Annotated in this window: 45 protein-coding genes and 1 tRNA gene (1 of these 46 running past the window's edge); 33 read left to right on the top strand and 13 right to left on the bottom strand. The window is 67.1% G+C overall.

Annotation, left to right across the window (positions count from 1 at the left end; all coding sequences use genetic code 11):
• Positions 1 to 659: the 5' portion of a hypothetical protein gene (locus tag ACIA8C_RS32550; RefSeq protein ID WP_397141360.1), read on the bottom strand. The gene continues 322 nt to the left of window position 1, outside the view; the window shows 659 of its 981 coding nt (coding positions 1-659); the start codon lies at positions 657 to 659; its stop codon lies off the left edge, out of view.
• 347 nt (positions 660 to 1006) lie between these two features.
• Here ACIA8C_RS32550 and ACIA8C_RS32545 point away from each other — a divergent pair, with 347 nt between their 5' ends.
• From ACIA8C_RS32545 to ACIA8C_RS32535, 3 genes are all read left to right on the top strand, one after another.
• Positions 1007 to 1459 carry a hypothetical protein gene (locus ACIA8C_RS32545; RefSeq protein ID WP_397141358.1) on the top strand — a complete coding sequence of 151 codons (453 nt, stop codon included), beginning with the start codon at positions 1007 to 1009 and terminating at the stop codon, positions 1457 to 1459.
• Between the two features lie 427 nt (positions 1460 to 1886).
• On the top strand, positions 1887 to 2084 hold the full coding sequence (locus ACIA8C_RS32540) for a hypothetical protein (RefSeq protein WP_397141356.1): 198 nt from the start codon (positions 1887 to 1889) through the stop codon (positions 2082 to 2084).
• A gap of 24 nt (positions 2085 to 2108) precedes the next feature.
• Positions 2109 to 2675, top strand: coding sequence for a tetratricopeptide repeat protein (locus ACIA8C_RS32535; protein WP_397141354.1), 567 nt, complete (start codon positions 2109 to 2111; stop codon positions 2673 to 2675).
• An 11-nt stretch (positions 2676 to 2686) separates the two neighbouring features.
• On the opposite strand, the gene ACIA8C_RS32530 is transcribed toward ACIA8C_RS32535, so the two are convergent.
• The gene (locus ACIA8C_RS32530; RefSeq protein ID WP_397141352.1) at positions 2687 to 3208 is read right to left on the bottom strand and encodes a MarR family winged helix-turn-helix transcriptional regulator; all 522 of its coding nucleotides are present in this window, start codon (positions 3206 to 3208) and stop codon (positions 2687 to 2689) included.
• 211 nt (positions 3209 to 3419) lie between these two features.
• Between ACIA8C_RS32530 and ACIA8C_RS32525 the strand changes: the two genes are divergently transcribed.
• The 7 genes from ACIA8C_RS32525 (at position 3420) to ACIA8C_RS32495 (ending at position 17262) form a co-directional block, all read left to right on the top strand.
• On the top strand, positions 3420 to 4634 hold the full coding sequence (locus ACIA8C_RS32525; protein WP_397141350.1) for an MFS transporter: 1215 nt from the start codon (positions 3420 to 3422) through the stop codon (positions 4632 to 4634).
• 145 nt (positions 4635 to 4779) lie between these two features.
• Entirely contained in the window at positions 4780 to 5802 is a 1023-nt protein-coding gene (locus tag ACIA8C_RS32520) for an HD domain-containing protein (protein WP_397141348.1), read from the top strand.
• Positions 5803 to 5858: 56 nt separating this feature from the next.
• The gene (locus ACIA8C_RS32515) at positions 5859 to 6368 is read left to right on the top strand and encodes a GntR family transcriptional regulator (RefSeq protein WP_397141346.1); all 510 of its coding nucleotides are present in this window, start codon (positions 5859 to 5861) and stop codon (positions 6366 to 6368) included.
• Between the two features lie 768 nt (positions 6369 to 7136).
• Positions 7137 to 12362 (top strand): hypothetical protein, encoded by a 5226-nt coding sequence (locus tag ACIA8C_RS32510; RefSeq protein ID WP_397141344.1) that lies wholly within the window; start codon positions 7137 to 7139, stop codon positions 12360 to 12362.
• Positions 12363 to 12414: 52 nt separating this feature from the next.
• Positions 12415 to 12948, top strand: a complete 534-nt coding sequence (locus ACIA8C_RS32505; RefSeq protein WP_397141342.1) for a hypothetical protein — start codon at positions 12415 to 12417, stop codon at positions 12946 to 12948.
• Positions 12949 to 12976: 28 nt separating this feature from the next.
• Entirely contained in the window at positions 12977 to 13243 is a 267-nt protein-coding gene (locus tag ACIA8C_RS32500; protein ID WP_397141340.1) for a hypothetical protein, read from the top strand.
• A 245-nt stretch (positions 13244 to 13488) separates the two neighbouring features.
• Entirely contained in the window at positions 13489 to 17262 is a 3774-nt protein-coding gene (locus ACIA8C_RS32495; protein WP_397141338.1) for an NACHT and WD repeat domain-containing protein, read from the top strand.
• Between the two features lie 133 nt (positions 17263 to 17395).
• Here the strand turns inward: ACIA8C_RS32495 and ACIA8C_RS32490 are convergent, their stop codons facing one another.
• Positions 17396 to 18574 carry an MFS transporter gene (locus ACIA8C_RS32490; RefSeq protein WP_397141336.1) on the bottom strand — a complete coding sequence of 393 codons (1179 nt, stop codon included), beginning with the start codon at positions 18572 to 18574 and terminating at the stop codon, positions 17396 to 17398.
• A gap of 76 nt (positions 18575 to 18650) precedes the next feature.
• Between ACIA8C_RS32490 and ACIA8C_RS32485 the strand changes: the two genes are divergently transcribed.
• The 9 genes from ACIA8C_RS32485 (at position 18651) to fabD (ending at position 36053) form a co-directional block, all read left to right on the top strand.
• The gene (locus ACIA8C_RS32485; RefSeq protein ID WP_397141334.1) at positions 18651 to 19394 is read left to right on the top strand and encodes an AraC family transcriptional regulator; all 744 of its coding nucleotides are present in this window, start codon (positions 18651 to 18653) and stop codon (positions 19392 to 19394) included.
• Between the two features lie 214 nt (positions 19395 to 19608).
• Positions 19609 to 20859, top strand: a complete 1251-nt coding sequence (locus ACIA8C_RS32480; RefSeq protein WP_397141332.1) for a multidrug effflux MFS transporter — start codon at positions 19609 to 19611, stop codon at positions 20857 to 20859.
• Positions 20860 to 20879: 20 nt separating this feature from the next.
• Positions 20880 to 25478, top strand: a complete 4599-nt coding sequence (locus ACIA8C_RS32475; RefSeq protein ID WP_397141330.1) for a beta-ketoacyl synthase N-terminal-like domain-containing protein — start codon at positions 20880 to 20882, stop codon at positions 25476 to 25478.
• Positions 25475 to 26545 carry a phosphopantetheine-binding protein gene (locus ACIA8C_RS32470; protein WP_397141328.1) on the top strand — a complete coding sequence of 357 codons (1071 nt, stop codon included), beginning with the start codon at positions 25475 to 25477 and terminating at the stop codon, positions 26543 to 26545. The genes ACIA8C_RS32475 and ACIA8C_RS32470 overlap by 4 nt, the downstream gene beginning before the upstream one ends.
• A gap of 27 nt (positions 26546 to 26572) precedes the next feature.
• Positions 26573 to 31063 carry a beta-ketoacyl synthase N-terminal-like domain-containing protein gene (locus tag ACIA8C_RS32465; RefSeq protein ID WP_397141326.1) on the top strand — a complete coding sequence of 1497 codons (4491 nt, stop codon included), beginning with the start codon at positions 26573 to 26575 and terminating at the stop codon, positions 31061 to 31063.
• Positions 31060 to 32598, top strand: coding sequence for an FAD-dependent monooxygenase (locus ACIA8C_RS32460; RefSeq protein WP_397141324.1), 1539 nt, complete (start codon positions 31060 to 31062; stop codon positions 32596 to 32598). The genes ACIA8C_RS32465 and ACIA8C_RS32460 overlap by 4 nt, the downstream gene beginning before the upstream one ends.
• Positions 32595 to 34241: an FAD-dependent monooxygenase gene (locus ACIA8C_RS32455; protein ID WP_397141322.1), complete on the top strand. Its 1647-nt coding sequence runs from the start codon at positions 32595 to 32597 to the stop codon at positions 34239 to 34241. Before ACIA8C_RS32460 ends, ACIA8C_RS32455 begins: the two co-directional genes overlap by 4 nt.
• Positions 34238 to 35203, top strand: coding sequence for a zinc-binding alcohol dehydrogenase family protein (locus tag ACIA8C_RS32450; protein ID WP_397141320.1), 966 nt, complete (start codon positions 34238 to 34240; stop codon positions 35201 to 35203). The genes ACIA8C_RS32455 and ACIA8C_RS32450 overlap by 4 nt, the downstream gene beginning before the upstream one ends.
• Before the next feature lie 10 nt (positions 35204 to 35213).
• Complete coding sequence (gene fabD / locus ACIA8C_RS32445) at positions 35214 to 36053, top strand: ACP S-malonyltransferase (protein WP_397141318.1); 840 nt, start codon at positions 35214 to 35216, stop codon at positions 36051 to 36053.
• A gap of 6 nt (positions 36054 to 36059) precedes the next feature.
• Here the strand turns inward: fabD and ACIA8C_RS32440 are convergent, their stop codons facing one another.
• On the bottom strand, positions 36060 to 37079 hold the full coding sequence (locus ACIA8C_RS32440; RefSeq protein WP_397141316.1) for a crotonase/enoyl-CoA hydratase family protein: 1020 nt from the start codon (positions 37077 to 37079) through the stop codon (positions 36060 to 36062).
• Between the two features lie 85 nt (positions 37080 to 37164).
• Between ACIA8C_RS32440 and ACIA8C_RS32435 the strand changes: the two genes are divergently transcribed.
• Positions 37165 to 38799, top strand: a complete 1635-nt coding sequence (locus tag ACIA8C_RS32435) for an acyl-CoA dehydrogenase family protein (protein ID WP_397141314.1) — start codon at positions 37165 to 37167, stop codon at positions 38797 to 38799.
• A gap of 29 nt (positions 38800 to 38828) precedes the next feature.
• On the opposite strand, the gene ACIA8C_RS32430 is transcribed toward ACIA8C_RS32435, so the two are convergent.
• The 3 genes from ACIA8C_RS32430 to ACIA8C_RS32420 form a co-directional block, all read right to left on the bottom strand.
• Positions 38829 to 39560 (bottom strand): PaaX family transcriptional regulator C-terminal domain-containing protein, encoded by a 732-nt coding sequence (locus ACIA8C_RS32430; RefSeq protein WP_397141312.1) that lies wholly within the window; start codon positions 39558 to 39560, stop codon positions 38829 to 38831.
• Positions 39561 to 39731: 171 nt separating this feature from the next.
• On the bottom strand, positions 39732 to 40064 hold the full coding sequence (locus tag ACIA8C_RS32425; protein WP_396989400.1) for an Lsr2 family protein: 333 nt from the start codon (positions 40062 to 40064) through the stop codon (positions 39732 to 39734).
• A gap of 133 nt (positions 40065 to 40197) precedes the next feature.
• Positions 40198 to 41070: a LysR family transcriptional regulator ArgP gene (locus ACIA8C_RS32420; protein ID WP_397141310.1), complete on the bottom strand. Its 873-nt coding sequence runs from the start codon at positions 41068 to 41070 to the stop codon at positions 40198 to 40200.
• Positions 41071 to 41143: 73 nt separating this feature from the next.
• Between ACIA8C_RS32420 and ACIA8C_RS32415 the strand changes: the two genes are divergently transcribed.
• Positions 41144 to 41776 (top strand): LysE/ArgO family amino acid transporter, encoded by a 633-nt coding sequence (locus ACIA8C_RS32415; protein WP_397141308.1) that lies wholly within the window; start codon positions 41144 to 41146, stop codon positions 41774 to 41776.
• Between the two features lie 249 nt (positions 41777 to 42025).
• Positions 42026 to 42277, top strand: a complete 252-nt coding sequence (locus tag ACIA8C_RS32410) for a CsbD family protein (protein ID WP_397141306.1) — start codon at positions 42026 to 42028, stop codon at positions 42275 to 42277.
• Between the two features lie 206 nt (positions 42278 to 42483).
• Here ACIA8C_RS32410 and ACIA8C_RS32405 read toward each other — a convergent pair whose 3' ends face one another.
• The gene (locus ACIA8C_RS32405) at positions 42484 to 43512 is read right to left on the bottom strand and encodes an FAD-dependent oxidoreductase (protein WP_397141304.1); all 1029 of its coding nucleotides are present in this window, start codon (positions 43510 to 43512) and stop codon (positions 42484 to 42486) included.
• A 74-nt stretch (positions 43513 to 43586) separates the two neighbouring features.
• Complete coding sequence (locus tag ACIA8C_RS32400) at positions 43587 to 44801, bottom strand: lipase family protein (protein ID WP_397141302.1); 1215 nt, start codon at positions 44799 to 44801, stop codon at positions 43587 to 43589.
• A gap of 235 nt (positions 44802 to 45036) precedes the next feature.
• On the opposite strand from ACIA8C_RS32400, the gene ACIA8C_RS32395 reads away from it, so the two are divergent.
• A complete protein-coding gene (locus tag ACIA8C_RS32395; RefSeq protein ID WP_397141699.1) occupies positions 45037 to 46050 on the top strand; it encodes a YdcF family protein in 1014 nt (337 codons plus the stop codon).
• A gap of 27 nt (positions 46051 to 46077) precedes the next feature.
• Here ACIA8C_RS32395 and ACIA8C_RS32390 read toward each other — a convergent pair whose 3' ends face one another.
• Positions 46078 to 46824 carry a glucose 1-dehydrogenase gene (locus ACIA8C_RS32390; protein WP_397141300.1) on the bottom strand — a complete coding sequence of 249 codons (747 nt, stop codon included), beginning with the start codon at positions 46822 to 46824 and terminating at the stop codon, positions 46078 to 46080.
• 205 nt (positions 46825 to 47029) lie between these two features.
• Here ACIA8C_RS32390 and ACIA8C_RS32385 point away from each other — a divergent pair, with 205 nt between their 5' ends.
• A complete protein-coding gene (locus ACIA8C_RS32385) occupies positions 47030 to 47488 on the top strand; it encodes a MaoC family dehydratase (RefSeq protein ID WP_397141298.1) in 459 nt (152 codons plus the stop codon).
• Positions 47489 to 47584: 96 nt separating this feature from the next.
• Positions 47585 to 48478, top strand: coding sequence for an alpha/beta fold hydrolase (locus tag ACIA8C_RS32380; RefSeq protein WP_397141296.1), 894 nt, complete (start codon positions 47585 to 47587; stop codon positions 48476 to 48478).
• 54 nt (positions 48479 to 48532) lie between these two features.
• On the opposite strand, the gene ACIA8C_RS32375 is transcribed toward ACIA8C_RS32380, so the two are convergent.
• Complete coding sequence (locus tag ACIA8C_RS32375) at positions 48533 to 49924, bottom strand: wax ester/triacylglycerol synthase family O-acyltransferase (RefSeq protein ID WP_397141294.1); 1392 nt, start codon at positions 49922 to 49924, stop codon at positions 48533 to 48535.
• Positions 49925 to 50170: 246 nt separating this feature from the next.
• On the opposite strand from ACIA8C_RS32375, the gene ACIA8C_RS32370 reads away from it, so the two are divergent.
• From ACIA8C_RS32370 to ACIA8C_RS32360, 3 genes are read left to right on the top strand one after another with little or no spacing between them, the layout of a single operon-like run.
• A complete protein-coding gene (locus ACIA8C_RS32370; RefSeq protein WP_397141292.1) occupies positions 50171 to 51073 on the top strand; it encodes a metal-dependent hydrolase in 903 nt (300 codons plus the stop codon).
• Positions 51070 to 52176, top strand: coding sequence for a PDR/VanB family oxidoreductase (locus ACIA8C_RS32365; protein ID WP_397141290.1), 1107 nt, complete (start codon positions 51070 to 51072; stop codon positions 52174 to 52176). Before ACIA8C_RS32370 ends, ACIA8C_RS32365 begins: the two co-directional genes overlap by 4 nt.
• A gap of 31 nt (positions 52177 to 52207) precedes the next feature.
• Positions 52208 to 53986, top strand: coding sequence for an SDR family oxidoreductase (locus ACIA8C_RS32360; RefSeq protein ID WP_397141288.1), 1779 nt, complete (start codon positions 52208 to 52210; stop codon positions 53984 to 53986).
• Here the strand turns inward: ACIA8C_RS32360 and ACIA8C_RS32355 are convergent.
• On the bottom strand, positions 53983 to 54495 hold the full coding sequence (locus ACIA8C_RS32355; RefSeq protein ID WP_397141286.1) for a hypothetical protein: 513 nt from the start codon (positions 54493 to 54495) through the stop codon (positions 53983 to 53985). The two genes, ACIA8C_RS32360 and ACIA8C_RS32355, sit on opposite strands and share 4 nt — an antisense overlap.
• Before the next feature lie 528 nt (positions 54496 to 55023).
• Here ACIA8C_RS32355 and ACIA8C_RS32350 point away from each other — a divergent pair.
• Together ACIA8C_RS32350 and ACIA8C_RS32345 are read left to right on the top strand one after the other, a co-directional pair.
• The gene (locus ACIA8C_RS32350; RefSeq protein ID WP_397141284.1) at positions 55024 to 56031 is read left to right on the top strand and encodes a zinc-binding dehydrogenase; all 1008 of its coding nucleotides are present in this window, start codon (positions 55024 to 55026) and stop codon (positions 56029 to 56031) included.
• Positions 56032 to 56086: 55 nt separating this feature from the next.
• Positions 56087 to 56260, top strand: a complete 174-nt coding sequence (locus ACIA8C_RS32345) for a hypothetical protein (RefSeq protein WP_397141282.1) — start codon at positions 56087 to 56089, stop codon at positions 56258 to 56260.
• Between the two features lie 6 nt (positions 56261 to 56266).
• Here the strand turns inward: ACIA8C_RS32345 and ACIA8C_RS32340 are convergent, their stop codons facing one another.
• Entirely contained in the window at positions 56267 to 56698 is a 432-nt protein-coding gene (locus ACIA8C_RS32340; protein ID WP_397141280.1) for a nitroreductase family deazaflavin-dependent oxidoreductase, read from the bottom strand.
• Positions 56699 to 56952: 254 nt separating this feature from the next.
• On the opposite strand from ACIA8C_RS32340, the gene ACIA8C_RS32335 reads away from it, so the two are divergent.
• From ACIA8C_RS32335 to ACIA8C_RS32325, 3 genes are all read left to right on the top strand, one after another.
• Positions 56953 to 57026: transfer RNA gene (locus tag ACIA8C_RS32335), tRNA-Ile, on the top strand.
• Between the two features lie 47 nt (positions 57027 to 57073).
• Positions 57074 to 57295 carry a transposase gene (locus ACIA8C_RS32330; RefSeq protein ID WP_397141697.1) on the top strand — a complete coding sequence of 74 codons (222 nt, stop codon included), beginning with the start codon at positions 57074 to 57076 and terminating at the stop codon, positions 57293 to 57295.
• A gap of 94 nt (positions 57296 to 57389) precedes the next feature.
• Positions 57390 to 57671: transposase family protein (locus ACIA8C_RS32325; protein WP_397141278.1), on the top strand; the 282-nt coding region annotated here is incomplete at its 3' end.

The following is a 57671-nucleotide window of genomic DNA, read 5'->3' as shown; positions in this document are numbered from 1 at the left end:
GTGTCCATCTCGCGATGACGCAGTTGTGCGGTGAGCCCGTACACGGTGCGGTTGCTGTCGTCGGGTGCGCCCAAAGCCGTTGTGGTCGACCAGAAATGCACCCACTGGGTGGGGTCGTCTGGGCGACGTACGGACCAGGTGGCCTCGGTGAGCCTGCCCTCTTTGCCGTCCTGGGCGCCGTAGTACAACGCCAAGAACTCGCCGGCGTCATCGGGGATCATATTCCGCAGCAGGTGCCGGATCGCACGTTCCTCCCCGGCCTGGCGGCCGTCGCCGATAATGCTGAGGTTGTCGCCACCACTGCGGGTGGCCACCTTCTGCAAATCGAGAATCCACGAGTTGTAGTCAGGACGAGTAGTCGTGGGTGGTGCCGCTATCCAGACGACCAGCCCGACCGCTTGGCCGTCGGGAGCCTCGATCCAGTGCGTATGGCACTCGATACCTCCGTCCGCTCGCACGTGGTCCACCTGCGGCCCGGCCAGAATGTCCGTGACGACGCCGGTGAACAGTGCTTCACCCTGGCGGTCGAATCCCAGTTGCGATGCGACCCGGCGTAAAGGGCGCGCTACTCGATGTCCGTCCGACGAATGGATGACGATCTGCTCGTGCAGGAGTGTGGCGATCACATCGACGCCGAACCAACGTCTGGGCAGCTGCATACCGACGCAGCGTAGTCATTTCGAGCCGAACTAAGAATAGGTTCTGGTCAGCGGCCGTCAGCTTTGGACTGTCGCAGTCGGTGGCCGGTGCTGCTAAAGTATTGGTCGCACCGGCTGGTGAGCGACTCCCACGCCCGGAAGCAGAGATCCCCGCAGATTGGGGATAGCTTTCGGTTGCGTCTGACGGGGAGGGCTCATAGCAATGGGAGTGCCACATCGACTACAAAACGCCGCACTGTCCGGGGAGACATTAGTGCGTTGCGACCTGTCAGAGAGCCACCGAACGCCTGCTCAGAGTGTAGTTCTCCGGGCCGGGGGTCACCCTTTCAGGAGTATGGAGTGACTCCATGACCACCGCATCGCTGAACGATTCCGGCGGCACCCGCGTCCTGACCGAGCGGACTAGCCGTGGCGATCGCACGCCGAACCAGCAGCCGCCGCTGGGACGCTGCCCGTACTGGTGCGAGCGCCCGGACGGTCATGACTGGGAGGACGACGCCGCCCTCGGCGACCTGATGCGGGTCCACCGGCACACCTTCCCCATTCCTGGCACCGATCATGGCAGCTTCATGGTGCTCGCCACCGAGTGCGTCAGTCGCGCTGGTATCGAGCACAACCCGATGAGTTACGTCGTCGATACCGGAATCGGCAGCGATGGCGAACTCGACGCCGCCGGTGCACAAGGCCTCGCCCAAGTACTTGCCACGGCGCTCTCGCTCACCGTGGGGCAGCAGCGAACCCAACTATCACCTACCGCTGGGACGGAATCGAATACCAAACCGCGTACTTACCTACGCTAGAAATCGGAGCCCGCATGTCACCTGAACAGCCCCACCGCGATCTGTGCGTGGCGCGTGTCAGGGCTGCGTCCATCAGCGGGGCCGGGGGACTCGAGGTTTGGCTGACCGGTGGGACATTGCGGGACGTACGGGATCGGGCTCGGCGGAGGGGATCGAGCCACGGATCGCGGCGGTCTGGTCGACTACCAGCCGATGTCCGGCGCCGGACACGAGAACGATTCGGCTCGCAGCGATCGCCACCGCAAGACCGTGGCTATCGCACACGGCAACGCGGGCATGTCCCGGGCGCCGATCTCAATGATAGAGGAGTGAGATCGGCGAATACCCGGACGCTGTTTCCGAAGTGCGCAAAGGCAATTCGACAATGTTCGCACGAGGTCTTCGGGGAGCCTCGCGCATCAGCTGTCATTTCCGTTTGGGGGAAAGTATGAATATCAGTGCATTTCCGACAACTATGAACTCGAGACTAGGCAACCGGATCAGTCTGCTCGACATCATTGCCGCCTATGGCCCCGAGGCCGTGACGGCGCGCATCGCGGCGCTCCGTGCCAATGGCTGCCGTTCCGCGGCGCGGGCAATGGAGCGCGAACTGAACACGATCAACGTTGCACAACAGAAGCCCTGATACGGACCTGCGGAGACCACGACGATGACCGATCTCGGAATCCTGCTCGCATTGCGTCGTGAGACACCTGAGGCCGAATACTGGCATCGTCAGGCCGCCGCCGAGCACCCACGCGCCATGTGCACCCTCGGCATCCTGCACGCCGAGCGCGGTGAGATGCCGGAGGCGGAAAACTGGTTCCGTCGCGCCGCGAACGCCGACGACCCGTGGGCGATGAATATCCTCGGCCTCTTTCTCGCCGAACGTGGTGCGAAGCGCAGTGCCGAATATTGGTTCCGGCAAGCCGGCGCCGCGGGCTGCCCACACGCGATGATGAACCTGGACATCATGCGCGCCGGACGGTTACCGAATGACGACGCCGAATTCTGGTACCGCCAAATGGCGTACGCAGGCCACCTCGACGCAATGACGAACTTGGCCGTCATACACGCCGAACGCGGCGAGATGGACGACGCCGAATGCTGGTTCCGCTGGGCCGCCTGCGGAAACCACCCCCGCGCGATGAACGGCCTTCGTGCGTTGCTCGCCGAACGCGGCACCGCCGACGAGACCGATTACTGGCACCGACGAACCGAAGATTGTCACCAGTAGCAGCAACGGGCTCAGCCTCCGTGCGGCGGCAACGTCTGAGTTAGCTTGCGCAGCAGGCGGGTTAGGGCCTGCTGTTCGTCGGTGGTGAGGCCGGCGAGTAGCCGTGCTTCGTTGACCAGGTGCTGTTCGACTGCTTTGTCGATGACGTCGCGGCCTCGGTCGGTCAGCTGGATCAGGCGGCCGCGGGCGTCGTCCGCGGCCGCACGCCGGTTGACCAGTCCGGTGTGTTCCAGGCGGTCGACGCGCTTGGTGACCGCACCAGAGGTCACCATCGTCGAGTCCCGCAGTTCGCCGGCGGTCAGCTCGAATGGGGGGCCGGAGCGGCGCAGCGTGGCGAGTACGTCGAATTCGCCTCGTCCTAGATCGTAGTCGCCGAACACTCGGTTGAGCTGCTCGTCGAATGCCCAGTGCAAGCGGGTGATTCGGCCGATCACCTGCATGGGTCCCGGGTCGAGGTCGGGGCGCTCGGTGCGCCACTGACCGACGATCTGATCGACGTCGTCGGGTTCGCGTGCGGTGCGATCTACGGCCATGCCTTGACTATACCTTCCGTGGAAAGTAATCTATCTTCCATGGAAACTAAGCTTTGATGTGACCTCCTGCCGAGGAGGTCGGGAGAGTCCCCTATTCGGTGACGGCTGAATTGTTTCCGTCTGGCCGGTCACCGCTCCAGCATTGAGGCTCGGTGCGACGATCGGTCGGCCTCGAGAGCTTCGCGCTACCTGAACAATCAGAAAGAAGCAGTTGGCTACACAAGATGAACATCCGTATTCGGCCCTGCGATCATGGCTTGGCGTTTCCGCAATTACTGCCAGTCTATTCGTCTTCGTCACGACTGAACTGATGCCCGTCGGCCTGCTTACTCCGGTAAGTACCAGCCTCGGCATATCGGTGGGCGTCGCCGGACTGATGGTTACGTTGTACGGCATCTCAGCGGGCCTCGGCGTGCCATTTATCGTGGCCTGGGCCAGGCGCGTCAACCGACGCATGCTGCTGTCCTCGCTACTCGCGATATTGGCGCTCGGCAACCTGATCACCGCGATTTCGCCGAATTATCCGCTGGTCCTGACGGCGCGGCTGGTCATGGGATTCGCCAATGGCGTGTTCTGGGCCATCGGCGTCGGCATGGCAATGCGTCTTGTTCCGGAACGGCACGCGAGCAGGGCAGCCGCGATCGCGTTGTCCGGTATCTCGATCGCCACGGTGGTCGGCATGCCGCTGGGCACATTCCTGGAAAGTCTCACCAGCTGGCGAACCACGTTCCTCATCTGGAGCGGCCTCAGCGCGCTGGTCTTCCTCGCGGTCGCGGCGATCGTTCCGTCGCTACCATCGGACAATGCGGTCTCGGTCAGGGAAGTATTCGGGCTGCCATTCAAGAATGTGCAGCTGCGTGTGGTGATGTTTACCGTCATATTGTATGTGCTCGGTCATTTCGGGGCATACACCTTCATTCGCCCCTTCCTGGAAGGTAATTCAGCTGTCACGCCTGCGTATATCACCGGATTGTTGATAGTTTATGGCGCAGGCGGTGCGGCCGGGAACTTCATCGCCGGATATACCGTGACCAAGAATCTCAGGGCCAGCTTCATCGTCGCCTGCGCGGGACTCGTGGCATCGCTGCTGTTGCTGCTCACCATCGGTCATGGGCTGGTCGGACTGATCATCTCGTTGGCTCTCTGGGGAGTGTCCTTCGGCGCCATGAACCTGTGCCAGATCAACATGACGCTCGCTGCCGCGCCGGACACTTTTGAGGCCGCCATGTCACTGAATACGTTGGGCTACAACACATCCATTGCGCTCGGCGCACTCTTCGGTGGACTGTTCGCGGATCATTTGGGGGTCCGAAGTGTCTTCTGGTACGGGGTGGCACTGACCGCGGCTTCGCTACTCCTCACGCTCAGCACTCGCCGAAAGACCTCCCGCCCTGCGCCGGATGAGGCGTTGGTCGCCACTGGGTAAGCCGGGCCGATCTTGCTGGCGGCCCTCGACGGTTCCGTCGGGGGCCGCACTCGGATCGCGAGGCGCGACGCCCTATCGCGTCCGATGTGGTGTCTGGCAGAGTGTCGAACGGTGCCTGTGTTCGCGGACCCCGGGGGTTAGAGACTTGCGTAGCAACGGAATCGGCTTGAACGGCCACACCCGCTCGGTGTCCGGAATTCTCGGGCGCGACGGCTGGTATCGAGATCCGATGTGGGCGGTGGGTTTTCGGCTTACGCCGGTGGAACGACAGTTGTTGCGCACCTGGGAGCTGCGGCGGCTGCAGTTCATCACCCACGCCGGTGCGGCCGCCGTGACGACCCATCAGACCTACAGCCGACTCGAGCACAGTCTCGGGTTGCTCAGTCTGGTGGCGCATTTCGCGCCGGACGACGAGGTTGCCCGGGTCGCGGCGCTGCTGCACGACATCGGGCATCTGCCGTTCAGTCACACTTTCGAAGGCGTGGCCGGGCTGCGGCATCACGAGCTGGGTCGGCAACGTGTCCGGAGCTTGGCACCGCTGCTGGCTGAACACGGCATAGCGGTGGATGCCGTGCTGCGGATGGAAGAGCCGAACACCGTGTCGGTCCTGCGGGGCCTGCCGGGCGGGCTCAAACTCGATCACCTCGAGTCGTTCGTCCGCAGTGGTCGCGCGCACGCTCGATTGTCCGAACCGCCACCGGACACCTTGGCGAAGCTGCGACTTGTCGATGGGGCGGTGCATACCGATCGGGCTACCGCCGACTATCTGGCGGAATTGGCGCTCGGTGAAGCGTTGTATCTGTGCAGCTGGGAGAACGCGCTAGCGAACGGCGCGCTGCGCGGGCTGGTCGGTGTCCTGCTCGACCACGCCCCCGAACGAGCGGCCGATATCGCGTCGATGACCGATGACGAATTGTGGGCAGCGCTGCTCGCTGATCCGCGAACGACCGAACCGACCCGCCGCCTTCGGCGCGACCCATTGAGCTGGCAGCTGCGCGCCGATGGTCACCCGGACGCGTCGCTCGGCTGGAGCTACCAACTCGACCGTCTCTACCTGGATACCGCCTGTGTTGAGGGAGACCCGGTCGGGTTCCGGGCGGAGCAGCTGACGGAACTTCCTCAGCTGCCGTGGCGCTGTGTGGTCATCCCGCCGGGCGGACAAGCGTAGCTGCGCAGACCTTTAAGAATCGTTGAAACGCAACAGCTCCCATCGTCGACCCCGACGTGATCGCATTCGCCGCCGTACGCTCGAACGCAGTTACCGAAGAGGAAGGGATCGACGCGATGGCCGACGCGGCTTACCTCACCATCGCGGACGACTATGCACGGCGGATTCGCAACGGGACCCTTCCCGGCGATGCTCAGCTACCCAGCCACGCTGAGCTGGCCGAGCGGCACGGCGTATCGCGTTCGGTGATCCGGCAGGCAATCCAAGTGCTGTGCAACCAGGGACTCGTGCGGACCGTTCCGCGGCGCGGTTCTTTTGTCGTCGCGCAAACGCCGGTAAGTCAGCCAGACCCCATCCAGCTGGATGACGATGTCGACGAAATTCGCTCGGTGGCGCATCCGATCCGCCGTGCGCAACTCGCCGCCAATCTCATCACCCACTACCAACTCCGCATCGCCGAACTCTCCGGTATCCGCCAGACCGCGATCGAGGACGCTCACGACCACGGCATGAGCATCGCTGACATCGGCGAACGGCTCGGGTTGAGCAACGGCCGCATCGGCTAGCCGCCGCGAGCGAGCGGTCGAACTGGTCGCCCCGGCTGCGGACCGAGTTGTCCGATATGTCTACGCCCTGCTTCATGAGTCTTGGCTGTCCGGGGGCGGTTCACTCTAAGCCGCGTAGTGGTCGCTTGGTCTGGATCGAGGGCCGGAGGCAACGGTTCAAATCTAGTTAGCTGCGAAGTAGCTACATTGCATTTTGGCGGTAGTGAACTGCGCCACTGAAACTAGATGTCAAGAGTTTTTCACGTCAGCATCCCGTAAGGATAATCCGCGGAGGATTAGTAGTCGCAGGCCTTCCACCTGCGAGGATGTGCCGATCACTGAACTTTTTTGTTGACGCGCCCATGCCGTGTCCCAAACCTGAATGCATGAACAGAACCACCAACTGCACAGCATTAGCTGTCGTCTATGTATCGACCCTCGTGTGTTCGGGGTTCGTCGCAGGCTCGGCCTCGGCAGACCCACCTCCCGCCGGCTGCACCTCCGACTACGCGGTGCCGAATCAGCTCACGATCACGTGTGAGCCCGGGGCCGGCGTGGGGCAGCACGCGTACATCCGCTGCCGCGATATCGGCGGCGTAATGCACACCCGGATCGGGACCACCGTAGGAGCCAACGGTGGATGGTCCCGAGCCGTCTGCGCGACCGGCGAAAGCGGGCCGGTCTGACCTCGAATCGTCGTCGTTCGGAGAGCTCTGTGCGAGCTCAGCATGCCCAGTCGAATCCGGCTGTGTATTCGCTGCATCACCTGTTCGATCGAAAGGTTCTCCCATGTCTGCAGTCAACGAACGTTCTCGTACAACCAAGAGCGCCGCGCGGCATCGCAAGGTAGCCAAACGTAATCGCCGAGGCCTCTACGCGGCGGCCGCGTTCGCATCGCTGGCCACCGCCATGGTGTCGACCGGCGAGGCGTCGGCCGAAGCGCCCGCGTTTCCCTCGATTCCAGGTGAACTCATCCCCGGCTTGAACTCGACCGCGCCCGGCCTCGGCGACGCGGTCAACGGTGCCGTCACGGAATTCGGCGGATCGGTGCCGGACATCGGCGCGGCGGTTCCCGAACTCGGCGAGATCGCGACGAACCTCGGACCGGCCGGACAGAACGCCGTCGATCAGGCCCTGGGCGCACTGGACACGGTGACCGCAGGCACCCCTGCCGAAGGCGCGGGCCAGTTGATCCGCGGCTTCACCACGCCGCCGGCCGCCCCGGCCGAGCAGTCCCGGCCCGCGGACACGCCCCTCGCCGCAACGCCGCCCGGCACCATCGCCGCCTCGGGTCCGATCGGCTTCGTGCCGTCCTCGGTCACCGAGATGGCCGCCGTCGCGCAGCAGGTCATCAGCACCGGCGTCGATCTGGAGCAACTGGCCGGTTGGGCCGACAAGACCTTCCCGAGCGGTCCGTTGCGTCAGCCCGTCGAGGATCTGCTCTCGTTCGTCAATCAAGCGATCGAGCAGGCAGGCGCCCGCCGCGACCCGATCGCCGCGCCCATCGAGGACCTGATCAGTCAGGCGCGCACTCTCTTCGACTTCCCCAAGGACGGCGCCGACCCCATCCAGGCGCTACGTGATCTGGTGACGCCGATGCTCGGCCAGACCGTAGGTGACGGAGATCCGTTGCAGGGCTTGGCCGAAGGCATCCGGCAGCTCATCGCGGATCCCGGCGCTTCGCTGCACGCGGCGCTGGCGCCGGTGCTGACCGAAATCCGTAGCCTGCTGAACAACGACGGGTTGTTCAGCACCCGGCATGCGGCCCTGCCGCTGCTGGCGCTCCCTGTCATCGCCGCCGTGGTAATCGCGGGCATCGTCGGTGTCGTGGCGATCGGCGTCGTTGCCCTGCTGGCCGCGCCCATCATCATCGCGGCCCTGGTGGTCGGTGCCATCGTGCTGGCCGCGATCGCCGTGCCCGCACTCATTGTCATCGGCATCGTGCTCGCCGTTGTCGCGCTGCCGGTCTTGGTGGTGCTCGGCGGCATCGCGCTCGCCGCGATCGCGTTGCCCGCGCTTGCGGTAATCGGCCTGGTCGGATTGGGCCTCGCCGGAACGGTGACCCTGGCCGCGTTGGCGCTCGCCGGTGTCGCGACGGTCGCGGTGCTCTCCTTCGCCGCGCTGGTTGTCGTGCTGCTGCTCGGCTGGACCGGATTGCCCGCCTTGATCGCGCTTGCCGCGATCGGCTTGGTCGGCGTGATCACGCTCGGCGCGTTGGTCTTTGCCGCGGTCACCGCGTTGACGGTATTCGCCGTCGTGGAGACGGTCGCGCTGGCCGCGCTCGCCGTAGCCGCGCTGATCGTGATCGCCGCGGTGACCTTCGCGGCGCTGGCCGCACTCTTCGCGCTGGGGTTGCCGACGGTAATCGCCCTCGCCGCCATCGCATTCGGTGTCGCGGCAGTTGTCGGCGTGCTTGCTCTTGCCGCGGCGATCGTCTTCCTGGTACTCGGCTGGACGGGATTGCCCGCCCTGATCGTCATCGGCATCATCGCCGCGGTTGCCGCGATCGTGGTCGCCGCGGGTGTGGTGGCTTCGATAGTGGTGATCGCCGCGTTCGCGACCGCCCTACTGGCCACGCTCGCCACCCTCGCCGTCGGTGGCGTGGTCACCCTCGCGGCACTGGCCTTCGCGGCGCTCGTCGTGATCGCGGTGTTCGGCGCCCCCGCGCTGCTCGCGTTCGGTGCCTTCGCCGCAGTGGTCACCGTGGCAGCGGTAGCAGGTCTGATCGCCCTCGCGGTTCTCGCGGCGCCGTTTGTGCTCGGTGCGTTGGCGATCGCGGCAGTGGTCGGGCTTGCAGTGTTGGCTGCCATTGCCGCGCCGTTCGTACTTGGTGCGCTCGCAATTGCGGCGGTGGTTGCGCTGGCCGTGCTCGCACTGCCGGTGCTGGCTCTAGTCGCCGCTGGCGTCGTGGGAGCGCTGGTGTTGGCCGCGATTGCCGCGCCGTTTGTGCTTGGTGCGCTCGCGATTGGGGCAGTGGTGCTTGCTGCGATTGCTGCGCCGTTCGTGCTCGGTGCACTTGCGGTTGCGGCGGTGATCGGGCTCGCGGTGTTGGCTGCGATTGCCGCGCCGTTTGTGCTCGGTGCGCTGGCCGTTGCGGCAGTGGTTGCGCTCGCCGTGCTCGCACTGCCCGTGTTGGCGCTGGTTATCGCCGGTGTCGTGGGTGCGGCAGTGCTGGCTGCGATTGCCGCCCCGTTTGTGCTCGGTGCCCTGGCGATTGCGGCCATTGTCGCATTCGCTGTGCTAGCGGTGCCTGCGCTGATTGTGTTGGGCGCGTTGGCACTTGGTGCTGTGATCGGGACCGGTGCGCTGCTCGCGACGGGTGCGGCCATTCTGACCGCGTTGGTCATCGGCGCGGCTGTGCTGGCGATCGCGGCGGCACCCATCCTGCTCGGCCTCGGTGCCGCCGCACTTGCGGTGCTCGCCGTGACCGCGGCGGTCGTGCTCGGTGCGCTCGGGTTGGGGCTGGCCGGGACGGTGACCCTTGGTGCGCTCGCGTTGGCCGGCGTGGTGACCACGCTAGTGCTCGCGTTTGCCGCGGTGGCGGTGGTCGTGCTGCTCGGCTGGACCGGCATACCGGCGCTCATCGCACTCGCCGCGATCGGCGTCGTCGGCGCGATCGTGCTCGGTGCGCTCGCCCTCGCCGCGGTCATCGCGCTGACGGTGTTCGGCGTCGCGAGTGCGATCGGACTGGCCGCACTGGCACTGGCGGCCGTGGTTACGGTCGTCGCGGCGACCCTCGCGGGCCTGGCCACGCTCGGCGCGCTCGCGTTGGGAACTGTTGTCGCCCTTGGCGTGCTGGCCGTCGCCGCGGTGGCGGTGGTGCTGCTCGCGGGCTGGACCGGATTGCCCGCGCTCCTCGCGCTAGGCGCGATCGCGGTCGTTGCGGTGCTCGTGGTGGCCGCTGCGCTGACCGCTGCTGCCGTGGTGGTCGCCGGACTCACGGTCGGCACCCTGACCGTGCTGGCCGGGCTCGCCTTCGCCGCCTTGGTGGTCACCGCGGTGCTCGGCGCGCCTGTACTTGCCGCGCTGGCCGGCCTGGCTGTCGCGGTGGCAATCGCCGCTGCGGCGGTCGCTCTCCTTGCGGCACCGTTCATCCTCGGCGCGCTGGTACTCGCCGCACCATTCGTCCTGGGTGCGCTCGCTATCGCGGCGCTGGCGCTGCCAGTTCTCGCGGTGCTCGGTGCGTTGGCACTCGGTGCACTGGCTCTGGCTGCCGCGCCGATCGTGCTCGGTGCGCTCTTGATTGCCGGAGTTGTGGCGCTGGCCGTACTCGCGGCACCGTTCGTGCTCGGTGCGCTGGCACTGGCTGTGCTCGCCGCACCGTTCGTCCTCGGAGCAATAGCGCTGGCACTGCCCGCGCTGATCGCGTTGGGCGCGTTGGCTCTTGGGGCGGTCGCGACGGTTGGTGCGTTGCTTGCGGCGGGTGCCATCGCCTTGACGGTGCTGGCTTTGGTTGCCGCACCGGTGGTACTGGCGGTCCTCGCGGTGGGTGCCGTGCTTGTGATCGGTGCGCTGCTCGCGGTGGGCGCGGTTGCGTTGGCAGCATTGGCGATTCCGGCGCTGATCGTGCTTGCCGCAGTCGCATTGCCCGCGCTGCTCGTGTTCGGTGCACTCGCGCTGGGTGCGGTCGCAACGGTTGGCGCGCTGCTGGCCGCGGGTGCTGTCGCCCTCACGGTGTTGGGTATCGCGGCACCGATTGTGTTGACCGCCTTGGCGATCGGCGCGGTCGCTCTGCTTGCCGCCCTGGGGTTGCCGGTCGCGGTGGTGCTCGGTGCGCTGGTTCTGGGTGCGGTTGTCGCCGCGGCCGTGCTCGGACTGCCTGCGCTCGCCGCGTTCGGTGCGCTGGCCCTCGGCGCGCTGGTGACACTGGGTCTGCCAGTGGCGATTGCGTTGGGTGCCTTGGCCTTCGGCGCGATAGCGGTGGCGACCGCGTTGGCCTTGCCGGGGCTCCTCGTGTTGGGCGCGTTCGCGCTTGCCGCGGCCGCCGCGGTTGGCCTGCCGGTGGCGATTGCGTTGGGCGCCTTGGCTTTCGGTGCAATTGCGGTGGTGACCGCGCTGGCCTTGCCTGGCCTGCTCGCCTTCGGTGCGTTCGCGCTGGCCATGGCGCTGCCCGCGCTGCTCGTGTTCGGTGCGCTCGGGCTGGCCGCGATTGCCACGGTCGCAACCCTGGTGGGGGCGCTGGCGCTTGGTGCGGTGATCACGACGGCGGTGCTGTTGACCGTCGGTGCGGTCACGCTGGCGACGCTTGCCATCGCGCCGCTGGTTGTTGGCGCCATCGCCGTAGGCGCGGTTGTCGCGTTGCTCGGCGCGGGGGTGGCGGCCGGACTGGTCGCCCTGGCACTGGCGGCGTTGCCGCTGCTGGCGCTGGCCGCTGCCGTCGCGGTGGCGGCGTCGGTGGCGGTGGCTGCCGCGGTGGTCACCGCGGTGATCGGGTTGCCGCTCATCGCCTTCGGGGTGCCTGCGGCATTGGCCGCGCTGCTGACCGTGGCGCTGCTCGCGTCGCTGCTTGCGGTGGCGGTGCCGGTCGGTGTGGCCGGTGCTCTCGGCGCGGCCGCACTTGCCGGACTCGGGTTGGCTGCCGGTGGGGCGGCGCTTGTCGGTGCTCCGCTGCTGCTCGCCGCGGCGGCGACGCTGCTGCTGGCCGGCCTGCTGCCGGTAGTGGTCGTGCTGCCGCTGCTGCTCCTCGCGGTCATCGTCGTGGTGCCGCTGGTCTGCCTGTCCAGCCCGGACATCAAGTCCTACCTCGTTTCCGCGATTCGAGCGTGGCGTGACCAGAACACCCCGCGCGGCAACTCCAACAGCGGGATGACGCCCACCGGAACCCAGTTCCTGGACGACATCCAGGACACCGCGAGCCTCGAAGATCTCATCGCGTCGCTGCAGAAGGCGCTCGCCCCCGCGCCAGCGTCCGCCGTGGCCGCCCCGCGCGCCGAGCTCCCGTTCGTCGGGAACGACGCGGCGGATGGGCACATCACCAACACAGACGACCGGCGACTGGTCGCACTGTCCCTCTGAGAAGTCCAGAAATCACTATCCCGCAACGCAATACAAAACATAGGAGTCCGTCATGAAGTCTGAACCGACCAACGTCGACACCGAATTCAACCCCGACGACCCGACCCTGCACCTGGAGTATCTGTACGGCCCGCAGTGGCGCGACGTCGCCAAGATCATCGAGCGCGCCGCGCAACTCACCTCCGACGAGCGCGAGCAGCTCAACGCCGCGGCAGGCAACGGACTGCAGGAGGGCTTGTCCGGGCTGTCCGGTGGCGCGGGCCTGGCCGGTCTGTTCGCCGGTCTCGGCGGCGCCTCGGGCGACTCGCAACCGGCCCAGATCGCCGCCGAGACGGCCAAGGAGTTCGGTCGCGCCCGCCATATTCAGATCGCGGGAACCATTGCCGGACAGGCGGTGTCGCCGACAGCCGGACCCGGCGCCGAAGATCTGAGCGGGCTACTGAAGTCGCTCACCTCGATCGGCGCGCTGGTCACGGTCAATCGGGCGGTCACGGCCGCGGCCCTCGGCGACCTTGTCGGCCGGGGCAAGTTCACCAGGGCGGTCTACGACGCGCTGATGCGGCCCTGGTCCGAAACCATCCGCTGATCCAGCGCAGCCACCAGGAGGTTCGATCATGTTCGACACCAGGTTCTCCGGTAGCACCGCCGATCCGCTCGGCGGACTGCTCGACATCACCTCGGCACCGGTCGGCTTCGGCTATTACGAACAGAACGCCAGCGACGCCGAAACCATCGCCCGATGCCACGACCAGACCCGGGTCGGCCCGGTCGGCTGGTGGAACCGGCATCGCCGGCTCGGCGTTGGCGTCGGCATGGCGCTGGTGACCTCGTTGGGGTTCCTGCCCGCGGTGCAGAACGCCATCCTGATGGGGCTGACGTAGGTCGCACAGCGCTACGTGACGCGCACCGTGCCCGCCACGGTGCGCGTCACGCCGCTGTGGCAATCGCGTCGCAAACCGGAGTCGATGACGTTGACTGATACGTTCGGGCTATCGCGCACACATGAAGCATCGTCAGCTCGGCATGGCAATGTCCAGGACACCCGACACCTCGGAGAACATGCGATTGTCCCCTTCGCTGGTCTATGCGGCAGCCGCGGCGACCTCCCCGCGGCGGTAAACCGCTGATGGACGAAGGTCGTCGCCACTTCGCCGCCCGGTTCGGCGAACTGTTCGCCGCCGCCGGAACGCCGCCGGCGAAATCGGTGGTCCGCGCCGCCAACGCCCGCATCCCAGACGGCGCGGGCAAGGTCACCCCGCAACGGATCAGCGACTGGCGGCGCGGCAACCGAACGCCTGCCACCTTTATCGCGGTGCGGCCGGTGCTTGAAGTCCTGATCGCCGAGGCCCGCCGCCGCGCCGCCGACAACCCGCGGCTCGACCCTTCGCTGCTCGATCTGGTGCGCTGGCACGAGGATTGGAAGGCGGCCAAGGTCGAGCCACCGAGCATTGACATCGGGCGCGAGCCCTACCGCGGCCTGTGGGAGTACCGAGTCGAGGACCGGGATTTGTTCTTCGGCCGCGATGACGCGAAACGGCAACTGCTCGAATTGATTTCGAACGTCGAAACAAGCCAGGCGCCGGCCATGGCGGTGCTGCTCGGCCCGGCGGGCGTCGGCAAATCCTCCTTGCTCGCCGCCGGTCTGCAGGCCGCGCCGGGCGCGCGGACGCCGATCGCCATGACCCCCGGTGACGACCCGATGGTCGCGCTGGAAACCGCCCTCGACGCGCGGCCGTCCGGGCACTGCCTGCTGCTGGTGGATCGCGGTGAGGAACTGTTCACGCGGTGCGCGAACGAGGCACTGCGGCAACAGTTCCTGACCGTGCTCGCCTCGCTCGCCGCCACCGACGCCGACCCACCCACCACCGTCGTCGTCGCGTTCGACACCGCGCACCTTTCGGAGCTGCTGCGCTACCCGCTGTTGACGATGGTGCTGCGCGAGCACGCGATGTTGCTCGATCCCATGACGCCGCAGGAACTTCGGGAGGCGATCGTCCGACCGGCCGCCGCCACCGGCCTGCGGATCGAGGACAGCCTGGTCGATACGCTGCTGCGAGATCTGAACTCGATGGACGCGCACAGCTCGGTTCGGCTCCCGCTGCTGTCCTTCGCGCTCGCCGCGACCTGGGCGAACCGGCGGGGCCGGACGCTGAGCCTGGAGGCCTACCGCGAAGTGGGCGGGCTGGCCAGGGCCTGCGCGGTCGGCGCCGAAGCGTTCTGGTCCCGGCTCACCGACCGGCAACGCGACGCCGCACGCCATGTGCTGGTGGCGCTGACGATCATCGGGCCGACCACGATCGTGCGCAATCGGATGCCGGTCGAGCAGTTGATCGAGGAGTCGACGGATCCGGATGCCACCCGGGCCACCATCGCCCGGCTGATCCGAGCGCGAATAGTGGTGCAGCGCGGCGCCGAACTCGAATTGGTGCACGATCTGCTGTTGGCAGGCTGGCCGCGGATGGCCGGATGGTTGGCCGAGGAGAAGGAATTCGCGCCCGCCCGCCAGCGCATCGAGGCGGACGCCAGGGAATGGGCGCGCCAGGACCGGCCGATGTCGCTGCTCTACTCGCGCACCCGGCTCGAGGACGCGGCGGCGTGGCTGCGCCGCGCGGACTCGCCGAATCTGCTGACCCGCGAGTTCGTCGCCGCCTCGTTGGCTCGGCAGCGCGCCAACACGGTGCGCAGGCGGGTGCTCTGGTCCGTTGTCGCGGTGCTTGCCGCGCTGGCGCTTGTCTTGTCGGGAGTGGTTGTCGTGCAACGTGTCTCCGTTGCACAGGAACACCGGGGGGTGGTGCTCGGCCAACTCGTCGAGCAGTCGCAGCGGGTACAGAGCGTCGACCCGGCGCTGTCCGCGCAGCTCGCGCTCGCGGCGTATCGGTTGAGCCCGGACGACCCGATGGCGCGAGCCCGGCTGCTCGCGACCCAGGTGCTGCCGCTGGACATCGCCTCGGCGGCGGCGCATCACGGACTGGTCCGCGACCTCGCGCTGAGCCCGGACCGGAAGGTACTGGCGAGCGCGGGCAGCGACGGTTTCATCCGGTTGTGGGACGTCTCGGATCCCCGGGCGATCACCGCAGCCGGGCCGGAACTCGGTGGTCATCGTGGCAATGTCGAAGCTGTCGCGTTCAGCCCGGATGGCAACGTCCTCGCCAGCGCGGGCGACGACGGCACCGTGCGGCTCTGGGATGTCCGCGATCCGCACCAGGCTCGCGGGCGCGGTGAGTTCGCCACTGGCACGGCCGCCACCGCCATCGCCTACCTGCCCGATGGCCGCACCGTGGTCGCAGGCGGCGCCGACGGAACGCTCAGCTTCCTCGATATCGAAGTGCCGCAAGCCATTCAGCGCCGTGGGACGCCGATCGCCGCGCAGGCCGGCGCGGTCGAGGTGCTGACGATGGCGCCGGACCGGCCGGTGCTTGCCAGCGCGGGCGGCGACCGCAGCGTGCGATTGTGGGCCGTGGCAGACGCCGACCACCCGACCGCGCTTGGGGCGCCGGTCGACAGCGAAAGCGCGGTACAGGCCGTCGCGCTCGGTCCGGATGGCCGACTCGGGGCGGGCACCGCGGATGGCGTTGTGCAGGTGTGGAATATCGATGAGCAGGGCCGTGCACAGCTCGTCGGCAGGCAGCAGTCGCGACCGGTGCCGATCACCGATCTGCAGTTCTGGCTGGATGGGAAGATGCTCTCCGTCGCGGATGCCGGCGGCACCATGCGCGCACTCAATACCACCCGCCGCGACCGAGTTTCGCCGATCGGCCGGGAGATACACGGCAGCAGTGGTTCGGCCCAGTCCTTCGTGATCGTCTCCGACACCCAGGCGGTGACCGCGGGCTCGGACGGACGGATCAGGACCTGGAGCCATGCGGGGGTGAACGTGCCCATCGTGTTCGCCGGTTCGCTCAGCTCGGTCGGCTTCGATCGGGCGGGCAAGCTGCTGGCCAGCGGGCTTCGCGACGGCCAGGTCAACGTCTGGGATATCAGCAAGCCGTTCTACAGCCGTTCTGTGGGTGAGGTGACGGCGGGCCCGCCCGACCCGCACGGTACGCAGGTCGCATTGCGGCCGGACGGCGCACTGCTGGCGACGGGCGGTGGCGGTGAGGTGCGATTGTGGAATCTCGCCGATCCCACCCGACCGGAACCGATCGGCACGCTACCCGGCACCGGGCTTGGTGGGCCCATCGCCTTCGACCCGAGCGGGAAGCGGCTGCTCACCGGCGTCGACCGCCGGTCACTGCGGCTGTGGGATGTCTCCGATCCGGCCGCCGCGCGCCCGCTCGGTGAATTGCCGACCGGACACGACCGCGTGCTCGAACGCGCGGTGTTCGCACCCGACCGGGCGCTCGTCGCGGCCGCCGACGACGGATCGCGAATCCACCTGTGGGACATAGCCGATCCGGGCAAGCCGGTCGAGACCGCACTCGACGCGGGCGGAGCAAACGTGCGCAGCCTCGTCTTCGGCCCGGGCGGCGGCACCCTTTTCGGCGCGGACGACAACGGCATGATTCGCTCCTGGGACGTCACCGACCTGGACCGGGTCCATGACCTCGGCTCGGTACGCGCGCACACCGCGGCCATCCAGACCCTGGCGATCGATCGATCCGGCCACCGCCTGGCCTCCGGCGGCGACGACCAGACCGCCCGGCTGTGGGATATCGCCGACCCGTCCGACATCAAACCGCTCGGTGACCCGATCGCCGCGGCAATCGGCTGGATGTGGTTCCTGCAGTTCGACCCGAGCGACGAGTCGCGCCTGCTCGGCGTCGGCGACGAGTTGTCGGCACTCTGGTACACCGACCCGGACGCCGTCGCGGAAAAACTGTGCGCCTCCGCCGCCGCACAGATCGATGAGCGGACGTGGCGAGAGCTACTGCCGTCCGTGCACTACATCGCCACCTGCTGAGTCCTTCGACTGATTCGTCTGTGGCCGTGACGAATAGGCTGCTGGACGAGGCCCGCGCCACCGCCGCCCGGCTCGCTCGCAGGTCGCCGCTGGCGGTCGCGGTCGAAGGCAGCGTGGTCGACTTCTGAAGGTCTCAGCCGCGGTTGGCGGGGTGGGGGAGGATCATCGCGAGGCCGACCGCGACGACGGGGACGAAGCACAGCGTGGTCAGGACAGCTTGTGGCCCTTGATGATCGGCGATCGTGCCGAGCACGGGCACGAACAACCCACCCGCGCTCACCGCCAGACCGAGGGTGACTCCCGCTGCGGTGCCAGGGCGATTGGGCAGATAGTCCTGACCCAGCTTGACCAGCACCGCGAACGGGATGTTCACGGTCACGCCGGTGAGCACGGCCACCGCGAGGCCGAGCTGTGGATCCGGCACGATGCGCAGCGTCACCAACGCGGGAATCGCTGCGACACTGCCGATTTGGACGGTGCGCAGCATCCCGATGCGGTCCGCGATCCGGCCGCCGAGCAGCGTGCCCGCTACGCCACCGGCCATGAAGGCGGTCAACGCGGCCCCGCCGAGCGAGCGTGCGCCGCCGAGCGAGTTGATCCAATACAGCGCGATGAAGGTGCTCAGACCGAACGAGATGATCGCGCGCACTACGGCAATGGCGGTGAGCACCAGGAACGGAACCCATCGGTCATGGCCGACGGTCGACCGCGCGGCAAGTGCGCCGGTGCTGTGCCGCAGCTGGTAACGCCACAGCACGAAGCCCATCAGCACCGCCGGCGGGATGAAGAAGGCGGTGGCGCTGACGCCGTAGGAAACCAGCGCGGGCGTGGCGAGCGCGGGGGCGAGGAAGAAGCCGACGCTGCCGCCCGCCGCGAAGAGGCTCATCGCCGACGCGCTGTTCCCGGCGTCCCGGCGCGCGTCCCGTCCTGCCGACGGGTGAAACGCGGCGACGCCGATCCCGGACAGCAGCAACAACATCCACACCATGGGATACGTCGGCGCCAGTCCGGCCAGTCCGGCACCGAGCCCCGCGACCGCCACCCCGGCGGGCGCGAGCCACAGCAGCCGCCACCGATCGGCGAGCAGGCCGAGCACCGGCTGGGGGAGCGAACTCCCCAACGCCGCGGCCAGGGCCAGACCCGAGGCCGCGACATAGCTGTAGTGCCGCTCCAGCACGAAAAACGGAATGCTCGCGGGCACCAAGCCCTGATAGAAATCATCGACCGCATGCGCAATCACCCAGTACCGCATACGTTTCCACGCCGAAGTGGTCGCCACCGACGTCGCGTCTCGCACACCCGTGCTCACCATCACAGACCTCCTCCTGGACCCATTCAGCAGCCTATGGACGGTATGAGGGAGCGGGCTTCCGATAAACTGCCTGATCATGTCGATATTCAGCCAGGATTCGACGGTGGTGAAGACGCTCGCCGGGGGCGCGCGCATCCACCGGCATCGACATGTCGACCACCAAATCGTCTACCCGAGTTCCGGGGTGGCCGAGGTCAGGACCGACGCCGGGAGCTGGATCGCCCCAGCAGACCGCGCGATCTGGATCCCCGCCGGGAGCTGGCACGAACATCACTTCTACGGTCCGACCCGGTTCCACACGGTGGGTTTCCCGCCCGAGCTGGCGCCGGACTGGATCACGCCGTCGGTGCTCGCCGCGCTGCCGCTGGTCCGTGAGCTCATCATCACCTGCTCGACGTCGCCGGAGCTGCCCGATGCCGAGCTGGTGCTGCTGCGTCAGGTGCTGCTCGATCAGTTGCGCCGCAGCCCCGAGCAGCCGCTCCGGTTGCCCGCCGCCCGTGACGAACGGCTTCGAAAGGCTTGCGCGCTGGTCGAATCCGACCTGACCGAGGTATGGACGCTGGCCGGGCTCGGCCGCCGAGTCGGTGCCAGTGAACGAACGCTGACCCGCCTGTTCCGCACCGAACTCGGCATGACCTACCCGCAATGGCGGACCCAGCTGCGCCTGCACAACGCCATGCGCCTACTCGCCGATCAAGTGCCGGTCACTGTCGTCGCGCACCGCTGCGGCTGGTCCTCGGCGAGCGCGTTCATCGAGGTCTACCACCGCGCGCTCGGACACACCCCCGGTGCGTTCCGCGCGAACCGTGACCTGAAATAGCGGTCGTTGATTTGTCGGCAATGACCTATTCGGGCGAATTGCAAAGAATGTAGGCCTATTTCCCCTCGTGACGCCCGTCATATAGCCCGGTCGCCTTGTCCACGGACAGTTCACCGAGAGTTAAAGCCGGTCTCAGTAAACTTTTCGACCAAGGGGTTACAGGGGAATTCATACGTTGGTTCGAGCCTCGCTGGAGGGCCGGTGGAGGTTCGTCGTGGATGTCGCTGTGGGTGACATGGGCACCGGCACTCTCGAACAGGGTGCCGGCAACGGGATGCGTGATGTTCGGCTGATTGCCGTGCTCGGCGCGCTGTCCGCGTTCGGTCCGGTCACCACCGACCTCTACCTGCCGAGCCTCCCGCAAACCGCCGCCGCGTTGCACACGACCCAGTCGGGGGTGCAGTCCTCGCTCACCGCGTGCCTCATCGGGCTCGCGTTCGGTCAGTTGCTCGTCGGCCCGATCAGCGACGCGCGCGGACGGCGCGGGCCGTTGATGGCGGGCATGGCGTTGTTCTGCGCCACCTCGCTGCTGTGTGCGCTCGCGCCGAATGTGCTGGTATTCGACCTGTTTCGGTTGCTGCAGGGGCTCGCGGGGGCTGCGGGCATCGTCATCTCGTTCGCCGTTGTCCGTGACGTGTACCACGGTGCGGCGGCCGGAAAAGCCTTCTCGATCCTGCTCGCCGTCAACGGCGTCGCGCCCATCATCGCGCCCGTCGTCGGCGGTCAGCTGTTGCGTGTCATGGACTGGCGTGGCGTGTTTCTGGTGCTCGCCGGATTGGGTGTGGTGTTTCTGGCGCTGGCGTATCGCTGGGTGCCCGAAACCTTGTCGGTTGCCAACCGGCGCGGCGGCGGGCTCGTGATGATGGGGCACGATATGCGCCAGGTAGTGCGGGATCGGTCCTTTGTCGGTTATGCACTCGTCATCGGATTGGCGTTCGGCGCGATGGTCGCCTACATCTCCGCATCGTCGTTCGTATTCCAGGAGGTGTACCGGGCGTCGCCGCAGTTGTTCAGCGTCTTTTTCGCGATCAATGGAGCGGGAATCCTGGTGGCCAATGCGGTCAATGCCAGGCTGTTGAATCGCAGCACGCCGCGCTCGCTGCTAGATATCGGTTTGGCCGGCTTAGCGCTCGGCGGTATCGCGGTGCTCGTTGTCGTCGCGATGGGCGGCCTCGGCCTGTGGTTCCTGGTGCCCGCGCTCTTTCTCATGGTGTCCTCGATCGGATTCATCATGCCCAACGCCACCGCACTCGCGCTCGAACCGCACGGCGCGACGGCGGGTAGCGCCTCAGCCGTGCTCGGGTGCACGCAGTTCCTGTTCGGCGCGGTGGTCGCGCCGCTGGTCGGGCTCGGTGGGGTCAGCGCGGTCCCCATGGGCGTTGTCGCCGTCACGTTGTGCACGCTCGCCGTGGTTGTCCGAACGGTGTTGTGCCGTCCGGAGATTCGCGTCGACGGTGCTTTTTGAAGGTCAGGGAGTCGAAGGCGATGGAACAGGATGTCGTCGTGGTCGGCCTCGCCTGCCGATACGCGAACGCGCGCGATTCCGGACAGTTCTGGCGAACGTTAGCGACCGGACACTCCGATATCGCGGAAGTCGGCCCCGATCAATGGGATCGGGAGCGCTTCTTCGCGCCGGGCGATCGCAACCCCGGGAAGATCAACACGAAATGGCTTGGCAGGCTGGCCGGAGCGCGCTACTTCGACAACGCGTTCTTCAACCTGTCCCCGCGCGAGGCCGTTGCCATCGATCCGCAGCATCGACTGCTGCTGGAGGAGACGTGGCACTGCGTCGAGGACTCCGGGCTGCCGATCGACCTGCTGCAGTCGGGCCGTACCTCGGTGAACGTCGGGCTGATGGCGCAGGACTACCTGATCAAGGGGATCGCCAACAACAAGCAGGTCGATGCCTTCGACCCCACCGGCAACTACGCGTGCATCGCGGCCAACCGAATCTCGTTCCTGCTCAACCTGACCGGGCCGAGCAGGACCGTCGACACCGCCTGCTCGGCCTCGCTGGTCGCGCTGGCGCAGGGCCGGGCCGACCTGCTCACCGAGGACTGCGATTTCGCACTGGTCGGCGGGGTGAACGTGATCTGCTCGCCGTGGCGGTATCTGGCGTTCTCCCAGTCACGGATGCTCAGCCCCGACGGACGGTGCTTCACCTTCGATCGGCGCGCAAACGGGTATGTGCCGGGGGAGGGCGTCGGCGTCGTACTGCTGACCACCCGCGCGAAGGCGGAGCGCCTCGGCTGCCACATCTACGGTGTGCTGCGCGGCATCGCCACCAACCACAACGGGCACAACCGGAGCCTCACCGCGCCGAGCGTCGCGGCCCAGGCGGACGTGATCAACCGCGCGCTGGCCGCCGCGGATGTCGAACCGGCCGCGGTGAGCTATGTGGAAGCGCACGGGACCGGTACCAGCCTCGGCGATCCCATCGAAATCGAAGCGCTGAACAGCGTGTACGGCCGCGACCGCGGCACGCCGCTCGCCGTCGGCTCGGTGAAGACGAACATCGGCCATGTCGAGGCGGGCGCGGGGATGGCCGGGCTGATCAAGATCCTGCTGATGCTGCGGCACGGTCGCATCGCGCCGACGTTGAACATGGAGATCCATAATCCGTTGCTGCACGCCGTCGGTGCGACCATTCGCTTCCCGAATGCCCTCGTCGACTGGCCCGGCGAGCACGGCCCGCGTACCGCGGGGATCAGCTCGTTCGGCTTCGGTGGTGTCAATTGCCATGCGGTAGTGCAGGAATACGAAGCGCCCGTCGGCCGTCGTACCCCGGCGCCGCGGCGTGGACCCGCAGTCTTCACGGTGGCCGCGAAATCGCCTGACGCACTGCGCAAGACGCTCGCCGCGTGGGCGGACGAACCGCGCTGGTCCGAACCGGAATTCGTGCCGCAGCTGTGTCATGCGGCGAACCAGCGGCTGCTGAACCTGCCCTACCGGCTCGGGGTCGCGGCGGACGGCATCGCGGATCTGCTCGCCGCGGTACGGCGGGGCGAGCCGAGTGCCGTCCGTCATGTGGCCGCGCCGCCTGAGCCGATGGTGGTGCTCGCGCCGCACGATTCGGCAAGTGCCGCAGGGCGGCTCGGCGCCGTGTCCGACTCCGCCGCCGGTCGAGAACTGCGCGCGCTGATCGCCGACCGGGATGGTGAGTCCATCGCGGACGGCCGCCTCACCCGGTTCGTGGCGCACCTCGACGGGCTTGCCGAGCTGGCTCGCCGTCGGGTGACGATCACCGAGGTGGTCGCGCTCGATGCGGTCGGCGCGGCAGCGGCGCTGGTGCACGCGCAGGCGATCCCGATGGAGGAGGCGGTCGGTGCCCTGCTCGTCGACGAACCACCGGTGCTGCAGGCGCCACCGCAGTACACCGTGCTGATCGGCGCGGAATGCTTGCTGCCCAACGAGATCGACGCGGACTATCTGCGTGAGCTGGTGACCGGTTGCGCAAGCACGCTGACCGAGGTCACGCCCTACATCACGCAGGCGGCACTGCTGCTCGACCACCAGCACACCTTCGCGCGAGCGCTCGGCCGGTGGGAGCAGCTGCTGTCCGCCCGAGGCTTTTCGGTGGTCGACGCGATCCGCCGGTTCGCCGAGCTGGCGCCGGAACTCACGCCGGAACAGCTCGCGGTGCTCGCGCTTGCGGTGAATGTGGCGGCAGGCGAGATCGACCGCGCGTGGGGATTGACGCCGCCGGGATGGCTGCCACCCGCGACCGCGGAGCTGGCCGTGCTTATCTGCGACGGCATCGTGGACCGAAGTGACGCTGTGGCAGCACTATTCGGCGATGCGGAGCTGACGGAGCTAGCGGAGAGTGCCCGTGATCGAGCGGTGGTGCGATCGGCGCGGCTCACCCGGTTCGGTGCGCTCACGAAGCGAACCGAGCAGTCCTATGCCGGGCGCAGGCTGGAGCTTCCGGCTCCGGATGCCGACCTTGCGGCCGCCGTCGCCGGGCTCGCCGAACGGTCTTCGGCCGTGGTCGTGCTCGGGCCATGGGACGCCGAGTCAGCGCTCGACATCGTGCACATCGCGGACGGCGAACCACGCACCATGACGGCCGCGCTCCTCGAATTGTGGTTGCGCGGTTGCGATGTCGATTGGGCCGGGCCGCAACTCGACGAGACGCCTCGACTACCGGGACTGCCCGGCTATGTGTTCGACCAGCATTCGTTCTGGCACGAGGACACTGATCTCCGTATCGACGGTCAGGTGCCGACGACTCGGCCAGCGGCGGACGTGGCCACTCTGCCGGTGCGGGACGCGACTCCGTCGGACCCGCAAATCACGTCCCCGTCATTCCGGCCAACGCCGGGATCCAGTGGCGACGGTTCGGCTGAAAGTCTCGACTCCGGCCAGGCATTCGCAGGCAAGACGGTGGTGGAGCCGGTTTCGGCGAATGCCGGGGAAACGGAGTTCGGGGCGCGCCTGGAACAGCTCCTCATCGATCTGATCGCCGAAGCAACCCGGTCTCCCCGGGAGAACTTGCGCGCAGCAACAGAATTCGCGGACATCGGCATCGATTCGCTTATCATCCACACCCTCAACCTGCAACTCTCCGAACGCTTCGGCGACATCGCCGCGACCCTCTTCTTCGAATGCCGCAATATCGGCGAGGTCGCCGACCGGATCCAGCGTGACCACGCCGACGGCGTCCAGAAGCACTTCGGCTCAGCGTCCGCTCCCACGCCCGAACCGGCGTCTAATGGTGCCGCGCCCCCGGCCAAGCGGCCCGTTGCACGGCGACGGATTCGGCGAGAGTCGACGGAAGAGGGTATTGCCGTGATCGGGTTCGATGCTCGATTCCCCGGTGCCGACTCGGTGCCGGAGTTCTGGCAGAACCTTTGCGACGGAGTCGATTCTGTTGCCGAGATTCCGCTCGATCGCTGGGATCATGCCCAGTACTTCGACCCGCGGCGCAATGTGCCGGGCAAGGTCTATTCGAAGTGGGGCGGATTCCTTTCCGATGTAGACCTTTTCGATGCGGCGGCGTTCGGTATCGCACCGGTCGAGGCGGCTTTCATGGACCCGCAGGAACGACTGTTCCTGGAGGCCACCCGCGGGTGCCTGGAGGTCGCGGGCTACTCGCGGGAGCGGCTCCCGGCAGCGCATGACAATGAGGTCGGCGTCTACGTCGGCGCGAGCTTCAACAACTATCAGCTCGTGCAGCACGAAGCGGCTGGCGCGAATTCGTATGCCCCGATCAACTCGCAGACCTACGCGGTGGCCAACCGCGTCTCGTATCTCAACGACTTCCGCGGTCCCAGTCTGACTTTGGACACGGCGTGCTCGTCGTCGCTGTACGCGCTGCACCTGGCGTGTGAAAGCCTGCGCCGTGGCGAATGCTCACTCGCGGTGGCGGGCGGTGTGAACCTCAGTCTGCACCCGTCGAAGTATCAGATGCTGGCGGAATATCAGTTCCTCTCCTCGGATGGCCGCTGCCGCGCCTTCGGCGAAGGGGGTGACGGGTACGTGCCCGCGGAGGCGGTGGGGGCGTTTCTGCTGAAGCCGTTGGCCGACGCGGCGTGTGACGGCGACCGGGTCTACGGCGTGATCCGGGGGAGTGCGCTCACCCATGGGGGCCGGACCAACGGTTTCACCGTGCCGAGCCCGGCGGCACACACCACGGCCATCGAACGGGCGCTGTGGCAGGCCCGCTGGACCCCGGACACGATCACCTACTTCGAGGCGCACGGCACCGGCACCCGACTGGGCGATCCGGTCGAAATCGCCGCCATCCGTTCCGCTTTCGAGATGGCGATGCCGCGGCGACAGCGGTGCGCGATCGGTTCGGTCAAATCGAATATCGGTCACGCCGAAGCCGCCGCCGGGGTCGCGCAGCTGGCCAAGGTATTGCTGCAACTGCACAACCGCACCCTGGTCCCCTCGCTATTGCACGCGGAGCGCACGAATCCGGCCATCGATTTCACCAACTCGCCGGTCTACGTCCAACGAACCCTCGAGGACTGGGATCCCGCACGAATGGGGGCGCCTGCCACCCCGCGCCGCGCCGGACTGTCCTCGATCGGCGCGGGCGGCACCAATGTTCATGTCCTGATCGAGGAGTACCAGCCATGAATGCACCCGCGCCTCGGTACATCATCGGTGTATCCGGCCGTACCGCGGAAACACTTGCGGCCCAGGCAAACACCCTCGCCACGTACCTGGACGCGGCTGAGCGGGAGCCCCGTCGAGCGGCGTTCGCCACCACCGTGACACTCGCCTCTGTAGCCAAGACCCTGCTGCGGTACCGAGCAGGTCTCCCGCACCGATTCGCCTTCGTGACGGCCAGGCTGTCCGACGCGGTCGAGTCCCTTCGCTTCTTCGCCGAACATCAGGGCAGCGGAAACCGGCTGAGCGAGAGGGGAATCTACGCGAGCCGAGTCGAGATGAGCATGTTCGGCGATGGGTCGGCCGCAGACCAAAACTATGTTCGGCAGCTGGCCACCGACGGCTCCCACCACCGGCTGGCCGCCCTGTGGTCGGTCGGATTTCCGATCGACTGGAGCATCGTCCACCCGGAACTGGACATCGAGCTACCGGCCTACCTACCGCCGACCCCGTTGTCGCGCCAGCGGTTCTGGCCCGCACAAGCCGCTATCGGACGAGCGGACCGACAACCGTCGCAGCCGCCCGGACCGACGACAGGACAAACGTCGCCGATCATTGCCAGCAGCCCCGCCGCGGCCGTCGCACCCGCGATCAGCACCGGCGACCTGCGGTCTGAGCTGGCCGATCTGCCGCCGACGCTGCGGCGCCAGTTGCTTCGCACGCGGCTGCAGGGGTGGATCGGCGCCGCTCTTGCCTACCCGGAGGGGGAGTTGCCCGCCGTCGACATGGGCTTCTTCGACATCGGCATGACGTCGATCCAGCTGGAGGAGGTTCGCGGCCGGATCTCTGCCGCGCTGGGTTTCGTCCCCGACGAGACGACGGCATTCGACTATCCGACGATTGCCGAGTTCGCCGAGTACCTCGAGCGTTCGCTCGATAGTGAGGTGGCCCAGCCGTTTTCAGACCAGCAGCCAACGGAGGCTCGCGTCGAGGACAACACCGACGACGAGAACGTCCTGACCGCATTGGACGCCGCCACCATCGATGAGCTGTCGCCGGTGGAACTCGAGCGCGTGCTGACCGCGATCCTCTGACGCCCGGCTATCGATCGAGGAATCCAGATGACACCCGAAGAAGAAAATGCGCAGCTCAGAGCATTGTTACGGAAGTCGCTCGCGACGATTCGAGAGCTGAACCGGGAGACGGCCACCGGCGGCGCTGCCGCGGGTCCTGTTGCCATCATCGGCACGGCATGTGAGCTGCCCGGCGGTGTCGATTCACCGGAAGCCTTCTGGGAACTGTTGAATTCCGGAAAGTCTTGTGAGCGTGACGCTCCCGCGAGCGAGTGGCTGCGAAACGTGCACAGTCGGTACTTCGCGCGGCATCCTGCGGCGGCGGCCTACGCGTCGGCGAACTATCTCGATCGCGACGTAATGCGGTTCGATCCACGGCCTTTCAACATCTCGCCGAACGAGGCGCGCGACATGGACCCGACGCAGCGGCTGGCGTTGAAGCTCACCGCGCAGGCGCTGGAACGGGCGGGGTACAACCCGTGGCGGATGACGGGCAAGGTCGGCGTCTACTTCGGCGTGATCGGCGGCGAATACGGTGCGCTGGCCCGGAAGTCCGGGGAGCCGGGCCATTACGTGGCGACCGGCACCCTGGACAGCGTCGTGTCCGGGCGCATCAGCCACACCTTCGACTTCGCCGGGCCCGCGCTCTCCATCGACACCGCGTGCTCGTCGTCCCTGGTCGCCCTGCATCTGGCCTGCGCGGGCATCCGCAACGGTGACTGCGACATCGCGGTGGTCGGCGGGGTGAATCTGCTGCTGGACCCATCGGTGGTTGGCGCGCTGGCCGGATTCGGCGCGCTGTCGCTGGATGGCCGCTGCCACCCGTTCACCGGCGACGGCCAGGGGTACGGGCGTGGCGAAGGCGGTGCCGTCGTAGTGCTGAAGCGGTTGTCCGACGCGAACAACGACCGCGACGGCGTACTCGCGGTGGTGCGCGCCACCGCCGTCAATCACGACGGACGGTGCAGCGGTCTGACGGTGCCGAACGGACGAGCACAGCGGCAGTTGCTGACCGACGCGTTACGCAAGTCGGGCCTGCGCGGATCCGAGGTCGACTATCTCGAAACCCACGGAACCGGAACACCATTGGGCGACCCGATCGAGATGACGGCGGCCAGCGCGGCCTACTGCCAGGACCGCCTGGTGGACCGGCCACTGATCGTCGGATCGAACAAAGCCCAGATCGGCCATCTGGAGGCCGCTTCGGGACTGGCTTCACTGCTCAAAGTGGTTCTGGTGCTGCAACATCGCCGCATCCCGGCGCAACCCGGATACGACGCGCTCAGCCACCCGATCGACTTCGACAAACTGGGATTGCGCGTCCCCGACGCGCACCTAGATGTCCCCGGACGCGAATTGATCGCCGCGGTCAGCTCGTTCGGATTCAGCGGAACCAACGCGCACGCGGTGATCGGCAGCCCCGAGGAGCGGCAACGCACCGCGAGCACCGAGCAGCGCACGCACGCCCTGCTCCTCGGTACCCGCTCCGCGAAAACATTGGCGACCACCATCGAAGACGCGGTGCGATACCTCCGAACCACGCCCGACGCGAACGCCGAGGACGTGTGCTTCACCTACGCCACCGGCCGCGCGCACGGCCCCTATCGCAGCTACGTAACGGGCGCGAATCGCGACGAACTGCTCGACGCACTCGAAACCCTCTCCGCTACCCCCCATTTCACGACCCGATCGGTACTGACCCGAACCGGCCCGCTGAAGCCGGTCTTCGTCCTGTCGGGACTGATTCCGCGGCAACCGGATTCGCGAGCGGACAGCTGGCATCGATCGTTCAGCGGATTCCGCGGCGGTTTCGACGCCGTGGCCACCGCATGGACGGCACATCGCGGCACGCCACTGCCGAGGGGAACCCGCACCGACAGTCCGGTGGCGGCGGCGTGCCACCAACTGGCCGTGCTGTGCGGCCTGATCCGGATGTGGCGCGGCTTCGGCATCGAGCCCGAGATCTGGTGCCCCGACGGTATCGGCATGTACGCGACGGCTATCGAAACCGGTGCGCGCAGCGCGGATTGCCTGGTCGGCGAATTGATCGACCTGTTCGTCACGGCGCCAGACGAGCCGAGTTTCCTGACGCCGAGCGGTGTTGCCGCGCTGCGGATACCGGAGGGAACCGGCCCGGCAACGCGAGTGCCCGCGCAGGTATTCCGTTTCGAAGCCGCCGTGATCTGTCCGGCCACCGGCGAGTTCCTCAGTCCACGCCGAGCACTGGAACCGGACTACTGGCGGCAAGCCGCACAAGCAACACCCGATCTCGCCCGCACCGCGCGTCTCTGTGTCGGCCACGAAGCGCGGGTGGCCGTGGTGCTCGGCCTCGAATCGACACCGACTCGACCGATGGCCGAGGCACTGTCCGTGGTCGAACTCGCCTCGGGCACGGACGCACTGCTGGCGGCCCTGGTCCGCCTGTACGAGCTGGGCGCGGAGGTCGACTGGGCCGCCTGGTACGAAGGCACCGGAGCCCAGCGAGTCCAGGTGCCCATTTCGGCCTACGAGGAGTCCGTCTACGTCCTGGAATCGCCGCTGGACGAGCCAACCGCGGTACCTGGTGGCGACCCGCTGGAACCACACATCCATCCCGCACCGCGCGGCAGCTCCGAGCTGGACTTCGTGCTCGCGAACAGTGTGCTCCCGCTGGCCGACACCCACAACATCGTGCACATCGGGTATTTCGTCGAAATGCTGCTCCGCGCGACCGCCCGGCTCGCCCCCGATGCTCGCTTCGACATCGCGGAGATGACCTTCAGTTCCGCGCTCGTGATAGCGGACACGCCGGTTTCGGTGCGGTTGGCTTTCGACGACATCGACGCCGCCACAACACGGTTCGGCTTCTATTCGCTAGTCGACGCGGAGGCGAACCGATGGCGGACGCATGTCTGCGGAGCACTGGTCAAGCGTTCCGGCCCGCCACCGGTCTTCGCCGAAATCGTCGGCGCGTCAGTCGGATCCGATACCGCATACACCGGCGACGAGTTCTATGCCGCCATGCACGACCGTGGTCTGCGGCTGGGGCCGAGCGTCCGTGCGGTCGGCGCGGTGCGCCGCCACGGCACCGTCGCCATCGCCGCTATCGATCCCGCGCATGCCATCCGTGCGGAGCGTGCGGCGACCCGCGTCGCCCCCGGCATCCTCGACGCGTGCGCCCAGGTCTTCCACGTCCTCATGCCGGACGTCGTGCCGGCGGGCGCCGCGTTCATGGTCGAACGAATGGCGGGTCTGATCGTGCGACCCGGTGAACCGGTGGCGCCGCACAGCATTCGGGTCGACGGCGTCGAGCTCGCCCCCGACGGCAAGAGCGTGATCGGCCGGTTCGCCCTACTGGACGCGGACGCGGCCAGCATCGTCGAATGCCATGCCTGCACCGTCCGCTGGATCGACAGCGGCATCGACTCGGTCATCGCGGCCTCGGACGCCTCGGCGGACCCGCTGCGCTTGTCCTCGGCCGAGATCGCCGAGATAAACGCGGCCCATGGGCCTGCGGCTCAGACTCTCCTCGAGGCCGCGATAAGCCGGTTGGTCACCGAACTGACCGGCCTCCCGGCCGCCGACCTCAGCTCCGCCGACACGACCGCCGCGCTCGGCATCGACTCGATCCAGGCGACCCGGCTGTATCGAGCGCTGGAGCCGGTCGACCCGCGCCGGCGAGTCGAGCTCGAGGATCTCGTACAGGGCATCGCCATCGCCGAACTGGCGGGCCGGCTACGCTCCGCAACGGCCGCTGCGGAACTCCGCTCGAATACGAAACCGTATCTGCCACCGCGCAATTCCGATGCGCCACTACGTCTGCTCTGCATTCCATACGGCGGCGGCAGCACCCTTCTGTTCCACGGCTGGCGATCCCTACTACCCGCCGACATCGAGGTATGCCCGGTCGCATTACCCGGCCGCGGCACCAGACTCGCCGAACCCTTGGTGCCGGATGTCTACCGCATCGTGCACGAACTGACCGACGAAGTACTGCGCTGCGGCGACGAACCGTTCACCCTCTACGGCCACAGCGCAGGCGGATTGATCAGCTACCTGCTGGCGCTCAACCTGCGCGAACGAGGCCACCCCGGACCAAGGCACCTGTATATCGGCGCGTTCAGCAGCCCCGGCCACACCGGCAACCCCTTCTACCTGGCATGCCGGGAAGAGCTACGGCAGGCGGGCTACCCAGATCTGCCGAGCGACAACGAGATCCGCGACCTCACCGATCCGCAGCTCGAAAACCTGGCCGCCCTACTGCGTTTCCCCGCCGCCGACGCCGACGCGGCATTCCTGCGGATGGCATTGCCCATCCTGGCCAACGACATCCGTATGGTCGGCAGCTTTCGCCAGGCCGAAGCGAAGGTCCTCGAGGTGCCGATCACCGCCATGCACGGCCGTAACGACGACCGCGTCACGGAAGCGAACATGCGAGGCTGGTCCGCCTGGACATCCGCCGAGTTCGACCTGCACGTCCTCGACGGTGACCACTTCTTCCTGCACCCCGAACAATGCCGCGGGGACGTGCTCGACATTCTCGCGAGGGGCGCCCGATGAACGGATTCGACACCACCCCAACGCAATACGAAGCGATCATCATCGGCGCGGGCCCGGTCGGCCTCTTCGCCGCCGTACTTCTCGGCCAATACGGCGTGCACACGTTGGTGGTGGAACGCCGACAGCAGATGTACACCTACCCACGCGCGATCGGCATCGATGACGAAACCATGCGCGCCATGCAGGCAACCGGCATCGCGGAAACCCAACTGCCGCAACTGAGGTACTCGCCAACCATCGAATACCTGTCCCCGGTCGGCTATTCGCGCTTCCAGCCGCCCGCCACACCAGGTCCCTTCGGGCATCCATTCCTCGCTACCTTCCTCCAGCCAAACCTGGAAGCAGGTCTGCGTGCTCGATTGGCCGAATTGCCCACGGTCGAACTGCGCGAGGGCACCGAATTCATCGACTTCGACGAGGCGGGCGGAATCGTCGCCCTGATGCGCGACGCCGACGGCCACGAACTGCGCGCGTCCGCCCGATTCCTGCTGGCCTGCGACGGCGGCCGCAGCCGGGTACGTCAGCAACTGGGCGTCGAACTTCTCGGTGACACCCAGCAGGAGAAGTGGCTGGTGGTCGACGTGCGCGATGACGACGTCCTCGCGGCAGCGATGCGCGACCGCCATCAGGACACCGCCGACCAACCCATGGTGTCGATCTCCCTCCCCGCGGGAATGCGCCGCATCGAATGCCGGCTCGGTGCGGCGGAACGAGCCGAAACCGTTGGCCGAGAAGATATTCAGGAAGCACTGCGGCCACTGGTCGCCGATCACCCGGTCGACGTCGTGCGAGCCGCGGTATACGAACGCTACTTCCGGCACGCCGAACAGTTGCGCGACGGAAACGTCTTCCTGCTCGGCGACGCCGCGCATCTCGTTCCGCCCTATGGCGGCCAAGGCCTGTGCTCCGGTGTCCGCGACGCGATCAACCTCGCCTGGAAGATCGCCTTCGTGCTCCAGGACCGCCTGCCCGCCGACATCCTGGACAGCTACGACACCGAACGCGGCGGCCACCTCACCCGCACCGTGGCCTTCGTGCGGCACCTCGCCCGCCGGATCGAGGGGGACAGCGGCGAGGCACCGGACGCGCTCGAACTGTCGGTGCAAGACCAGCGTCGCGCCAAACCCGCACCCGAATACGACATCGGCTTCTTCGACGAAAAGGCCGGCGGTGGAAAGATGTTCCCGCAGCCGGTGGTGCTGCACGAAGGCAGCACCCGACCGCTGGACGATCTCCTCGGCCACGGCTTCGCGGTACTGGCGCGAAGCCACAGCCGCATCTCCGCGATCGGCTGGCGCGCGCTGCTCGGTGCCGACACGGTGGTCGCGCAGGTGCGCGCTCACGGGGAGCCGAGTAAACCCGGGGTGCTCGTGCTCGACGACGCCACCGGCGATCTGGTGCGCGCCATCGGCGACGCCGATTTCGTGGTGCTGAGGCCGGACCGATTCGTGTTCGCCGCGTACCGCGACGCCATGGCCCCTCGGATCGCCGAGTGCCTGTCTGCGTGGCAGTTGTCCCGTGGCGGTGCCCGATGATCGAAAGTCGAAACGGCACAGCGCAGGTCGACGTCCTCATCGTCGGTGCTGGCCCGGTCGGACTCACCATGGCCTTGGCGCTGGCCGCCAATGGCGTGCGATTCCGCATCGTCGACAAGCTCGACCGCTGGTCGGAGCTGAGCAAGGCGATGACGCTGACACCACGGACGCTCGAATGCTTCCGGATGCTCGGCGTCGCCGACCGCTTCCTGGAGGAGGGCATCCTCTCCCGTCGCATCCACCACTACACCGAGCGGCGAAACCCCATCGCGGTCACCGATCTGGCCGGACTCGACGGCGAATTCCACGGTGTGCTGCACCTGAGCCAGCGCCGAACGATCGAAATCCTCACCGCCGCACTGGCCGAACACGGCATCCTCGTCGAACGTGGCCTTGCCCTCACGGAGGTCGCGCAGTCGAAGGCAACCCATGTCTGCACCCTCACCGCGGCCGATGGCGCACTCACTACGGTCGAAGCACGCTATGTGGTGGGCGCCGACGGCAGCCGGAGCCGGGTGCGTGAGGTGATCGGCACGCCCTTCGACGGCGCGGAACAGTCGGAGACCTTCATCATGGCCGACATCGAAATGGCCGGTTTCCCATACCATCCCGAGGATCGGCACGCGTTCTATCTGGACGAAGGCACCTTCTTCACCATCCTGCCGATCGACGGACGCTACTTCCGCTTGATCTCCACGTCGCGCACCGCCGCCGCGGAAGTCGACGAGGAATTCATTCTGCGCCGATTCGACGAGCTGTTGCGCACCGTCGGCCTCGCGCACGTGAAACTCGGAGAACCGTTCTGGCTCACCCGCTTCAATCCACGCCAATATCTGGCGGAACGACTACAGGTGGGCGGCATTTTCCTCGTCGGCGACGCCGCCCACATCCAAAGCCCCATCGGTGCACAGGGATTGAATACCGGCATACAGGACTCGATGAACCTGGCCTGGAAGCTCGGCAGCACCCTGCGTCACGGCGGCACCGCGATACTGCGCAGTTATCACGACGAACGGCATCCGGTCGCGAAGGGTCTGTTCGCATACAACAACATGCTCAGCGAGCGCATCTTCGGCCGCAATCGCCTCAAACGGCGGTTACTGCGCTATCAGAACTATCTACTCCGCCTCCCCAAGTTCCATGCCGAAGAACTCGCGAAGGTCAGCCAGTACCGCGTCGGCTATCCCGAGGGCGGCCTCTTCGCGCGCCCCGCACCGGGCAGCACACCCGGCGGGCCTCGGGTGCGGGTCGGAGAACGCATGCCGCACTGCGCCTTCGAGACCGCGGACGGTCACTCGCTGCGGCTCTTGGCCGAACTGGGCGGCTACCGGCACGTGCTGCTCATCTTCGCCGGTGAAGACACCGTCCCGCCGGAAGCGTGCACGGCTCGAGTCGAGCACGGGACGGTCAGCTATGTCGTCTACGACCGGCCGTCACCACGACAGAAGTACCGGCGACCGAACGGCGGCAACGTACTGTTCGACGTTTCCGGACGATGGCGCGCACAGCTGCGGGTGCCGCAACACACCGGCGTGCTGCTCCGCCCCGACGGCTACGTGGCGGCGGTATTCCGGCACGGAGACCATCGAACGCTCGAGACCTATTGGGACCTACTCACATCGCACACCGAGGACGGACAATGAAGGCACTGCGTTTCGACCAGATCGGCTCCCTCGACGCCTTGTCCCTGGCCGAAGTGCCTCGGCCGCAAGCGGTCCCGGGTGAGGTCGTCGTGCGCATCCACGCCGCGGGCGTCAACCCGAGCGACTTCAAGAATGTACTCGGCAAGTTCCCGTACACGACCGTGCCGCGCACCCCCGGCCGTGACTTCGCCGGTGTCATCGTGGCGGGCCCGGCCGGGCTGATCGGCCAGGAAGTGTGGGGCAGCGGCCGTGAACTCGGGTTCGTCCGCGACGGCTCGCACGCCGAATACCTGGCGCTGCCCGCGGCCGGTGTCGCGCGCAAACCCATCAGCCTGTCCTTCGCCGAGGCCGCCGCCTCGGGTGTGCCCTACCTGACCGCGTGGGAGGCCGTCGAACGGATCGGCGTCGGCGCGGGCACCGGCCTGGTCCTCATCGGCATGGGTGCGGTCGGCACGGCCGCCTACCTGCTCGCCACCGCCCGCGGCGCCGATGTCGTTGTCGGCGTGCGCCGTTCGGAACGCGCCGCCGAACTGCGCGCCCGAGGTGTCGAGGCGATCGTGCTGGACGACACCGAGAAGTTCGCCGCACAGGTCCGTGACCGCTTCACCGACGGTGCCAAGGCGGTATTCGACACCACCGGCTGCTGGCTGCCCGCGGCGATCACCGCGCTCGGCACCGGCGGTCACATCGCGGTGATCGCCGCACCCGCCGACGGTCACGAGCGAGTTCCCGTGCTCGACCTCTACCGCCGCGGCGGCACCCTCGTCGGCGTCAATTCGGCCAGGCACGACACCATCACCAGCGCCGCCTCGCTCAACGGCCTCGGCGAGCTGTTCGACTCGGGTGCCCTGCCCGCGCCGACCGGCATCGTCGCCCGGCCGCTGGACCGGGCGATCGAGACCTATCGCGAGTTGGCGGCGGGGGCCAACGACAAGTTCGTGTTCACCGAACTCGGCGACTGAGCGCCGAACGATGCCTGTCTTCGTCTTCCCCGGCCAAGGTTCGCAGTTTCCCGGCATGGGCAAGGAACTGTTCGACGAGTTCCCCGATCTCGTGCGCGAGGCCGACGCGGTACTCGGGTATTCGGTGCGCGAGGTGTGCACGGAGGCAGGCGGCGCGCGCCTCGCCATGACCCGGTACGCCCAGCCCGCCATCTACACCGTGAATGCCTTGACCTACTTACGTTTTCAACGCAAGACGGCATTGCCTCCGTCGTATCTGCTCGGCCACAGCCTGGGCGAGTACTGCGCGCTGTTCGCGGCGGGCGCGTTCGACTTCGCCAGCGGGCTCGAACTCGTCGCCCGGCGCGGCGAATTGATGGCAGACGCCGACGGTGGCGCGATGGCGGCGGTGGTCGGCCTCACCGCCGAGCGGGTCGAGGCCACCGCCGCGGACAGCCCCGGCGGCGGCATCTGGGTGGCGAACCTGAACACACCGGACCAGGTGGTGATCTCCGGCTGCGCCGAGCACATACGCTCGGCGCGCGACCATTTCCTCGCCGCGGGCGCGACTCGCTACGTGGTGCTACCGGTGAGCGGCGCCTTCCACTCGCCGCTGATGGCGGCCGCTCGGACCAGATTCGCGGAGGTCCTGGCCGCCGCACCGATCCGCGACCTCCGAATTCCCGTGGTTGCCAACCTCACCGCCGAACTGCACGCCGCCGACCTGCGGGCCTCGCTCGCCGCACAGATCTGCGCGCCGGTCCGCTGGGCCGACAGCATCCGGCTGTTGTTGCACCGCGGCGAGACCCGCTTCATCGAAACCGGCGCCCGCCGCGTGCTCACGCCGATGATCGAAAAGATCGCCGCCTGAACGCGGCTATTTGTCGAACTGCGCCCGCTTCCAATCACCGTACGGCTCGTCGCGTTCCCGCACCGCCTCCCGGAAACCCACAGTGGCCGAACGCAATTGGAAGGCGTAACCCTCGCGGGTGTGCCGGGAGATGCCGTCGAAGACGGTGCTGATCATGCCGGAGTTCGCCACCCCCTGCGCGAGCAGTGCGCTGTTCAACGCCAGCTTCGCCATGACCAACTGGTTGATCGGCATCCGGGCAATGCGTTCGAGCAGCGCCTCGGTTCGCTCGTCGAGCTCATCGGCGGGCACGGATTCGACGGCGAGGCCCCATTCCTCGGCCTGCTTGCCGGACAGGCAGTCGCCGGTGAACAGCAGCCGCTTGGCGCGCTGGTCGCCGAGGCGGTGTGCCCACATGCCCGCGGCCGGAATGCCCCAGACCCGGGTGGGCGGGTAGCCGATCTTGGTGTCGTCGGCGCAGATGATCTGGTCGGCGTAGAGCGCGATGTCGGTGCCGCCCGCGACGGCGAACCCGTGCAGCTTGGCGACCGTCGGCTTGTTGGCGTGCAGCAGGCTGGCGAAGCCGCGGTTGAATCGGCTCATCATCGCGTAGTCGACCATCGGGTCCCAGGTGCCCCATGGATTGTGATTGCCGGCCTGGACCGCCGGGTCGAGCACGGTGCCGGTGGGCGCCGCCGCGTCGTCCGCCGGTTCCTGTCCGTTCTCGGCGAAGATCGACAGGTCGTAGCCGCCGCAGAAGCCTTTACCGCGCCCGGAAACCACCATTACGTGCACGCGCGGATCGAGATCGGCCCGCTCGACCGCGTGCGCGAGCTCGAGCGGAGTGTCGGCGGTGATCGCGTTTCCGCGTTCGGGGCGGTTGAAGGTGATCCGCGCGATCCGGCCGGTGACCTCGTAGGTGAGCGTGCGGTAGCTGGCTTCCGTCGGCGGGAGCGCGCGGTCGGCCCACGGTGAATCGGGGGCGTCGGTAAGCCCCTCATACCAAGCGGCCGGGCGGGTGCCGGAATGATTCTCGAAGTCTGACAACAGGGTTTCCTGACTATGGCGGGGCGAACTCCCCACTGATATTACATACTTGTATCAATTGACGGAACGCTGTAATACTGAATTCATGCCTACCCACGCGGTAACGAACCAGGTTCCCCCGCTCGTCGACTACGACGCCGCCGAGCAGCCGGTGCTGCTCGAGGCGCTACACCGCGCGGGCGCCGACCACTCACTCGACGAACTGCACGAGATCGGACGGCTGGCAGGCAGCGCCGAAGCCATCGAGCTCGGTGATCTCGCCGAGGCGCATCCGCCGACGCTGAAGACGCACGATCGTTATGGCAACCGGATCGATGAGGTCGGCTACGACCCGAGTTATCACCGGTTGATGGCGCACGCGGTCGGCCTCGGCTTGCACGGCGCGGTGTGGGCGGACACCCGGCCGAACCCGCACCTGACGCGGGCCGCGAAATTGAGCGTATGGGGCCCGGTCGACGCGGGCCACGGCTGCCCGATCTCGATGACCTACGCGGTCGTCCCCGCTCTGCGTGCGGCTCCGGAACTCGCCGCGCAGTACGAACCCCTGTTGTGTGCAAAGGAATACGACCCGGTGCTGCGAGCGCCGCTGTCCAAGCGCGGGTTGCTCGCCGGGATGTCGATGACCGAAAAGCAAGGCGGCTCGGACGTTAGGGCCAATACCACCGCCGCCACCCCGATGCCGGACGGAAGTTACCGGATCACCGGGCACAAGTGGTTCACCTCCGCGCCGATGTCGGATGTGTTCCTGGTGCTCGCGCAGGCACCCGGCGGGCTTTCCTGCTTCTTCGTCCCGCGCGTGCTGCCCGACGGCACCCGCAATACCTTTGCGCTGCAACGGCTCAAGGACAAACTCGGTAATCGTTCCAATGCCAGTAGCGAGGTCGAATACGACAACACCATCGGCTGGCTGGTCGGTGCCGAAGGCCGTGGCGTGCCGACGATTATCGAAATGGTCAACCTCACCCGGCTGGATTGCACCATCGGCACCGCCACCGCGATGCGCACCGGTGTCGCCGCGGCCGCGCACCATGCCGCGCATCGCACGGCTTTCGGTGCGACGCTGGCGGATCAGCCGCTGATGCGCAATGTGCTCGCCGATCTCGCGATCGAAGCGGAGGCGGCGACCACGGTCGCCATGTGGCTGGCCGATCTCACCGATCGGGCGACGGCCGGGGCGGACGGCGCCGACCAGTTGCGCCGAATCTCGTTGGCGGTGAGCAAATATTATGTGTGCAAACGCGGCCCGATCCATGCCGCCGAGGCGTTGGAATGCTTGGGCGGCAACGGTTATGTCGAAGAATCGCGGATGCCGCGGCTCTATCGGGAAGCGCCGTTGATGTCGATCTGGGAGGGGTCGGGCAATGTCGCCGCGCTCGACACGTTGCGCGCGATGGCCAAACAACCGGAAACCCTTGGCGCCTTTTTCGACGAAGTCAAACGTGCCTCGGGTGCCGACACGCACCTCGACGCCGCGATCGTCCGGCTGGAACAGCAATTCGGCGACTTCGACACGATCCAGCATCGCGCCCGCCGCATCGTCGGCGATATGGCGCAGGTACTTCAGGCGTCGCTGCTCGTTCGCTACGGTCACCCGGCGGTCGCGGACGCGTTCACCGTCAGCAGGCTCGGCGGCGAACACGGCGACGTTTTCGGCACCTTACCGACGGGTATTGATAGCGCCGCGATCATTCAACGCGCCACGCCCAAGACGAGCGACTGAAACCGGCCTGCGCAGTTCCCCGATCGCCACTACGCATCCGAGGTGACAAGCAGCTGCTCCGCGAATGCCATGAATTCGGTTCGGAACGCCGCGTATTCGGCGCGCAGCGGTAGCCCGGGCCAGTCGGCGGGGAGTAGCGGATCGGGCAGCAGCGGGTCGTCGAGAATATGCCGCACCGCCGCTGCCGCCACCTCGAACCGCTCCCGCAACGAGGACGAAGTCGCGAACTCGTGCAGCAGCCGCCGCGCGTCGCGAGCCCAAAGCTGTGGTGCGAAAAGGCTTTCCGCCAACGCGACCGACGCGTCCATCGGTACCGCAGTGAACACCGAAACGCGCCGGCTGGCATCCGGCCCGAGAACGATCTCGATGTTCGCGGGCCGGGTCCACACACCCTCACGCAATTCGCCGAGTTTGCGGGTGCGCATCGTGTCGCGGAAAGCCGTCCGAGCAGCCGCGTCGTCGCCGACGGCCGTCACCACCGCCAGAAACCATTCGCCGTCCCAGGCTTTCACCACGGGACTCACCGCGGCGTCCTGCCTGCGCTGTCGCTCGATCAGCCGATCCGAGAGCCGATACACACCATTCGCGCGTTCCAGATCACCCAGGGCGACCATCCGGGTCAGCGCGACCCGCACGGCCGATTGCCGCAGGCCGAGTTCCTCGGCCACCGAAACGATCCAGCTGACCGGTGCCTCCGCTGGATGCGCCCCGAGCAACGCACTCAGAATTGCCGACCGAGCGGTCAGCTTCCGCACGCGCATCGCCACACCCCGTCCTATCCGAGTGACCGCCTGCCGAACTCCGGCGGGCGAACCCGGAATTCTACAGACGAGCCTGCCGCGAACCGCCGCGAGACATCGCCCGCCCGAAGTCCGCGGTGCCCGGCGGGCACCGGCGATCTGCCGGGCCGAGGCACGAATCCCGTGGTAGCGCTAGTTCGCGTTGTTATATGCGGCGACAATGTCGGCGGGGATCCGGCCGCGGGTCGATACGTTGTGCCCGTTCTTCCTGGCCCATTCGCGGATCGCGGCTGTTTGCTCGCGATCGGTCGCGGAAGTCGCTTTGCCGGTGCCTTTACGCTTCGCCCGGCCCGTCTTGCGCGCCTTTTCCGCCCACGGCTCGAGCGTCACCCGCAGCTTGCCCGCGTTCTTGGTGGACAGATCGATCTCGTAGGCCACGCCATCGATCGAAAATTGAACTGTTTCATTCGCTTTCGACTTGCCATCGTAGTCGTCGACCAGGGTGACGGTGACTTTCTTGGCCATGGGATGCGTCCTTCACGTAGTCACGAGTAATTGCTCGAAATACTAATACCGTATCTTATCGAACTCGGCGAGGAGAAAAGTACTGTGGCGCAGAAGTGCAAGACCAAGTGATCGTGCATCCGATACGCTGTACTCAGCGCAGCGATTCTGCCGCTGTCGCGGCTATCGCGGAGGCAACCGCGCTCAATGCCGGTGAGTCGAGTCGCCATTGCTGCCAGAACAGCGGGACATCGATGAATGCCTCGCCGTCGACGGCAACCAGCTCGGTGCTTCGGAAATTGCGGGTTTGCAGGTCCGGCAACATGCCCCAGCCCAATCCCAGCCGAACCGCCGCGAGGAATCCGGCCGAAGAAGGGACATAATGCCGCGGCGGATCCAGCGGTTGCCGACTGCGGCGGCGCAGGTGGCGGTCTTGCAGATCGTCTTTGCGGTCGAAAAGCACCACCGGTGCCGCGGCGTAAGACTTGGCGGTGGCGCCGTCGCCGAACCAGGTGCGCGCGAATCGCGGTTCGGCCATCGGCCGATAGCGCATCGCGCCGAGCCGTTCGACTTTGCAGCCCTGCACCGGTGTGGAAGTGGCGGTGATCGCCGCCATCACCGTGCCGTCGCGCAGCAGCCGGGTGGTGTGTTCCTCGTCCTCGCGGTGGATTTCGAAACAGACGCCAGGCGGCGCTTCGGCCAGCGCGGGCAGCACCCAGGTCTCTAGTGAATCGGCGTTGACCGCGATGGGCAGCCGGGTCGGCCGATGCGCCTCGCCGAGTTCGGTGGCGGTGTCCGCGGCGAGCAGCTCGATCTGCCTGGCCAGCCGCAGCACCGCGAGCCCGGATTCGGTGGCGCACACCGGTTTTGTGCGCTGCACCAGGACTCGACCGGCTGCGTCCTCCAGCGCTTTGATGCGCTGGCTCACCGCGGACGGCGTGATCCGCAGACTTTTCGCCGCGGCGTCGAAGGTGCCCTCGGTGATCGCCGCGTTCAACGCGCGGAGCTGATCCAGCTGCAGGTCCATGTTAAGGAATCGTAATGGTAGTGCAGAAACTTTAGTTTGCCTGGCGATAATGCCGGACCTAGCGTCGAGGAACATGGAAGTCTCCTCGGCCGTGCTGGCGGCCCTCTCCGGTCTCGGTTTCGGGCTCTCGCTGATTGTGGCCATCGGCGCGCAGAACGCCTTCGTGCTGCGCCAGGGGGTGCGCGGACAGCACATCTTCGCGGTGGTCGCGGTGTGCGCGCTGTCGGACATCGTGCTGATCGCCGCGGGCGTCGGTGGGTTCGGCGTTGTCGTCCAATCGGTGCCCGCGGTGGTTACGGTGGTGCGGTACGCGGGTGCCGCGTTTCTGCTCGGTTATGCCGTGCTCGCGGCTCGCCGGGCGTTCGCGTCAACGGCGCTGATCGTCGGTTCCGCGGGCAGCACGGTCGCGCTCGGGGCCACGGTGGCCACCAGTCTGGCCTTGACCTGGCTGAACCCGCACGTCTACCTGGACACCCTGGTCCTGCTCGGCTCTCTGGCCAGCACCTACGCGACTCCCGATCGCTGGTTTCTCGGCGCGGGCGCGATGCTCGGCAGCGTCATCTGGTTCACCGCGCTCGGGTACGGTGCCCGACGGCTCGGCCCGCTGTTCGCGCGTCCGGTCGCGTGGCGGGTGCTGGATTCCGCTATCGCGGTGGTGATGACGTTGCTCGGCCTGGCCTTGTTGCTCGCGGGCCCCTCGCTGTGACATCGAAACCCGTTGGTTCGCAACGCCACGGTCCGGCTCCAGACCGGTAGACAAGCGACATATGGGCTCCGGCAGCGAGAAACTCGAATGTTGCCGCCGAGGAGTATCGAGTGTTGTTCGGCGAGAACGGTGTTGGCTGCGCTGACGGCGTGATGCGAGACACAGCCCGTATCGCGTCCCGTGCTGATTGGTGCCGAGGGGCCCGGGTATGCGGCGAATGACCGCCAACACCGAGCTGGAGGAGTTGCCATGACCAAGGACAACAGCGGACCGCGCGAGGCCGTCGAGGGCGTCGTCGAGGACGTCAAGGGCAAGGCCAAGGAAGCCGTGGGCATTGTCACCGGGAACGAAGGCCTGAAGAGCGAGGGGCAAGCCCAGCAGAACAAGGCCGAATCCGAGCGTACGGCAGCGAAGAAGGAAGCCGAGGCCGAGAAGGCGCGCGCTGAGGCCAACCTGGATGAGGCCCGCCAAAGTGCTTATGAGAGCGGCAAGGAATCCTGAGTCGCCAGAGGTTGCGGCGGGGGGGGGGGGGGGGGGGGGGGCCCCCCCCCCCCCGGCGGGGGGGGGGGGGGGGCGCGGGGGGGGGGGGGGGCGCGGCGCCACACCTGGAGGCGGCCCGCCAAAGTGCTTATGAGCGCGGCAAGCAATCCTGCGGCGCCAGTGGTGGGGGGGGGGCGGGGACGAATATTCGTCCCCGCCCCGCCGTTTTACGTTGCGCTGCGGAACATTTGGGCCGCCTTCGCGCGCTCGGCGAGGATCTGGCGTCGTCGCTCGGCCATCGCGGCGGCCGGTGCGCCGCCGGAGGTGATGGCCGCGGCAAGTGCCGCGGCGTCCTCGATGGCGTCGCGGGCGCCGACTCCCGCGGCCGGTGTGATGGCGTGATCGGCGTCGCCGCACAGGATCACCGGCGCCTGCGGTGGCCGTGCGCCGGCGAGCGGCACCGTGCGCGCATTGGAGACGTGCACCGTGCTGGTGGCGCCAAGCATGGTCTCGACGAGTTCGCCGATTGCGCTGGCACCCGCCAGAATTGGCGACGCCCACCCGCCGAGCGGCTGAGAGCCGGTGTCCTGCATAGCGAGTGGTTCGCGGGTCAGACGGGTGAACCACACCGAGATCGTGTCGTTCCAGAAGTGCCCGAAGGTGCTGACGGGCCGGCCGTCGTCGTCGAGCCTGCGGTGGAAGTGCAGGACGGACGGATCGGTAGTCGGCTGGATCGGCCGATCGGTGATGCCGTAAATGATGATCTGGCCGGAGTATTCGGCGATGCGCTCGGGTTCGAGGTGACGCCGGGCGGGGGAATCGATGCCGTCGGCGGCGATGATCACGTCGTCGGCAGGGACGGGACTGTCGCCGCTGAAGAGCGTCCCCTCGGCGCTGTTCAGCTCGGTGATCGGGGTGCCATAGTTGAGGACGGCCGTGGTATTGGCGGCGAATTCGGTCAATGCCCGCATGAGGTCGGCGCGCAGGTACAGCCTGCGTTCGGTGCGGGCGTCGCTGCGAAGCACACCGGAGCGGTCGGCCGCGCGCAGTTCGGTCAGTGCGTGCGATGCCGCGTGCAGCCGATCGAGGCCGACTCCGAGCCGCGTCAACGCGGCGTGTGCCCGATCGTCCAGTGCCAGAAAGTGTCCCGCGCCGATGGCCGGCTGACTCTCGTAGACCGTGACCGGCCGATTGGCCCGCGCGAGCGCACCAGCAAGCAACGTACCCGCGATTCCACCGCCGATGATCGTGACCATGAACCCACCTTAGGTGCCACACCCTCGGGACGCGGTGGCGTCTCGCGGCCCGAGGATGGGCGCCTTCGTGGCGATCAGCAGTCGGTCGGCGCAGGCACGCCGCGGAACCGGTCGTCGATCCAGGCCATCGCGGCAGGCGAGCCGAGCACCGCGGTGGTCAGGTGGTCCGGGCTCGGGTACAGCTCCGACTGCACGCGCACGCCCGCCGTGCAGTACCGGCGCACCGTGTTGTCGATCGAGGCCACCGGGATCAGCGCGTCCTCCTGCGAACGCCATTGGTAGATCGGCATTTTCGGCACACCGTCGTAGAGCTCCAGGCTGTTCTCCTCGAGCACCGAGCGCGCGCTCGGGTCGTCGGCCAGCGAGGTGGAGCTGGCCACGTCCAGCACGTTGTGCCCGGCACCGGCCGCCAGGATCTCGTTGGTGCAGCCGTTGGCGATCTGATCGCGGGTCGTTCGGCCGAAGGCGTTCAGGCTGTCGCTGATCGGCAGTCGCGTCGGGTATTCGCGCTCGAGTCCGATGGCCGCCGCCAGCGCGAGCCCGAACGCCGGGTGCCTGGTGTAGCCGAGCCCCTCGGTCATCTTCACCAGGTTCATCGGGACGCCGCCCTCGGCCGCGCCGACGATGGCGAGATCCGGCGCGTAGGTGGGCGCAAGTGCCGCCGCCCAGCCCGTGGCCATGCCGCCGCCGGAATAGCCGAACATCGCGACCGGGCTGTTCGCGACACCGAGCTCCGCGACCTGGCGGGCCGCGCGAATGCCGTCCAGGGTGATCATGCCACCGAGCTTGGCCGCCCCGTAAGCGCTGGTCGGTCCCAGATGATCGGGCAGCGCCACCGACCAGCCACGCAGCAGCACCGTATTGAGCGCGGGCGCCTCGCGCACCGCGAGATTCGGGTCGCCGGTGTACAAAACCCGCGAGACGGCGCACTGGGTGCCCAGGCCGTTGATGATGTGCTGATAGGACAGCAACGGACCGCCGGGGGCATGGTCGGGCGGGGTCAGCACGGTGGTGGTGGCCGCGATCGGATTGCCCGCCGAATTGGTGGACCGAAACTTGATCATCGTGACCGTGGTTCCGGGGAATCCGAGCAGCGCGGGCATCGGCCGAACGGCGAGCACGTCACCGGGCTTGGTCCGATCGAGGTCGGGCGGCGCCGCGTAGAAGGGGTCGGGGTCCGGCCTGGGATAGATCGGTTGCGCCGCAGCGGAACCCGGCACGACGGCCACGTGGGCGACCGAAATCAGCAGGGCGACAACGGCGAGCGCGGGGCGGATGTGTCGAAACATAGCGATGAGCGACTCCCATTCATCACGACATTCACGGGGATTGTTGAGCATGTGGAAAGTCGATAATCCGAAAAGTGGCCGTGAATAATCGCCCGGCCGGTGTTCGGACGAGCGACACGATATGGGAAAAAGGGAAAGGCAAGAGGGAGCCGCGCCGTGCGAGCCCGCCGATCCGCACCGCGGTGGCGTGGCATCGCCGCATGGTTGCCGCCGCGCCGGTTACGGTGGTTCGGTGATGCTGCTCGTTGTCGGCCTTGTTCTGCTCTGTGTGTTCCTGCTGAGGTTCCGCACGGACCGGCGGCGGTTGAGCAACGGTGTGTTTCTGCTGCTCGGATTGGCTTTCACCGGCGTATGGGTGCTCGGCTCCGGCGCCAAGGGTGATCTTCCGGTGGTGCTGGCCGGCCTGCTCGTGCTGCTTTCGCCGCTGCTCGTGCTGGTGCTGGCCGGGTTGCTGATGGTCAACGGGGTGCAATTGATTCGCCGGGAAGGGCTGCGCATCGCGAACCTGCTTCCGCTCGTTATCGGGGTCGCGCTGCTGGTGCCCTATGTGTTGCTCGCGGTGGCTATTTTCACTGGCGATATCTGGGTCGTCGTACTTTTGGCGTCAGGGACCATGGCGGTGAGCTACGTCGGATTCCTGTTCGCGAGCTTCCTGTTGTATTCGTTGTTCTACGGGTCGCTGCCGTACCGGCCGGGCATGGACGCCATCGTCGTGCACGGCTCCGGCCTGGTCGGCGCGCGAGTGCCGCCGCTGCTGGCCAGCCGCCTGGACCGGGCCATCGAGGTGTACCGCGCCGAAATCGCCGCCGGGCGCAGGCCGCTGCTGATCACCAGCGGCGGTAAGGGTTCCGACGAGGCCGTGTCGGAGGCCTCGGCGATGGCGGGCTACCTCATCGATCAGGGGGTGCCCGCGGACAGCGTTGTGCTGGAGGACCGTTCGACGACTACTCGGGAGAACCTGCTCTACACCAAGCGATTACTGGGCGAGCGTGGCGAATCCACCCGAATGGTGCTGGTGACGAGCAACTTCCATATTCTGCGCACGGCGATCCTGGCCCGGCGCCTCGACCTGGACGCCGAGGTCACCGGTGCGCGGACCGCCTTCTACTACCTGCCCTCGGCGATCCTGCGCGAGTTCGCCGCGGTCGTCGTGGCTTACAAGTGGATCAACGTGATCGCCTGTCTCGCGTTGACGGCGCTGCCGGTACTCGCGCTGCTCCTGACTCGCGACCTGCCGCACCACTACTGAGGTCGGCGCGGTTCGGCCGCGTGCGGCTCAGGAATCGAAGGTCTTGTGTGGAATGCCGACGGTGAGACCGCCGTCGATGACGAACTCAGCACCGGTCGAATACGAGGATTCGTCGCTGGCCAGGAAGGTGATCAGCGCGGCGACCTCGGACGAATCGGCGGCCCGGCCCATCGGGATCTGCAGGAACTCGGCGGGAATGCCCTCGGTCATCGGGGTGCTGATCAGGCCGGGGTGTACCGAGTTGACTCGAATCTTGTACTGCGCCAACTCGAGTGCCGTCGACTTGGTCAGGCCGCGGACGGCGAATTTGCTCGCGACGTAGCCGTGCAGGCCGGGGCTGCCGCGCAGGCCTTCGACGGAGGAGATGTTGATGATCGAGCCGCCGCCTGCCTCGGTCATCGCCGGGGTGGCCGCCTGCATGCCGAGAAACGTGCCGGTGAGGTTGATGTCGATGATCCGCTGCCATTCGGCCAGTTCGAAGTCGACGAGCAGATTGCCGTTGGCGATGCCCGCGTTGTTCACCAGCACATTGAGCGAACCGAATCGCTGCACCGCCTCGGCGACCGCGCCCTGCCATTGCGCGGGCTCGCGCACATCGAGGTGCACGTAGGCGGCGGCGTCGCCCAATTCCTTGGCGACCGCGGCGCCTTCCTCGTCGAGCACGTCACCGAGCACAACGCGGGCGTCCTCGGCCACCATGGCCTTGGCGTGCGCCGCGCCCATGCCGCGGGCCCCGCCGCTGATCAACGCCACCTTGCCGGTCAACCGCCCCATCGAGGCACCTCCGTCTTTCACTTGTTCACGCCAACGTACTGGAACACGTTACAGAAATGTGCCGGATCGGGCGTTGGCCTCGCGTCCGATCGTGCCACATCGGGGTCGGCGGCCGGGAATGTCGTTGTGGGCCAGCGGGCTTGCGGTGATCGGATATCCGCCGATGCTCTCGCCGCGGTGGGCCGCTCGATTTAGGCTTTCTCGCATGAGTGAGCCCACCACCTTCACCATGGCATCGCTGCGCGGCGCCGCGGGCACCGACCTGGGCGTGAGTGGCTGGATCGAGATCAGCCAAGCCCGCATCAGCGCTTTCGCCGAGGCCACCGAGGATCGGCAGTGGATCCACGTCGATCCGCAACGCGCGGCCGACGGACCGTACGGCACGACCATCGCGCACGGATACCTGACGTTGTCGCTGCTCCCGGCGATTATGCGGGAAATCTTCGAGATCGCCGACGCGGGCGCGCGAATCAATTACGGCCTCAACAAGGTTCGGTTTCCGTCGCCGGTTCCCGCTGGCTCCCGCATTCGCGGGCGGGCCACGATTGTCAGTGTCGACGAAGTACCAGGGGGCCTTCAGGTGGTGATCGCGACGATTATCGAGCGGGAAGGCTCCGATAAGCCCGCGTGCATCGCTGAAACGATTGTTCGTGCCCTGGCGTAAGCGTCCACGCGGCCTCGACTGTTCCGTCCCGCCGGGCTATGGCATCATCGTGTAGAACGGGTTCTAATTCTGTCCGCGATTCGCGGGAGGCGCACGATGAACTCACCATCCTCGGCGGCGCTACGCCGCTTCGCCCGGCGGGTACCGGATACCGCCGAGGTGCCGGGCGGGCGGCTCGTCGAGCTGCCGGGACGCGGGCGCACCTACGTGGTCGACATCGCCGGACCGGAAGGGGCACCGGCTCTGGTCCTGTTACACGGCACCGGATGCACCGCCTATCTGAACTGGTTTCCGGCGCTGGCATCGCTGGCCGAGCGGTACCGGGTGATCCTGTTCGACCAGCGCTGGCACGGTCGTGGGATTCGCTCGCAGCGCTTCCTCGTGGACGACTGTGCCGACGACGTCGTCGCCGTGCTCGACGCGCTCGGTGTGAAACAGGCTATGTGCGCGGGATACTCGCTCGGTGGGGTGGTGAGTCTGGCTGCCGCGCACCGGCATCCGGGTCGGGTGAACGGACTCGTGCTGTGCTCCACGCCGTATCGGTTCCAGGAGAAGTGGCGCGAGCGCGCCTTCCACCGGGCGTTCGGCACGTTCGCCGAGGCGGTCGCGCCGTATTCCTTCCGGCGCATCGAGGAATTCGCCGGACGGCTGCCGGAGATGCCGGAAATCGCCTGGGCGCCGGGGCGATTGGATCGGTGGGCGCTCACCGAGCTGCGAAGTACCAGCGGCTGGGCGATCACCCAGGTGATCGGCGAAGTCGGCCGATTCGATGCGACGGACTGGCTGTCCACCCTGAAAATGCCGACCGCCGTTGTCATCACGACGCAGGATCGGGCCATCCCGGTCTATCGGCAGTTGGAGATGGCGACCATGATCCCCGGGGCGAGCATTCATCTGATCAAGGGCGGGCACGCGGCCTGTGTGCTGGAGGCCGATCTCTTCGTGCCCGCGCTGCTCGAAGCCTGCGGGGCGGTCGCCGCGAGACTGTGAGGCACGGCCTCGGCTCCTGTTCGGCGGCGATGGCGAACAGGGCCACTCGGTGGATCAACCCAATTCGCGGGCGGCGGCGAGCAATTCGGCGACTACGCCCGGGACCGCGTCGGCCAGCTCGGCAACGTCGGGCACCAATTCCTTGCACGCGATGAAGCCGAAGTCCAGGTCGTCATTGTTCGATATCACGGTCACCGTCAGTCCCGCGCCGTGAAACACCGGGCCGAACGGATACATCCCGTCCACCCGCACGCCGAGGAAGTACAGCGGCATCGGCGGACCGGGCACATTCGACACCACCAGGTTGTGCACCACCGGATGCCGTTCGGCAAGCTTCAGCGACGAGTAGACCCGTGCCGCGAGCTGAAAGGTGTTCGGCGGGGCGTACTTCGACCAATCCTGGAGGAAGTCGGCGCCGATGAGGTCGTGCTCCGCTTTGGCGCCCCGGTTGTCCTCGGCCACCTGCCGCAGGCGCTGCACGGGGTCCGCGACATCGGTGCCGAGCCGGGCGAACAGCGTGGACACCTTGTTGATACCCGCGGTGTGCCGCGACGATTCGTGCACGGAGACCGGCACCGAGGCGACCAGCGAACGGTCCGGCAGTTCGTCGTGCTTCTCCAGGTACGCGCGCAGCACCCCGGCGACGACCGTCAGCACCACGTCGTTGATCTTCACCCCGAACGCGGACTTGATCTCCTTGACGGCACCGAGTTCGGCCTCGGTGAACGCGACCGCGCGATGCGGGGTGATGGCCAGGTTGAACGGAGTGCGCGGCGCGGAGAACGGCAATGCCATGCCCGCCTTGTTGTTTCGCCGCCGGTTCGCGAAACCGGCGACCATGCCGAGGGTTTTCGGCACCATGCCGACGATGCCGGCCTTCGTCGGGACCTTGACCACCGCCTTGGCCAGCAATTGCCAGTCGTTCGGCGTCGGTTCCGGCCGCCATTGCTCGGCGGGCGGGGTCTTCGCCGCGTGCGGCTCCAGGTCGCACAGGTGCATCATCATGTTCGTGCCGGTGATGCCGTCCACCGCGGCGTGATGGTATTTGCAGATCACCGCGACCTTGCCGTCGTCGAGGCCCTCCACCACCGACATCTCCCACAGCGGCCGGTCCCGGTCCATCGGGCGGCTCGCGATGTCGCCGACCAGCTCGGCCAGCTCGCGGCGGCCCGCCGGGGCCGCGATGCCGATGCGCCGAATGTGATAGTCCAGGTCGAAGTTCTGATCCTCGACCCAGACCGGGTGATCGAGATTGAACGGCACCTCGTAGACGCGGCGGCGCATCTGGGGGATCAGGGGTAGCCGCCTGCCTAGTTCGGCCTTGAATTTCTCGAAGGAATAGTCCGCTGAGCTGGGGTCGAGGATCAGCAGCGCACAGACGTGCAGGTGCTGGGTCCCGGTTTCCAGGTAGAGAAAGCTGGCATCCAATCCGGTTAGTCGTTCCATAGCGAAAGACTACTAGAACGCGTTCTAGTTTATGGACGAATGGAAGCGAAGTGGATCACAGTGATGGGCCCTATTGTCAAGCGGGCTAACGATATTGGCTGGCGCGCCTGCAGATGCGCGTTTGGGTGAAATGCCTGGTTGGGCCACTGTGGATCTTTATGTAACTCTGGGTTTCATGTATGTGTATGATGATTGCTACGGCCATGCAGGAAGGCGCGCGACGACGCAGTCGCGAGAGGAGTACCGATGAAGCTACTTCGTAGAGGTGAGCGGCGACCGGAGATCGATCCGGGCGAGGTCGCGCTGCACGCGCGCAACGTGCAGTTCCAGTGGGCCGATACGCCGCTGCACTGGATGCCGAACGAGCCGATCGCCTCGCACCTGATCAACTCGCTGAACCTGCTGCTGCCCGAGGGTGAGCGCATGTTCTGTGCCACCTACACCGAGGCGCTGCCGTTCGTGAAGGACGACAAGCTACGCGAGGCCATGCTCGGCTTCATCGGCCAGGAATCCATGCACGCCGAGACGCACGACAAGGTGCTCACCGAGGTGCTCGCCGCGCACGGTATCGATCCGGAACCCTATGTGCGACAGGCCGAGTACCTGTTCCGGAAGACGCTGGGGCCCAGGGAGAACGAGGGCATCGAGCAGCGTCAGACGCTGGTCGAGCGGTTGGCCGTGATCGCCTGCCTGGAGCACTTCTTCGCCTACCTCGGCGATTGGGTGCTGAACGCGGACCTGGAGAAATTCGACGCGGAGCCGCGCATCGCGGACCTGTTCCGGTGGCACGGCGCCGAGGAGGTCGAGCACCGGCATGTGGCGCACGATGTCGCGGTCTACTTCGGCGCAGGCTATGTGCGGCGTGCCGCGGTCATGACGTTCGTGTTCCCGATCTTCGTCACGCTGGTGGTGCGCGGCACGAAATTCATGGTGCATCAGGACCCCGCGCTGCCCGACCTCGGTTACCCGCGGCTGATCACGCGGGTATTCGGCGCGATGTGGCGCGGTGCGCTGCCCGGTGTGCCGTCGCTGCTGCGCAGCGCGTTGTCGACCGTCAAGCCCGGCTATAACCCCGGCTCGGTCGGGTCCACCGCGCAGGCGGTGGCCTATCTCGCGAAGTCGCCTGCCGCGCAAGCGATCGCCTCGTGAATCTGCGCCCCGTCCCCGAACAACTGCCCGCGGATCTGTTCGGCAAGCGTGAGCAGGATCGGGCGGTGCGGGTCCTCGACGCGGTCGCCTCGGCGCGGCTGAAGTGGACCACCATGATCAACCGGCGTGACCTCGCGCCGAAGGTGGACGACCATCGGCTGGCGCTGGTGGTGACCGAGCGACGGATCGAGGCGCACGATCAGGACGTGCTGAGCCTGCGACTGGAGGCGCCGGACCGGCGGGAACTGCCGCCGTGGCGCCCGGGCGCGCACCTCGATCTCGAGTTGCCGTCGGGGCGGCTGCGGCAGTACTCGCTGTGTGGCGATCCGGCGGACACCCGCGCCTATCGGGTTGCGGTGCGGCGCATTCCGGACGGGCTCGGCGGGTCGGTGGAGGTGCACGACGGGCTGCCGGTCGGCGCGCCACTCACCGTGCGCGGGCCGCGCAATGCCTTCCCGTTCGCCGTGCCTGGTCACGGATCGCCCGCTGCCCGTTTACATTTCATCGCGGGCGGCATCGGGATCACGCCGATCCTGCCGATGGCGCGGCTGGCCCGGCGGCTCGGCATCGACTGGTCGATGGTGTACACCGGCCGCAATCGCGACACCATTCCATTCCTCGACGAGATCGCCGGATTCGGCGACCGGGTCACCGTGCGCACCGACGACGAGCACGGCCTGCCCGACGCCACCGCACTGCTGCCCGGCGTCACCGCCGACACCGCGGTCTACTGCTGCGGCCCCGTGCCGATGACCATGGCGGTTGCCGCCGCAGTGCGCGAAATGCCCGGGGTGGAACTGCATTCCGAGCGGTTCTCGCCGCCGCCGATCGTGAACGGCGTGCCGTTCGAGATCCAATTCGCCGCGACCGGTGAGGTGGTGGAGGTGGCCGCGGATCGCTCTGTGCTCGACACCATCCTGGAGTCGCGCCCGGATCGTCCCTACTCGTGCCGCCAGGGCTTCTGCCGTACCTGCAAGGTTCGGGTGCTCTCCGGCGAGCCGGAGCATCGCGAAACCGTGCTCACCGCGGCCGAACACGAGGCGGGCGAGATGCTCGTCTGCGTATCCCGTTCGCCCGGTGGGCGACTGGTGCTCGATCTGTAACCACGACCTCTGGTCAGCAAGGGAGAAACCGATGACGACCATCGAACCACCGCAGCTGGTGGCCGCCGAGCGGACGGTGCGCAGCGGCGAATTCGAGCTCGCCGTCTACGAATACGGCGACCCGACCGCGGAAACCGTGGTGCTGGTGCACGGCTGGCCGGACACCAACCACCTTTGGGACGCGGTGGTGCCGTTGCTCGCGCGGCGATTCCACGTGGTCACCTACGACACCCGCGGGCACGGACGGTCGACCAGGACCCGGCGCACCGAGGACTTCCGGCTCGACGTGCTGGCCGGCGACTTCTTCGCCGTCATCGACGCGGTCAGCCCGGACCGGCCGGTGCACGTGCTCGCGCACGACTGGGGTTCGGTGCAGGTGTGGGAGGCGGTCTGCGAGCCGAGGGCGGCCGCGCAGGTCGCGTCGTTCACGTCGGTATCGGGGCCGAACCTCGACCACATCGCGAACTGGATGCGCGGCAGGCTGTCCCGGCCGACGCCGCGCAACGTCTGGCAGCCGTTCAGTCAGCTGCTGTCCTCGGCCTACACCTTCTTCTTCATGACACCGGGGCTGCCGAGGGCCGTCTTCGGGCTGCTCGGTACCGAACAGCGGTGGCAGCGAGTCGTCTCGATCATGAACGAGACACCGCCCTCGAATGTCACGCTCGGCCCGACGTTCCGGCAGGACATGGTCGACGGCCTGCTGATCTACCGGGCGAACATCGTGCAGCGCATGCTGTCGCCGCGGGAACGGCACACCGAGGTGCCGGTGCAGCTGATCGTCGCGGGGCGTGACGTCGCGGTCCGGCCCGCCGGATACGACGACGAACGCAAGTGGGTGCGGCGGCTGTGGCGCCGTGACGTGGCCGCCGGGCACTGGATGCCGTTCTCGCACCCCGAATTACTCGCGACCGCGACCACCGAACTGATCGACACGGTCAACGGCGGGACCGTGCCGCGCGGCCTGCGGCGTGCCGAAGTCGGCCGCAGCGCACGGTCTTTCGAGGATCAGCTGGTGGTGATCACCGGCGGCGGCAGCGGCATCGGTCGCGAGACCGCGCTGGCCCTCGCGCGGCGCGGCGCCGAAATCGTGCTGTCGGACATCAATCTCGACTCGGCCAAGGAGACCGCCGAGCTGATCGCCGCCGAACACGGTGTGGCGCACCCGTATCAGCTCGACGTGTCGGACGCGGACGCGGTAAACGCGCACGCCGAGATCGTGCTGGAAACCCATGGCGTGCCGGACATTCTGATCAACAACGCCGGAATCGGCCAGGCGGGCGGGTTCTTCGACACCTCGGCGGCCGAGTTCGACCGGGTCATGCGGATCAACCTGGGCGGAGTGCTGAACGGCTGCCGTGCCTTCGGATCCGCCATGGCCGAGCGCGGTTTGGGCGGGCACATCGTCAACCTGTCCAGCATGGCGGCCTACAGTCCGCAGCAGGGGTTCAGCGCGTACTCCACCAGCAAGTCGGCGGTGTTCATGTTCTCCGACTGCCTGCGTGCGGAACTGGCCGGTCGCGGGATCTCGGTGCACACCATCTGTCCCGGCATCGTGCATACCAATATCGTTGCGACCACGAAGTTCTCGGGTGTCAGCGCCGAGGAGGAGAAGCGCAAGCAGGAGCGTTACGACAACCTCTACCGCAAGCGCAGTTACGGGCCGGAGAAGGTGGCCGAGCAGATCGTGCGCGCCGTGGAAAAGGACCGCAGCATCGTTCCGGTGACGCCGGAGGCGCGGCTGCAGTACCACTTCAGCAGGCTCGCGCCCGCGGTCGGCCGGTTCGTCGCGGCGCGGGTAAAGCTGACCTAGTCGGCCAGGGTGCGCAGGTCGGCCTCGATGGCCGCGACGCGCTCGGCGTCGACGCCCCACGGGTGTTCGACGCCGACCCTGCGGTCCAGGTCCCACAGCACGCAGGACTCGCCGGGCTCGGCGACCAGCGCCCAGGCCACCACGGTGCGGCCGAGCTGCTCGCCCATCGATCCGTGCGAATCCTTCGGCGGCCCAGCACCTTCCGGGAAATGATGCAGAAAGCGCCCATAGGCGGTCGCGCAGAACTGGGCATACCGCTCGGTGCAGAGAATGAACCCGTGCCAGGCCTCGTCGACGGCGTGCGACGGCATACCGACGACCTGACCGTCCCGCATGGCCGCGCCGCAGCAGCGCAGCCACTGGCGCAGGCCGATTTCCACGAGTTCGCGTGGCTGCCACGGGGCGGTCTTGTAGACGGCCTCGGGCAGCTCCAGCGCGGCGACGGCGGCGTTGACCGCGGCGAGGTCGATGGCGCGCGGCCGGGATCTGCGGAAGCTGAAAGACGGCACAGTTCACTGTACGCAGCAGCGGTCGGCCGCTACGGTTCAGGAATGGGTGAGGTCCTGATCGCGCTGGTGATCATCGTGCTGGTCTTCGCGACGCCATTCGTCATCATCGGGTTGATCGCCAGGGCTTTCCGCCGCGGCAGGCGGGTGCCGCCCGACCGGGGTCGGCGACGGCCATCCGGCGGGGGATATGACAGTTCGGACCCGTATTGGGCGGCGGGGGCCGCCGGGTACGCCGGAACGGATGGTGGTTCGTCGAGTAGCTGTAGCGGGGGCTGGGATTCGGGGAGCGGGGGAGGTCATCACCATCACGGCGGTCATCACGACGGCGGCGGTAGCAGCTGCGGTGGTGGGAGCAGTAGCAGTTGCGGCGGTGGGAGCAGTTCCAGCTGTGGTGGTGGTAGTTCCTGACCGGTGTGCGGTCCTGATTTCGCGCTGAGCGGAATGGCTCGCAGTCGACTTGACCTCAACGTTGCTTTAGGTTCCATGCTGGTCCCTGTCAGCGAAACAGGGAAGCAATGGAGGATGGTCATGCGGGCTGTGCAGGCAGTGGAATTCGGTGGACCCGAAGTGCTTACGGTGCGCGAGGTGCCGGAGCCGGTCGCCGGGGCGGGCGAGGTCGTCGTGGACGTGGCCGCCGCCGATGTAATGTTCTTGGATACTCGGTTGCGCAGCGGCTGGGGTGGCGAGTTCTTCAAGTTGGCCACGCCGTACGTGCCGGGGGGTGCCGTCGCAGGTGTGGTCAGCGCTGTCGGTGCCGGTGTCGACCCGTCCTGGGTCGGCAGGCGCGTCACCACCTCGACCGCGGCCAGCAAGATCGGCGGTGGGCAGCCGATCGGTGGCTACGCCGAAAAGGCCTTGGCCAAGGCCGAATCGCTGACCGCCGTGCCCGATAGGTTGAGCCTGCCGCAGGCCGTTGCGCTCGCCCATGACGGCAAGATGGCGCTCGCGGTGCTCGATCGGGCCGCGATTCGACCCGGGGAATGGGTGCTGATCACCGCGGCCGGTGGCGGCCTTGGCACGTTGCTGATCCAGCTCGCCCATGCGGCCGGTGCGCACGTGATCGCCGCGGCGCGCGGCCGTACCAAGCTGGCACTCGCCGAGCGCCTCGGCGCCGACGCCGTCGTGGACTACTCCGAACCCGGCTGGTCGGCCGAGGCTCGTGCGGCGACCGGTGGTGCCGGTGCGAACATAGTGCTGGACGGCGCCGGTGGCGTGCTGGGTGAGGCAGCGCTCGACGCTGCCGCGGACAACAGCCGGTTCCTCGGATACGGTGCTTCCGCAGGCGAATTCGCCGCGCTGGACACCGCGGCGGCGTCGGCGCGCGGCATCACCGTCTACGCCCTGTTCGACATCACCGACGCGAGCACCGACTGGGCCGCGCTGACCGAGCGTTCCCTCGCCGAGGCGGCGGCCGGACGGCTGGAAGTGGTGGTCGGCCAGACCTTTCCGCTAGATGACGCCGAAAGTGCGCACGCTGCCATCGAATCCAGGTCCGCGGTCGGCCGCACCCTGCTGACCGTGGGTTCTGCCGTCTGAGACCTGTCAGTCGAGCATCTAGCGGGCACCCTGGCACGGCGCTAGGGTGCCCTGGATGGAGACTCTGATCGTTGTGGGCGTGGTCCTGGCGGTGCTCGCCGTCGTCATCGTTGTCGTGCAAATCGCCAGCAGACCGCCGTCCGACGGGAGACGTTGGGACAGAGACGATCCTGACGACTACGACGACCGCTGGGATGAGCGCGACGACGACTACGACGAGCGGGACTGACCCGGCTCAGCCGATCGGCGTCAGCACCACCACGGGGATGGGCCGTTTGGTCATCTTCTGGTAGGCGGCGTAGCGCCCCTTGTTGATTTTATCGACGATCGCGAACCGGCGAGCGTAGTCCGGATCCGCCGGATAAGTAGGCCGCGCGACCACCGGTATCGTGCGCCGCCCGATCTGAATCTCACACTCCGGCTTGGCTTTCACATTCGCCAGCCACCCCGGCGGCCGCGGCGACCCACCATTGGACGCCGTCACCAAATAATCCGCCCCATCCATCCCGTACGTCAGCGCCGACGTGCGCGCCTGCCCCGTCTTGCGCCCTACCGTCCGCAGCAGCAGTGTCGGATTCCCGAACAGCACCCGATGCCCCACCAACCCACCACTGTTCTCGTACACCCACTGATGCACCTTCAGCACCTTCGCGAACACACTCGACATGGTCGACCCTCCACAACGGTTGCCGGACGCCCAACCCTAACCGCGACCTCGGCTCCAACTGGTGCAAGCCCCACCCCAGCCGGTAGCATCCACCACGCCTGCGGTGCACCCGCAGAAGAGGGGCGGTAGCTCAGTCGGTCAGAGCCGTGGACTCATAAACAACAGAACACCGCAGGTCAGACACCACGCGTGGGTTCAACGTGGGATTTGCCGGTTCTGTATTCATCGCCGCTCTTTGGTATGGTCTCCACCGCGCCCCTGTAGCTCAATCGGTTAGAGCTCCGGACTCATAATCCGTCGGTTGCCGGTTCGAGCCCGGCCGGGGGCACTATCCCTCAGCTACGCCGCTGTGCGATCAGAACGCAGGCAGTGATCATGTTGTCGTTGTATGCCAAAAACCTTACGACAGGGGATATTTCAGCGCATTTCGCCGAGATCTATGGCGCGTCGGTGTCGAAGGAAACCGTCTCGCGGATCACCGACAAGGTGATCGAGGAGATGAACGACTGGACCAACAGGCCCCTCGATGCGGTCTACGCCGCGGTCTTCATCGATGCCATCGTGGTGAAGGTCCGGGCTCTGTCGCATTCTTCGTGAGGCCCAGTTCGGCGTGTCGCTGCTGGATCCTGGCTCGGGCTGGTAGTCCTGGCAGGCGTGTTCGGGTGAATGTGTTCGGAAGTTGTTGCCGCACTTGGGTGATCTGGTGATCGGTGAGGTTCGTACTGATGGTGATGCAGTAGTTATCGAGGCCGTTGTCGGCGCCACGTCGGCTCAGTGCCCTGGATGTGAAACCGTTTCTGCGCGTGTGCATTCGCGCTATCAGCGCCGGTTGGCCGATGCGGCGATCGCCGGTCGGGTGGTGATCCTGCGGTTGGTCATGCGTCGGTTCTTTTGCCCGAACTCCAATTGCGCGGCAAGGACTTTCGCTGAACAGGTCGACGGACTGACCATGAAGTGGTCGCGCCGAACTGAC

Origin of the sequence: Nocardia sp. NPDC051321, assembly GCF_044455225.1 — a bacterium.
Lineage (GTDB): Bacteria > Actinomycetota > Actinomycetes > Mycobacteriales > Mycobacteriaceae > Nocardia.
Note: the sequence above shows the minus strand (reverse complement) of the source record. Positions and strands in the feature narration are given on the sequence as shown.

What these genes read in the sequence shown, in the direction of transcription:
- ACIA8C_RS32530 (WP_397141352.1), bottom strand. Translation starts at nt 3,208, where the DNA reads ATGGCCGTAGATCGCACCGCACGCGAACCCGACGACGTCGATCAGATC.
- ACIA8C_RS32380 (WP_397141296.1), top strand. Translation starts at nt 47,585, where the DNA reads ATGAACTCACCATCCTCGGCGGCGCTACGCCGCTTCGCCCGGCGGGTA.
- ACIA8C_RS32465 (WP_397141326.1), top strand. Translation starts at nt 26,573, where the DNA reads ATGACACCCGAAGAAGAAAATGCGCAGCTCAGAGCATTGTTACGGAAG.
- ACIA8C_RS32340 (WP_397141280.1), bottom strand. Translation starts at nt 56,698, where the DNA reads ATGTCGAGTGTGTTCGCGAAGGTGCTGAAGGTGCATCAGTGGGTGTAC.
- ACIA8C_RS32450 (WP_397141320.1), top strand. Translation starts at nt 34,238, where the DNA reads ATGAAGGCACTGCGTTTCGACCAGATCGGCTCCCTCGACGCCTTGTCC.
- ACIA8C_RS32405 (WP_397141304.1), bottom strand. Translation starts at nt 43,512, where the DNA reads ATGGTCACGATCATCGGCGGTGGAATCGCGGGTACGTTGCTTGCTGGT.
- ACIA8C_RS32535 (WP_397141354.1), top strand. Translation starts at nt 2,109, where the DNA reads ATGACCGATCTCGGAATCCTGCTCGCATTGCGTCGTGAGACACCTGAG.
- ACIA8C_RS32350 (WP_397141284.1), top strand. Translation starts at nt 55,024, where the DNA reads ATGCGGGCTGTGCAGGCAGTGGAATTCGGTGGACCCGAAGTGCTTACG.
- ACIA8C_RS32495 (WP_397141338.1), top strand. Translation starts at nt 13,489, where the DNA reads ATGGACGAAGGTCGTCGCCACTTCGCCGCCCGGTTCGGCGAACTGTTC.
- ACIA8C_RS32425 (WP_396989400.1), bottom strand. Translation starts at nt 40,064, where the DNA reads ATGGCCAAGAAAGTCACCGTCACCCTGGTCGACGACTACGATGGCAAG.
- ACIA8C_RS32395 (WP_397141699.1), top strand. Translation starts at nt 45,037, where the DNA reads ATGCTGCTCGTTGTCGGCCTTGTTCTGCTCTGTGTGTTCCTGCTGAGG.
- ACIA8C_RS32540 (WP_397141356.1), top strand. Translation starts at nt 1,887, where the DNA reads ATGAATATCAGTGCATTTCCGACAACTATGAACTCGAGACTAGGCAAC.
- ACIA8C_RS32475 (WP_397141330.1), top strand. Translation starts at nt 20,880, where the DNA reads ATGGAACAGGATGTCGTCGTGGTCGGCCTCGCCTGCCGATACGCGAAC.
- ACIA8C_RS32485 (WP_397141334.1), top strand. Translation starts at nt 18,651, where the DNA reads ATGTCGATATTCAGCCAGGATTCGACGGTGGTGAAGACGCTCGCCGGG.
- ACIA8C_RS32345 (WP_397141282.1), top strand. Translation starts at nt 56,087, where the DNA reads ATGGAGACTCTGATCGTTGTGGGCGTGGTCCTGGCGGTGCTCGCCGTC.
- ACIA8C_RS32370 (WP_397141292.1), top strand. Translation starts at nt 50,171, where the DNA reads ATGAAGCTACTTCGTAGAGGTGAGCGGCGACCGGAGATCGATCCGGGC.
- ACIA8C_RS32410 (WP_397141306.1), top strand. Translation starts at nt 42,026, where the DNA reads ATGACCAAGGACAACAGCGGACCGCGCGAGGCCGTCGAGGGCGTCGTC.
- ACIA8C_RS32435 (WP_397141314.1), top strand. Translation starts at nt 37,165, where the DNA reads ATGCCTACCCACGCGGTAACGAACCAGGTTCCCCCGCTCGTCGACTAC.
- ACIA8C_RS32545 (WP_397141358.1), top strand. Translation starts at nt 1,007, where the DNA reads ATGACCACCGCATCGCTGAACGATTCCGGCGGCACCCGCGTCCTGACC.
- ACIA8C_RS32390 (WP_397141300.1), bottom strand. Translation starts at nt 46,824, where the DNA reads ATGGGGCGGTTGACCGGCAAGGTGGCGTTGATCAGCGGCGGGGCCCGC.
- fabD (WP_397141318.1), top strand. Translation starts at nt 35,214, where the DNA reads ATGCCTGTCTTCGTCTTCCCCGGCCAAGGTTCGCAGTTTCCCGGCATG.
- ACIA8C_RS32490 (WP_397141336.1), bottom strand. Translation starts at nt 18,574, where the DNA reads ATGGTGAGCACGGGTGTGCGAGACGCGACGTCGGTGGCGACCACTTCG.
- ACIA8C_RS32470 (WP_397141328.1), top strand. Translation starts at nt 25,475, where the DNA reads ATGAATGCACCCGCGCCTCGGTACATCATCGGTGTATCCGGCCGTACC.
- ACIA8C_RS32330 (WP_397141697.1), top strand. Translation starts at nt 57,074, where the DNA reads ATGTTGTCGTTGTATGCCAAAAACCTTACGACAGGGGATATTTCAGCG.
- ACIA8C_RS32510 (WP_397141344.1), top strand. Translation starts at nt 7,137, where the DNA reads ATGTCTGCAGTCAACGAACGTTCTCGTACAACCAAGAGCGCCGCGCGG.
- ACIA8C_RS32415 (WP_397141308.1), top strand. Translation starts at nt 41,144, where the DNA reads ATGGAAGTCTCCTCGGCCGTGCTGGCGGCCCTCTCCGGTCTCGGTTTC.
- ACIA8C_RS32460 (WP_397141324.1), top strand. Translation starts at nt 31,060, where the DNA reads ATGAACGGATTCGACACCACCCCAACGCAATACGAAGCGATCATCATC.
- ACIA8C_RS32385 (WP_397141298.1), top strand. Translation starts at nt 47,030, where the DNA reads ATGAGTGAGCCCACCACCTTCACCATGGCATCGCTGCGCGGCGCCGCG.
- ACIA8C_RS32375 (WP_397141294.1), bottom strand. Translation starts at nt 49,924, where the DNA reads ATGGAACGACTAACCGGATTGGATGCCAGCTTTCTCTACCTGGAAACC.
- ACIA8C_RS32455 (WP_397141322.1), top strand. Translation starts at nt 32,595, where the DNA reads ATGATCGAAAGTCGAAACGGCACAGCGCAGGTCGACGTCCTCATCGTC.
- ACIA8C_RS32430 (WP_397141312.1), bottom strand. Translation starts at nt 39,560, where the DNA reads ATGCGCGTGCGGAAGCTGACCGCTCGGTCGGCAATTCTGAGTGCGTTG.
- ACIA8C_RS32400 (WP_397141302.1), bottom strand. Translation starts at nt 44,801, where the DNA reads ATGTTTCGACACATCCGCCCCGCGCTCGCCGTTGTCGCCCTGCTGATT.
- ACIA8C_RS32420 (WP_397141310.1), bottom strand. Translation starts at nt 41,070, where the DNA reads ATGGACCTGCAGCTGGATCAGCTCCGCGCGTTGAACGCGGCGATCACC.
- ACIA8C_RS32505 (WP_397141342.1), top strand. Translation starts at nt 12,415, where the DNA reads ATGAAGTCTGAACCGACCAACGTCGACACCGAATTCAACCCCGACGAC.
- ACIA8C_RS32500 (WP_397141340.1), top strand. Translation starts at nt 12,977, where the DNA reads ATGTTCGACACCAGGTTCTCCGGTAGCACCGCCGATCCGCTCGGCGGA.
- ACIA8C_RS32360 (WP_397141288.1), top strand. Translation starts at nt 52,208, where the DNA reads ATGACGACCATCGAACCACCGCAGCTGGTGGCCGCCGAGCGGACGGTG.